The sequence below is a fragment of the Bacillus sp. AFS015802 genome (assembly GCF_002561455.1).
Classification (GTDB): domain Bacteria; phylum Bacillota; class Bacilli; order Bacillales; family Bacillaceae_B; genus Rossellomorea.
In genome coordinates, this window is the sequence record NZ_NTUP01000016.1 from 1 (window position 1) to 47,116 (window position 47,116).

46 protein-coding genes, 1 pseudogene and 1 riboswitch are annotated in these 47,116 nt (G+C 39.6%); of the genes and pseudogenes, 33 read left to right on the plus strand and 14 right to left on the minus strand.

Going from position 1 to position 47,116, the window contains the following annotated elements:
* Nucleotides 1-378: 378 nt before the first annotated feature.
* A complete protein-coding gene (locus tag CN378_RS12415) occupies nucleotides 379-1,995 on the minus strand; it encodes an alkaline phosphatase (protein ID WP_098352365.1) in 1,617 nt (538 codons plus the stop codon).
* Between the two features lie 155 nt (nucleotides 1,996-2,150).
* On the opposite strand from CN378_RS12415, the gene CN378_RS12420 reads away from it, so the two are divergent.
* A complete protein-coding gene (locus tag CN378_RS12420) occupies nucleotides 2,151-2,666 on the plus strand; it encodes a hypothetical protein (protein WP_098352367.1) in 516 nt (171 codons plus the stop codon).
* A 61-nt stretch (nucleotides 2,667-2,727) separates the two neighbouring features.
* Here CN378_RS12420 and CN378_RS12425 read toward each other — a convergent pair whose 3' ends face one another.
* The 3 genes from CN378_RS12425 to CN378_RS22950 form a co-directional block, all read right to left on the minus strand.
* Nucleotides 2,728-3,963 carry an efflux RND transporter periplasmic adaptor subunit gene (locus CN378_RS12425; RefSeq protein WP_098352369.1) on the minus strand — a complete coding sequence of 412 codons (1,236 nt, stop codon included), beginning with the start codon at nucleotides 3,961-3,963 and terminating at the stop codon, nucleotides 2,728-2,730.
* A gap of 23 nt (nucleotides 3,964-3,986) precedes the next feature.
* Entirely contained in the window at nucleotides 3,987-4,652 is a 666-nt protein-coding gene (locus tag CN378_RS12430) for a hypothetical protein (RefSeq protein WP_098352371.1), read from the minus strand.
* A 117-nt stretch (nucleotides 4,653-4,769) separates the two neighbouring features.
* Nucleotides 4,770-4,898, minus strand: coding sequence for a hypothetical protein (locus CN378_RS22950; protein WP_257141124.1), 129 nt, complete (start codon nucleotides 4,896-4,898; stop codon nucleotides 4,770-4,772).
* A 16-nt stretch (nucleotides 4,899-4,914) separates the two neighbouring features.
* Nucleotides 4,915-4,989, minus strand: a riboswitch (cyclic di-GMP riboswitch).
* A 197-nt stretch (nucleotides 4,990-5,186) separates the two neighbouring features.
* Here CN378_RS22950 and CN378_RS22630 point away from each other — a divergent pair.
* On the plus strand, nucleotides 5,187-5,348 hold the full coding sequence (locus CN378_RS22630; RefSeq protein WP_179884900.1) for a hypothetical protein: 162 nt from the start codon (nucleotides 5,187-5,189) through the stop codon (nucleotides 5,346-5,348).
* 134 nt (nucleotides 5,349-5,482) lie between these two features.
* Here the strand turns inward: CN378_RS22630 and CN378_RS12435 are convergent, their stop codons facing one another.
* Complete coding sequence (locus tag CN378_RS12435; RefSeq protein WP_142323604.1) at nucleotides 5,483-5,896, minus strand: helix-turn-helix domain-containing protein; 414 nt, start codon at nucleotides 5,894-5,896, stop codon at nucleotides 5,483-5,485.
* Nucleotides 5,897-6,092: 196 nt separating this feature from the next.
* Here CN378_RS12435 and CN378_RS12440 point away from each other — a divergent pair, with 196 nt between their 5' ends.
* The 8 genes from CN378_RS12440 to hutG all read left to right on the plus strand — a co-directional run bounded on the left by CN378_RS12440 (nucleotide 6,093) and on the right by hutG (nucleotide 13,898).
* The gene (locus CN378_RS12440) at nucleotides 6,093-6,278 is read left to right on the plus strand and encodes a hypothetical protein (protein ID WP_098352375.1); all 186 of its coding nucleotides are present in this window, start codon (nucleotides 6,093-6,095) and stop codon (nucleotides 6,276-6,278) included.
* A 151-nt stretch (nucleotides 6,279-6,429) separates the two neighbouring features.
* Nucleotides 6,430-7,002, plus strand: coding sequence for a transposase (locus CN378_RS12445; protein WP_098352376.1), 573 nt, complete (start codon nucleotides 6,430-6,432; stop codon nucleotides 7,000-7,002).
* 98 nt (nucleotides 7,003-7,100) lie between these two features.
* Nucleotides 7,101-7,583: a hypothetical protein gene (locus CN378_RS12450; protein ID WP_098352378.1), complete on the plus strand. Its 483-nt coding sequence runs from the start codon at nucleotides 7,101-7,103 to the stop codon at nucleotides 7,581-7,583.
* A gap of 223 nt (nucleotides 7,584-7,806) precedes the next feature.
* Entirely contained in the window at nucleotides 7,807-8,253 is a 447-nt protein-coding gene (gene hutP, locus CN378_RS12455) for a histidine utilization transcription antiterminator HutP (RefSeq protein ID WP_098352380.1), read from the plus strand.
* Between the two features lie 245 nt (nucleotides 8,254-8,498).
* Complete coding sequence (hutH, locus tag CN378_RS12460; RefSeq protein WP_098352382.1) at nucleotides 8,499-10,031, plus strand: histidine ammonia-lyase; 1,533 nt, start codon at nucleotides 8,499-8,501, stop codon at nucleotides 10,029-10,031.
* Entirely contained in the window at nucleotides 10,024-11,694 is a 1,671-nt protein-coding gene (gene hutU, locus CN378_RS12465; protein WP_098352384.1) for a urocanate hydratase, read from the plus strand. Before hutH ends, hutU begins: the two co-directional genes overlap by 8 nt.
* Before the next feature lies 1 nt (nucleotide 11,695).
* Entirely contained in the window at nucleotides 11,696-12,979 is a 1,284-nt protein-coding gene (gene hutI / locus CN378_RS12470; protein ID WP_098352386.1) for an imidazolonepropionase, read from the plus strand.
* Nucleotides 12,957-13,898 (plus strand): formimidoylglutamase, encoded by a 942-nt coding sequence (gene hutG, locus CN378_RS12475; protein WP_098352389.1) that lies wholly within the window; start codon nucleotides 12,957-12,959, stop codon nucleotides 13,896-13,898. The genes hutI and hutG overlap by 23 nt, the downstream gene beginning before the upstream one ends.
* A 56-nt stretch (nucleotides 13,899-13,954) precedes the next feature.
* Here hutG and CN378_RS22635 read toward each other — a convergent pair whose 3' ends face one another.
* The 4 genes from CN378_RS22635 to CN378_RS22955 form a co-directional block, all read right to left on the minus strand.
* A complete protein-coding gene (locus CN378_RS22635; protein ID WP_179884901.1) occupies nucleotides 13,955-14,368 on the minus strand; it encodes a DUF4830 domain-containing protein in 414 nt (137 codons plus the stop codon).
* A 154-nt stretch (nucleotides 14,369-14,522) separates the two neighbouring features.
* Nucleotides 14,523-17,021, minus strand: coding sequence for a bifunctional 2',3'-cyclic-nucleotide 2'-phosphodiesterase/3'-nucleotidase (locus CN378_RS12485; protein WP_257141126.1), 2,499 nt, complete (start codon nucleotides 17,019-17,021; stop codon nucleotides 14,523-14,525).
* Between the two features lie 158 nt (nucleotides 17,022-17,179).
* Nucleotides 17,180-17,503 (minus strand): hypothetical protein, encoded by a 324-nt coding sequence (locus tag CN378_RS12490; protein WP_098352394.1) that lies wholly within the window; start codon nucleotides 17,501-17,503, stop codon nucleotides 17,180-17,182.
* A 211-nt stretch (nucleotides 17,504-17,714) separates the two neighbouring features.
* Nucleotides 17,715-17,843 (minus strand): hypothetical protein, encoded by a 129-nt coding sequence (locus CN378_RS22955; protein WP_257141127.1) that lies wholly within the window; start codon nucleotides 17,841-17,843, stop codon nucleotides 17,715-17,717.
* Nucleotides 17,844-18,040: 197 nt separating this feature from the next.
* Between CN378_RS22955 and CN378_RS12495 the strand changes: the two genes are divergently transcribed.
* A complete protein-coding gene (locus tag CN378_RS12495; RefSeq protein WP_098352396.1) occupies nucleotides 18,041-18,922 on the plus strand; it encodes a helix-turn-helix domain-containing protein in 882 nt (293 codons plus the stop codon).
* A gap of 51 nt (nucleotides 18,923-18,973) precedes the next feature.
* Here the strand turns inward: CN378_RS12495 and tagU are convergent, their stop codons facing one another.
* Both tagU and CN378_RS12505 read right to left on the minus strand, forming a co-directional pair.
* The gene (gene tagU, locus CN378_RS12500; protein WP_098352398.1) at nucleotides 18,974-19,912 is read right to left on the minus strand and encodes a polyisoprenyl-teichoic acid--peptidoglycan teichoic acid transferase TagU; all 939 of its coding nucleotides are present in this window, start codon (nucleotides 19,910-19,912) and stop codon (nucleotides 18,974-18,976) included.
* An 85-nt stretch (nucleotides 19,913-19,997) separates the two neighbouring features.
* The gene (locus tag CN378_RS12505; protein ID WP_098352400.1) at nucleotides 19,998-20,768 is read right to left on the minus strand and encodes an SGNH/GDSL hydrolase family protein; all 771 of its coding nucleotides are present in this window, start codon (nucleotides 20,766-20,768) and stop codon (nucleotides 19,998-20,000) included.
* A 199-nt stretch (nucleotides 20,769-20,967) separates the two neighbouring features.
* On the opposite strand from CN378_RS12505, the gene CN378_RS12510 reads away from it, so the two are divergent.
* The 21 genes from CN378_RS12510 (at nucleotide 20,968) to galE (ending at nucleotide 43,048) form a co-directional block, all read left to right on the plus strand.
* Nucleotides 20,968-21,708 (plus strand): YveK family protein, encoded by a 741-nt coding sequence (locus tag CN378_RS12510; protein WP_098352401.1) that lies wholly within the window; start codon nucleotides 20,968-20,970, stop codon nucleotides 21,706-21,708.
* Between the two features lie 19 nt (nucleotides 21,709-21,727).
* The gene (locus CN378_RS12515; protein ID WP_179884904.1) at nucleotides 21,728-22,399 is read left to right on the plus strand and encodes a CpsD/CapB family tyrosine-protein kinase; all 672 of its coding nucleotides are present in this window, start codon (nucleotides 21,728-21,730) and stop codon (nucleotides 22,397-22,399) included.
* A gap of 102 nt (nucleotides 22,400-22,501) precedes the next feature.
* Nucleotides 22,502-23,269, plus strand: coding sequence for a tyrosine-protein phosphatase (locus CN378_RS12520; protein WP_098352404.1), 768 nt, complete (start codon nucleotides 22,502-22,504; stop codon nucleotides 23,267-23,269).
* A gap of 287 nt (nucleotides 23,270-23,556) precedes the next feature.
* The gene (locus CN378_RS22640; RefSeq protein WP_179884902.1) at nucleotides 23,557-23,703 is read left to right on the plus strand and encodes a hypothetical protein; all 147 of its coding nucleotides are present in this window, start codon (nucleotides 23,557-23,559) and stop codon (nucleotides 23,701-23,703) included.
* 101 nt (nucleotides 23,704-23,804) lie between these two features.
* Entirely contained in the window at nucleotides 23,805-25,625 is a 1,821-nt protein-coding gene (locus CN378_RS12525; RefSeq protein WP_098352406.1) for a polysaccharide biosynthesis protein, read from the plus strand.
* 12 nt (nucleotides 25,626-25,637) lie between these two features.
* Complete coding sequence (gene galU / locus CN378_RS12530) at nucleotides 25,638-26,537, plus strand: UTP--glucose-1-phosphate uridylyltransferase GalU (protein WP_098352408.1); 900 nt, start codon at nucleotides 25,638-25,640, stop codon at nucleotides 26,535-26,537.
* A gap of 163 nt (nucleotides 26,538-26,700) precedes the next feature.
* The gene (locus CN378_RS12535; protein WP_098352410.1) at nucleotides 26,701-27,336 is read left to right on the plus strand and encodes a sugar transferase; all 636 of its coding nucleotides are present in this window, start codon (nucleotides 26,701-26,703) and stop codon (nucleotides 27,334-27,336) included.
* Nucleotides 27,333-28,181: an NAD-dependent epimerase/dehydratase family protein gene (locus CN378_RS12540; RefSeq protein WP_098352412.1), complete on the plus strand. Its 849-nt coding sequence runs from the start codon at nucleotides 27,333-27,335 to the stop codon at nucleotides 28,179-28,181. The genes CN378_RS12535 and CN378_RS12540 overlap by 4 nt, the downstream gene beginning before the upstream one ends.
* A gap of 1 nt (nucleotide 28,182) precedes the next feature.
* Complete coding sequence (locus tag CN378_RS12545) at nucleotides 28,183-28,968, plus strand: glycosyltransferase family 2 protein (protein WP_257141128.1); 786 nt, start codon at nucleotides 28,183-28,185, stop codon at nucleotides 28,966-28,968.
* 248 nt (nucleotides 28,969-29,216) lie between these two features.
* Nucleotides 29,217-30,044, plus strand: coding sequence for a glycosyltransferase family 2 protein (locus CN378_RS12550; RefSeq protein ID WP_098352414.1), 828 nt, complete (start codon nucleotides 29,217-29,219; stop codon nucleotides 30,042-30,044).
* 16 nt (nucleotides 30,045-30,060) lie between these two features.
* On the plus strand, nucleotides 30,061-31,245 hold the full coding sequence (locus CN378_RS12555) for a glycosyltransferase (protein ID WP_098352416.1): 1,185 nt from the start codon (nucleotides 30,061-30,063) through the stop codon (nucleotides 31,243-31,245).
* A 47-nt stretch (nucleotides 31,246-31,292) separates the two neighbouring features.
* Nucleotides 31,293-32,330, plus strand: a complete 1,038-nt coding sequence (locus tag CN378_RS12560) for a polysaccharide biosynthesis protein (RefSeq protein WP_098352418.1) — start codon at nucleotides 31,293-31,295, stop codon at nucleotides 32,328-32,330.
* 16 nt (nucleotides 32,331-32,346) lie between these two features.
* A complete protein-coding gene (locus CN378_RS12565; protein ID WP_098352420.1) occupies nucleotides 32,347-33,456 on the plus strand; it encodes a capsular polysaccharide biosynthesis protein CapF in 1,110 nt (369 codons plus the stop codon).
* A 3-nt stretch (nucleotides 33,457-33,459) separates the two neighbouring features.
* Entirely contained in the window at nucleotides 33,460-34,584 is a 1,125-nt protein-coding gene (gene wecB, locus CN378_RS12570; RefSeq protein WP_098352421.1) for a non-hydrolyzing UDP-N-acetylglucosamine 2-epimerase, read from the plus strand.
* A gap of 36 nt (nucleotides 34,585-34,620) precedes the next feature.
* Nucleotides 34,621-35,874, plus strand: a complete 1,254-nt coding sequence (locus CN378_RS12575) for an O-antigen ligase family protein (RefSeq protein ID WP_098352423.1) — start codon at nucleotides 34,621-34,623, stop codon at nucleotides 35,872-35,874.
* Entirely contained in the window at nucleotides 35,858-36,769 is a 912-nt protein-coding gene (locus tag CN378_RS12580; RefSeq protein ID WP_098352425.1) for a 6-hydroxymethylpterin diphosphokinase MptE-like protein, read from the plus strand. Before CN378_RS12575 ends, CN378_RS12580 begins: the two co-directional genes overlap by 17 nt.
* Nucleotides 36,766-37,437, plus strand: a complete 672-nt coding sequence (locus CN378_RS12585) for a CatB-related O-acetyltransferase (protein WP_257141129.1) — start codon at nucleotides 36,766-36,768, stop codon at nucleotides 37,435-37,437. The genes CN378_RS12580 and CN378_RS12585 overlap by 4 nt, the downstream gene beginning before the upstream one ends.
* A gap of 36 nt (nucleotides 37,438-37,473) precedes the next feature.
* Nucleotides 37,474-39,105 carry a cytidylyltransferase domain-containing protein gene (locus CN378_RS12590; RefSeq protein WP_098352427.1) on the plus strand — a complete coding sequence of 544 codons (1,632 nt, stop codon included), beginning with the start codon at nucleotides 37,474-37,476 and terminating at the stop codon, nucleotides 39,103-39,105.
* A 3-nt stretch (nucleotides 39,106-39,108) separates the two neighbouring features.
* On the plus strand, nucleotides 39,109-40,179 hold the full coding sequence (locus CN378_RS12595; RefSeq protein WP_098352429.1) for an N-acetylneuraminate synthase family protein: 1,071 nt from the start codon (nucleotides 39,109-39,111) through the stop codon (nucleotides 40,177-40,179).
* Between the two features lie 407 nt (nucleotides 40,180-40,586).
* Nucleotides 40,587-42,008, plus strand: coding sequence for an oligosaccharide flippase family protein (locus CN378_RS12600; RefSeq protein WP_098352430.1), 1,422 nt, complete (start codon nucleotides 40,587-40,589; stop codon nucleotides 42,006-42,008).
* Nucleotides 42,009-42,037: 29 nt separating this feature from the next.
* Entirely contained in the window at nucleotides 42,038-43,048 is a 1,011-nt protein-coding gene (gene galE, locus CN378_RS12605; protein WP_098352432.1) for a UDP-glucose 4-epimerase GalE, read from the plus strand.
* A gap of 752 nt (nucleotides 43,049-43,800) precedes the next feature.
* Here galE and istB read toward each other — a convergent pair.
* A pseudogene (istB, locus tag CN378_RS12610) lies at nucleotides 43,801-44,544 on the minus strand (IS21-like element helper ATPase IstB); the annotation flags it as partial.
* The gene (gene istA, locus CN378_RS12615; protein ID WP_098352434.1) at nucleotides 44,541-46,091 is read right to left on the minus strand and encodes an IS21 family transposase; all 1,551 of its coding nucleotides are present in this window, start codon (nucleotides 46,089-46,091) and stop codon (nucleotides 44,541-44,543) included. The gene istA and the pseudogene istB, both read right to left, overlap by 4 nt.
* A gap of 158 nt (nucleotides 46,092-46,249) precedes the next feature.
* Between istA and CN378_RS12620 the strand changes: the two genes are divergently transcribed.
* On the plus strand, nucleotides 46,250-46,690 hold the full coding sequence (locus CN378_RS12620; RefSeq protein WP_098352436.1) for a transposase: 441 nt from the start codon (nucleotides 46,250-46,252) through the stop codon (nucleotides 46,688-46,690).
* Between the two features lie 86 nt (nucleotides 46,691-46,776).
* Here the strand turns inward: CN378_RS12620 and CN378_RS22645 are convergent, their stop codons facing one another.
* Nucleotides 46,777-46,953, minus strand: a complete 177-nt coding sequence (locus CN378_RS22645) for a hypothetical protein (RefSeq protein WP_179884903.1) — start codon at nucleotides 46,951-46,953, stop codon at nucleotides 46,777-46,779.
* Nucleotides 46,954-47,116: the final 163 nt, after the last annotated feature.

Sequence of the window (47,116 nt, forward strand, 5' to 3'; positions counted from 1 at the left end):
AAGGAGGGGGAAAAGGAACATGGGGGAGGGGAAGTGGTGAAAAGGGGTGGGGAGTTTGTCGAAATGTTGGGGTGGTGTGGCTATGGGTGATTGCGGTGCCTGGCACGGGAAGGGCGTTTCGTGCCAGGCACCGGGTGGGGGGAGTGGATTATAGTTGGGCCAGGTCGATAATATACTCGGAAACTCGATAATAAATGGGCCGAAGTTGATAATAAAATCCGGAGATCCGTTAAAAGATGACCTGGTACCAGACGTTGACAGTCGATTTGAAAATAAAATCTTATTTTCGATAATAAAACAGTCAAAATTGAAAATATAACCCCCGAAAATGAAAACAACCACGTTCCCGACCCTCTAAATACCTACCCGATCCCCACCCTACTCATCCACATGTACATAAAACGTTTTCCCATCATACACATTCACGCTCTTCAACCCCACAACCTCATCATTTCTCCAATAAAAATCCTTATTTTCCGGAAAACGCAGCACTTCACCATCACGCTTGGCCATCATCACGGGATTTTTAGAGGTCCGTCCCTCGATTTCAACGGAGTAACCCCTGTCACGAAAATAATTCATTCCGTCTACATACCAAGAAGCGAACGGCCCCTTATCCAGTGAAAAACCCATATAAGTAGAGATCACCCTCGGGATGTCCGTGTTTTCGATCAGTCCAACCGGCTTACCAGGACCATACGCATATAAAAACACGTCTTCCCCGGTATGACCGTGGGTGGTGAATCCAAGGTTGGCACGCTTCGCCATCAGCTTCACCATTTCGTTCTCTAGGTCCTCAACAGTCTTGGTGTGTTCCATCGTACAGTATTCCTTCTTACTGAGGTTCCCCAACCCATAGCTTGAAAGAACCTTTTTTAAATTGGAACGATCTTTTTTCAGCTGAGAGGTGGCGCCTTTAACAGTAAGCCTGGCTTGTTTCAGTGGCTCAATGAACTTCCCCGAAGGCAGGGTTTTATAGTTTTGATTGGTCCCTTTGTTCCCAAGGGTCAAACCGCTATTTCCATGATCGGTCACGGCGATCACCATGGTGTTTCCGTCTTTCCGGGCAAAATCGAGGGCTTCTCCCACGGCATCGTCAAAGCTCAGCACTTCACTGATCATCCCGACTGGATCGTTCTTATGGGCGGCCCAGTCCACCTTGCTGCCTTCTACCATGAGGAAGAATCCTTTCTCACTCCGGGAAAGCCGGTCGATGGCTGAACGGGTCATCTCCGGGAGGGAAGGCTCATCAGGATTCAAACTCGTTCGGTCCAATTCATAAGAGATGTCTTCTTCTGCGAACACTCCCCATAGTTTAGGGGAGGAAGGGGGGCGAGTGAGAAGTCCCTCCCTCTTCAGGACGACATCATAGCCGGAAGAACCGATCACTTTAAGGAGGTTTTCTCCATCTTCACGGCTGACCTGTTTCGTTTTCAGCATACCGTCGTCGTTTTTGGCGTGGTCTTTGGATTGGGGTTTCAGCCAAGCGGAGCCTCCTCCCAGCACGACATCGAGACCCTGGTATACCTGCTGTTCTCCGATGTCCCCGAACTCATCCCTGTTCAAGGAGTGGGACGTGAAGGCGGCAGGAGTGGCGTGCTGGATGGGGGAGGTGGACACGATGCCGGTCTTGTAGCCGGACAGCCTGGCACCTTCAAGGACGGTCAGCACGGGGCGTCCGTCCGGGTTCATTCCTATGTAATCGGCTTTTGTCTTCATACCGGTGGCCATGGCGGAACCGGCGGCAGCGGAGTCGGTGATGGCAGACTGGGCAGAATACGTCCGGACCCCGCCTGCGAGAATCTTATCGAGATTGAGGTCCGTCCCTCGATACCACCTCGACAGGGTGAGGATGTCGGAGTTGGTTCCGTCCATGATGAGGAGGATGACGTTTTTGTGTGGTGGAGGCGCGGCGGTTAGGCAGGTGGCGGGGAGGGTGAAGGAGAGCAGGGAGAGGAGGATAGTCAGGGTGGTGAGGCGTTTGAGTGTTTTCATGGATGGTTGGTCGCTCCTTTTTGGTAGGGTTGACCTTTAGTATTTGTTGGTTGGGGAGGAGTATGTATGTTTTAAAGGGAAGTACAGCAATCAGTCATTTCTTCCTCAATTCATTTGTTATAAAATAAAATAAAAAAGGTTCGTGGAAGTACGTGATGAAAGGGAATTTTATTTTTATTTTTACAATGATGGTTGTGATATTCATATTACTGATCTCACATACACCAATATGGGAGATGATCTTACTAGGTCTGTTGGTGTTTATTTTTCAGATTCCCGCCATTAGAAAGGCTTTATTTAAGGATGACTACCGGAAAATCAAAGCAGCTTTTTACACTTCCGTCTGTTTTACCATTGGATTAATTATTTTCTATTTTGCTATGTCTATTTTTGACGGGGGAGTCTATCGTACAGATGGAGAAGTCTATCTATTTATTTTGATGGCGTTTTTGTTTAGTCTCATCGGAAATTTTCTGTATGGCTTACCTGTTTCCTTGGTAGCAGAAGTCATCTCAATGAAGTTTCCCTCTGGTCGTGTTTGTGTTTCCGGGCTCATACATATTGGATTGGGAGCGGTCACTTATGTTGTATTCCCCGAGCTCTCGTTAGCAGCCGTATGCTGCGCGGTCATTTTCTTTCTAATAGATGAAAGAATGAGGAAAGATTATTGAGGATCAATACATAGAAAAGCGTCCTGTCTTCATAGACAGGACGCTTTTCACTTACGTAATTTTATTTCCGTTCCAAAATCCCCAACAATAAGTTCTCCAGTATTGTTGGGCGATCGAATGTTTTCAAATCTTTCAGTTTCACTTTATCCCAATCAAGGGCGGTGATGAACGCAGCGCCTTTTTGTAACGCCGGAATGTCATCAGGATAGACAATATAGTACTCTCCTGCTTTCACACCGGACTTGATCTGCTGCTGCCCGTTTACTGCAAGGCCGGTTTCGACTTTACGTTTCTCCACCGTGCCTTTTGACGTTAACATCCACATATATTTTGCTTCGCCGTCTTTTTCAACGGCCGTTACCGGTACGACAATCGCACCCTTTACTTCTTCCGTGATGATGGATAAGAAGACGTGATGGCCTGGGAGCAGCTCGTTTTCTGTATCCTTTAGCTTCACTTCGACGGGATACAGGCTGTCGGTTTGAATGTGCGGATCGTTTTTAGGCAGGGTGGCCACCTTGGTTACGATCCCTTTTTGGATCTTTTTCTCAATGTCCGATTGAACGGTCGCATTCATATTTGCTTCCACGGTGACGATCTCTTTTTCCGTAAGATCGGTTGTGACGATGGTTGATTGTGAGGCAATGGTGATCAATGGATTGTCGATTGCGTGTGAGAGGTCCTTGATGGTACCTTCCACACTGCTTTGGACGGTCAGGGTCGTTTCATAGGATTCGATATCCTTGATTTGACGCTCGAGATTATCAATTTGACTTTCCAAACGGTCGATTTCCAATTCTTTAGCCGCAATTTCTTTCTTTAGATCATATTCCGATTGAAGGGCGCTGGCTTCAATCGGGATTTCTTTGTCATCGGTTGAGCTTGATGGTAAAGAAGATTCCAGTCGTTTGAGATCGGAAATGTTGTCTTCGATACTGTCAATCTCGTCTTCCAGTTGATCAGCCTCAGATTCGAGTACGCTCTTTTGCTGGGTTTGATCGGTCACTTCATACTCATAAAGGGGCGTCCCGGATTTGATCTGATCCCCTTCTTTGACGAGGAATTTTTTGAATGAACCGAATTCATCGTTGAAGTAGAGGTAGCTTTCTTCTTCCGATGCGACCACTCCGGCCTTCGGAAGTTCTTTTTCCAGATCCCCTTTGTTGACGGGTTCCCATTCTTCGACCCGGACTTCCCTGTCGACCTTGCTGTCCGCTTTTTCAATGAGATATGTATTGGCACCTATAAAAAGGAGCGACACAGTGAGGGTAGTATAGAAAATGGTTCGTTTGTTCATGTTTGTTCACAGCCTTTAGATAGTTAGAGTAGTGTTGAAAAATCAAGGAATGCGAGGAATGCAGTGACCCCCCAGAATAATACGTTCGTTAGTAAAATGACGAGCCAGATCAGCCAGTTTTTTTGCCCGGTCAGTCTTTTGACTCCTTTGTATTGAATATAAAAGACCCAAATTTTAAACAGGGAGATCGTGCCCAGGAAATAGATGACCCATGACGTACCTGTTATGTATTGAGCGATGACGCCGAGTGATAGAGGCGATGAGAACCAATCAAGTGAAAGGAAAAGGGATAAAGGAATGTACGTCAGTCTTTCAATTAATAGAACAATCAAGACCAAGCTTTGAGTGATGACAAGCTTGCGGTATTCCCCTTCATCTGAAATTGTCCAGAAGATCAGGGCTGGTACGAACAGGATGAGAGCCGCATATACTATACCTGAAATGATTCTTCCTAATAGAAATAAGAACTTTTCCATCTCGAAGTTTATGGGTGAGAGTTCGGTGAGTTCCTTTGATAGCGGATCCATTCCGATTCCAAATGAGGAGATGAGTCCAAAGACAAGGGCAGACAATAAGAAAACCAGGAATATCTTCTGTTTATACCCTCTTAATACTTCCGTTTCTTTCAATTGATAAAAGAAGTAGGATGGTTGTCTTAATCCCCGGATGAGTTTAACTTCTTTATGCATAAATGGTTGCCTCCAACTAGTTTAGATTCCTTCTCCTATTCTATCGAAAAAACCCGAAACTTTCCATAAATTGTAGAATGAAAGTTGAACAAATTAAAAAAGCGCCTCAAGACGCTTTTAGATGTTGTACGTTAAGAATGTAGTTCCCGCAATCAATGCGATGGTAAATACAAATAATCCTATGTACATCCACATTTTTCTTGCTTTCTTTTTTTCTACGATTTCTTCGGGTGTTAAAAACGACAAAACAATCCCTCCTTGGTTTGGTAGCTGGCTGGCATGTATAGCCCCTCTAGCTTTGCGTCATCACCTTTCGATGATTTTGCCTTTATTCAGTCCATACCACTATTATATCGTCATAGAGTATGCGGGATTATATAGGCATAAAGTCATTTTTTAAAATAATTCACAATAAAATTTATCTTCCATCTAGTGGTTTTTTCTGGTAATATAGCATAAAATTGATGTTTGAAACTCCGTCTAATAGTGTAATAAAGTGATATAAACTGTTTTAACATGTAGGAGGTTGTCTTTTTGAAAGAGAGTAAGGACAATAATCAGCATATTTTGAACGTAATACAAAAAGCGTTCGACAAAGGCCAACAAGGAAACATGGACACCGACACCATGATCCACTGGCTAAAACAAGAACTCCAATCAGGATATACCATAAACACAAAACAAAAAGCGCTCTAGACCCCACAACCCGGGCATCTAGGCGCTTTTTTTGTTTGAAGAAATAGAGGGACGGACCTCACTTTTACGACAGAAAAAGAACCAAAATCCCGGTTTGACAGGGTTTTGGTTCGGGAATTTGAGGTCCGTCCCTCCTACCACTCCTTCAGCGTTTGGTAGAGGTGGTTGACGTGCCCAATGAATTTCTCTTTGCGTTTTTCAGTAAAGTAGGAGAGAGATGAGAGGGTTCGTTTGAATTTTGGGTGTTGCTTTAGTAATTGCAGGATTTCCCTTGTTTCGTCGTCTTCGAAGTTTTCTCTCAGGATCATGGGATCGTGGCTCGCACCAAGAGCGCCGCTTTCCTCCCCGTACATGATCCGGTTCATTTCATAGGTTGGTATTTTATAGACTTCTTTAAAGGTAAGGAGCATTTTGTAAGGGATGTCCCTTGTACCATTTTCATAGTTTGATAGCGCACTTTGGCTGATATTTAAACGAAGGGCGGCTTCTCTCTGGGTAAGCTCCAATATGTCATTGCGATAATGCTGTAACTCTACGTGTAAATCCATTGTTTTCACCGACCATCTCTTTTTTCTTCAAGATAAAGGTTTTACACGTGAGCATTAGGAAATTACACGTTTTGAAATAGTTATTTTGATTACAAATATAAATAAATTGGAAAAGGTATACAAATTTACAGGAAAGCGTATTAAAATAAAAATATAATTGTAATTTTGTCTGAATAGGGGGAAAGGTGGAGGTAGAATGGGGAAAATAGAAAAGGGGAGATCCGTATATCTCACCAACAGGGGAGTAAAAAACAAAATCACTTGGATCCAACTGAAATCAGGTTCCAATGTGGTCTTCAGCACATCACACTATGGCAATCAACGGGTCATCTATTACTTGCAAGACCGCTTCACCATCCTTTACCACGACAGAAAAAGATAGATAGAGATGAGGGACGGACCTTCCTACCCGGTTGATTTACACAGGTTTGTAAATGAATAGAGGTCCGTCCCTCAAAAAAATAGAGGATTTTGCTCATTTGTGTCGAATAGGTTGGTGTAAGAATTTTGATAATGAGAGAAGGAGTGATGGTATGGTTCGAACGCCTCGGAATTGGTGTCCGGGAGCCACGTATCATGTGACAGCGAGAGGGAACCGGAAGCAGGAGCTGTTCCATGATGACAATGACCGCAAGAAGTATTTAACGTATGTACAGAAAACGAAAGACAAGTACCCTTTTACGATCCACGCCTACTGTTTGATGTCCAACCACATTCATCTGCTGATCGAAACCCACGATGTTCCGCTGGAAAAGATCATCCGCACTCTTCATACTCGCTACGCCGTTTATTTCAACAAAAAATATGATTATGTCGGACATGTTTTCCAAGGCCGATATGGATCCAACAAAATTGATACCCCATCGTACTTCATCAGAGCAAGCAGGTACATTCACCACAACCCTGTCGAAGCAAAACTCACCGTCCAGCACGGGGCATACCCCTGGAGCAGCTATCCCTTTTACATCCATTCGATCGACAACCCCCTTCTTTCCAAGGAGCGTACACTCAATTATTTTCCTGCACCACAGGTCACCCTTTATAAGGAATACGTAGAAAAGGAAGAGGAAAAAAAGGAATCCGTCAAAAATCCTATTAAAAAGTGAAAAAAGTAAAATATTTTTGTAAAAATAAAGAGGAATTTCTATAAATGTGTCGAAATTCATAGTCGTTAGGACTAAATAACTATTTTTAGGAGGAGAAGATGAGAAAAGAATTTATCCTGGTATTCGAAAATTTTCACGTTTCCAAACGGAGTCTCAAGAAGTCGAAAAAACATTTAGTCGTTTTTCAAGGGCAACATTATTACAATAAGTTGGTCGTTGTGAATCAACCACCTGGATTTTCACATGCGCTGGAAAGCATCATGTATTCTGACAAGATTCTTGAAACAGTCGGGTTCACCACATTGTTTGCCGTTCCGATCGACCGTAGTCATTCCATCCCATTTAAGTTTGTCCGCATCGGTGATACCGCACCAAAGGATTGTAAGGTTGTTCTGGAGAAGTGGGGAGGGGTCGAGCAGCTGAATATCCTGCCGTTATACCCGGTGGATGGCCGGATTTCCGATGAAGACAAGCAGGATATCCTGTCCTATCTGAGCCTGAAGTCCGATGATGGAACCGTCACCTACCTCCTGAACAACCCCCGCGTATTCAAAGGAAAAGGCAAAAAACAAGAAGAATAAAGGAGGAACCAGGCGAACCTGAACAGGTACGTCTTTTTTTGAGGGACGGACCTATCCGGGCTGCATTTCCTGTTACCCATCTAAAACCCTTTACCTCGCTACCAAACTACCTCTCTAAGTTTCTAAAATCACTCTTTTTTTCGTTGACCTCTTATGAATCAGACCATACAATGAAAGTAGTTATTAGTATTTTTAGAATTTTCATGTAAGGTGCGAATGCCGCTTGAATAAGACAGATGAAACTCGTATCGGAAAGAATGCCATGCTCCTTCTCCTTTTAGACAGGGAAGAGGAAGAGTGGAATCGTCATTTCAATGAACTGAACTGGAGCTACTGCACGGGGAAGATCGGATCCATGGACAGTCAGAAGATTGTCGCTGCGATCGAAACGGCGGCAAAGCGGAGTGACCTCGTCCGGGAAGATCTGTACCGTGAGATGCATGCTTTGTACCACGCGATCATGGAAGCTTTGACCGGGGTCACCCGGGGTCATACGCAATTGGGTGAGATCCTCCGCACTGTGGGATTGCGCTTCTCGGTTGTGAGGGGAACTCCATATGATCGTGAAGAGGAAGGCGAATGGATCGCAGTGGCGTTATATGGAACGATTGGTGCGCCCATTAAGGGATTGGAGCACGAGACGATCGGACTTGGAATCAATCATATTTAAATAAGTTAGAGCCTAGAGATATTAGTTGAAAGGAGGCTCGACCAACGGCAGAAGTCTGTCTTTGGTCGAGCCTCTTTTTTGTGTGGGAAAGGGATCCCCGGGTAAAACGGGTAAAAGGTCCGTCCCAGACCCATTTAAAGCACTAAAGAAAAAATCCCATTAACACCGGGATTTACGTAAGCAACATACAGGAAAAGGGCCATTTTCAAAGGTCCGTCCCTAATAAATAGAAGGAGTGAGCCAAAATGGTGGAGTTGACGGGTTGCAGTTTGAGTTTGGATGAGGCGAAGCGGGTGATTTATGGGAAGGAGCAAGTGGAGCTTTCGCCGCTTAGCATGGAGCGGGTTCGGAAGAGTCGCGATGCGGTGGAGAGGATTGTGAAGGAGAAGCGCGTGGTGTATGGGATCAACACAGGATTCGGGAAGTTCAGTGATGTACTGATTGATGCGGATGATGTGGAGGAGCTTCAGCTGAACCTGATTCATTCCCATGCTTGTGGGGTTGGTGATCCGTTCCCTGAGAACGTTTCGCGTGCGATGCTTCTGTTGAGATGCAACGCTTTGCTAAAAGGATATTCAGGTGTTAGACCGGTGATCGTCGAGCGCCTGGCGGAATTCCTGAACAAAGGAATCCATCCGGTGATCCCGCAGCAGGGGTCACTTGGAGCAAGCGGGGACTTAGCGCCGCTTTCCCACTTAGCACTGGCACTGATGGGTGAAGGAGAAGTCCACTATGGAGGTGAGGTTCATCAAACCCTCCCTGTCCTATCAAAAGAAAACATCTTCCCGATCCAGCTTCAGGCCAAAGAAGGATTGGCCCTCATCAATGGAACCCAGGCGATGACGGCAATGGGGGTCATCGGATACTTGGAAGCAGAGGAGCTTGCCTTCCAAAGTGAAATGATCGCCAGTCTGACCTTAGAGGGTCTTAGAGGAATCATGGATGCCTTCGACGAAGATATTCATTTAGTAAGGGGATATCCTCAACAGGTGGCCACGGCTCAACGGATCAGGGACTACTTGCAGGACAGCAAGCTCACAACGAAGCAGGGTGAGCTCCGGGTACAGGACGCCTACTCCCTAAGATGCATCCCTCAGGTCCACGGAGCATCCTGGCAGGCACTTGATTATGTAAAAGAAAAGCTCGAAATTGAAATGAACGCGGCAACCGATAACCCGCTGATTTTCGACGACGGAGAAAAAGTCATCTCAGGAGGGAACTTCCACGGACAGCCGATTGCGTTCGCCATGGACTTCATGAAAATCGCGATAGCAGAACTCGCCAACATTTCAGAACGACGCATCGAGCGGCTGGTGAACCCGCAGCTTAATGATCTTCCGCCGTTCTTAAGCCCGCAGCCGGGACTGCAATCAGGAGCCATGATCATGCAATACTGTGCGGCATCACTCGTATCCGAAAACAAAACCCTGGCACATCCGGCGAGCGTCGACTCCATCCCGTCTTCAGCGAACCAGGAAGACCACGTCAGCATGGGAACGATCGGATCACGCCATGCCTACCAAATCCTGCAGAACACCAGAAGGGTCCTTGCCGTTGAACTCATCTGCAACCTGCAGGCAGCTGAACACAGAGGGACGGACCTTATGGCAAGCAGAACACGACAATTTTACGAAGAAGCGAGAAAGGTCATTCCTTCTATTACGAAGGATCGGATTTTCTCGAAAGATATAGAAAAAGCCAACGAGTGGCTGCAAAAAACAACTCTAAGCACACTGATCAAACCAACCAAAACAAAGGAGGAAACGACAAATGGTTAAGGCAGACAAACGAATCGTACAAGTAAAAAGAGGGACGGACCTCGAATGTAAAGGATGGGAGCAGGAAGCGGTCCTCCGCATGCTCTACAACAATCTTGATCCTGAGGTAGCGGAAATCCCTGAAGAGCTCGTCGTATACGGAGGAATCGGGAAAGCGGCCCGTAACTGGGAGTCCTTCGACGCCATCGTCCATACCCTAAGAAACTTAGAGAACGATGAAACCATGCTCGTCCAATCCGGAAAACCGGTTGGTGTATTCAAAACCCATAAAGCAGCGCCAAGAGTCCTACTGTCGAACTCTGTCCTTGTACCAAAGTGGGCGAACTGGGAGCACTTCCATGAGCTTGATCAAAAAGGTCTCATGATGTACGGTCAAATGACGGCGGGAAGCTGGATCTATATCGGAACACAGGGAATCCTGCAAGGGACGTATGAAACGTTCGCGGCACTGGCGAAAAAACATTTCAACAACTCCCTTAAAGGGGCGATCACCCTTACTGCCGGCTTAGGTGGAATGGGTGGTGCGCAGCCACTGGCTGTTACCATGAACGGAGGAGTCGTGATCGCCGTCGACGTCGACGCAGAACGCATCCAAAAACGCCTCGACACAAAATACTGTAATGTGAAAACCGATTCCATCGAGGAAGCGTTAATGATGGCTTATGAGGCACGTGACCAGGGCAAGCCGCTTTCCATCGCTCTACTTGGAAACGCAGCAGAGGTTCATCATGAACTCTTAAAACGTGACGTCAAAATCGACATCGTAACCGACCAGACATCAGCCCACGATCCCTTGAACGGCTATGTACCTGAAGGATATACACTCGAAGCGGCGGCTGAACTACGCAAACAGAATCCGAAAGCTTACACAGCACTATCACAAAAAAGCATGGCGAAACATGTGGAAGCGATGCTAGAATTCCAACACCGCGGCTCCATCGTATTCGACTACGGCAATAATATCCGTCAGGTTGCGAAGGATGAAGGGGTCGAAAATGCCTTTGATTTTCCTGGATTCGTCCCGGCATATATCCGTCCACTGTTCTGTGAAGGAAAAGGACCTTTCCGCTGGGCGGCACTATCTGGAGACCCAGAGGACATTTACAGAACAGATCGTCTGATCAAAGAGCTTTTCCCAGAAAATGAAGCCCTGAATCGCTGGATCGATATGGCACAGGAGCAGGTGGCATTCCAAGGCCTTCCTTCCCGTATTTGCTGGTTAGGCTACGGTGAGCGTGTGAAGATGGGCCTCGCCATCAATGAACTGGTCAAAAACGGAGAGCTGAAGGCACCGATCGTCATCGGCCGTGACCATCTGGACTGCGGATCCGTCGCGTCACCGAATCGTGAAACCGAAAGCATGAAGGACGGCAGTGACGCAGTAGGCGACTGGGCAATCCTGAACGCCCTCATCAACACAGCGGCAGGCGGCTCCTGGATTTCCTTCCATCACGGCGGCGGAGTGGGAATGGGCTACTCATTGCACGCCGGAATGGTCGTTGTCGCAGACGGGACGGACCTTGCCAAGGAACGCCTTGAACGAGTACTGACTACAGATCCTGGGATGGGCGTCATCCGTCACGTTGATGCAGGTTATGACATTGCCGAAAAAACAGCCGAAAAACACAACATTCACATCCCGATGAACAAAGGAGGAGAGTAACATGACCACAACACAATTCGACACCATCATCGACAACATTGGACAGCTCCTGACGATGGATCAAGGGGACGGACCTCTGAAAGGGGAGGCGATGAGCACACTTCCTGTCCTGAAAAATGCCGCCCTCGCGATCAAAGACGGCATTGTTGCCTGGATAGGCACGCATGAAGATGCGCAAAACTTCAAAGCAACGGAACGAATCGACGCAGAAGGGAAGCTGGTCTCACCAGGTCTTGTCGATCCGCATACACACTTAGTATTCGGTGGATCAAGGGAACACGAGATGGCCTTGAAACAACAAGGAGTACCTTACTTAGAAATCCTTAAGCGCGGAGGCGGCATCCTGTCAACAGTAGGAGCCACACGTGAAGCATCGGAAGAAGAGTTACTAACAAAAGCACGTTTCCACCTCAACCGAATGATTTCATACGGCGTCACAACAGTAGAAGCGAAAAGCGGCTACGGTCTCGATCGACCGACTGAACTGAAACAGCTGAAAGTAGTCAAAAAACTAAACGAAACGCACCCGGCGGAAATCGTCTCCACATTCTTAGGGGCACACGCCATCCCACCGGAATTCAAAGGACGCTCCGATGAATTCCTACAGGAAATGCTCGACTTATTGAACGCCATCGAAAAAGAACACCTCGCTGAATTCGTCGACATCTTCTGCGAAACAGGCGTCTTCACCGTCGAGCAATCACGAGAATTCCTGAAAAAGGCGAAAGAAAAAGGCTTCTCCGTCAAAATACACGCCGACGAAATCGATCCACTCGGCGGAACGGAAATGGCAACCGAAATCGGAGCGACAAGCGGAGACCATTTAGTGGGAGCTTCCGATAAAGGAATCCAGGCACTGGGCGAAACCGACACAATCGCCGTCCTCCTGCCAGGTACGTCCTTCTACTTGAACAAAGGTAAGTTCGCCAACGCAAGAGGCATGCTGGAAGCGGGAGCGGCTGTCGCCCTGTCAACGGACTTCAACCCGGGAAGCTCACCGACAGAAAACCTGCAGTTCATCATGAGCCTTGCATCATTGCAATTAAAGATGACACCGGAGGAAATCTGGAATGCCGTCACCGTCAACTCCGCCTACGCCATCAACAGGGGAGACTCGGCAGGGAAACTCGCAACAGGGCGTAAAGCCGACATCGTCCTATGGGAGGTCCCAAACTATCATTACGTCCCATATCATTACGGGGTCAACCATACCAACACCGTCATGAAAGACGGCAAGATCATCTACCGCAAGGAGAAGCTTCATGAACACATTTCAACATATTAAACCGGCAGGCAAAGCGCAATTCAAAGATCGCTACACAACCAAAGCGGCCGAACTCTTGACAGCTTGGGGAGAAGGAAGGAAGGGGGACATCGCCATCATCGGCGCCCCCCTCTCCAAGCCCTCCATCTCCCACTCAGGGGCAAGTTTCGCACCCGACGCCATCAGACGCTGCCTGAACTCATTCACCACCTATAACATCGAGGGAGGGGCGGACCTCGCCGACGAAAGGAAAGCCATCATCGACTTCGGCGACATCACCATGCACCCGACCTCCATTGAAGAGTCGCATCAACGAATCTATGAATCAACCAAAGCAGCTGTCGAAACGAACGCAGCCCCCTTCTCCATCATCCTGGGAGGCGACCATTCCATCACCACATCAACGGTCAAAGCCATCAAGGAAACGAAGGGAACGGTCGGGATCATCCAATTCGATGCCCATCATGATCTCAGGAACACTGAGGACGGAGGACCGACCAACGGGACGCCTTTCCGAAGATTACTGGAAGAAGGCCATATCAAGGGGGAGCATCTCATCCAGATCGGCATCCGCAACTATGCCAACGCGAAGGCCTATCATGATTATGCCATCGAGCAAGGGGTCACGGTGTATACGATGCAGGACGTCAAAAAACAACCAATCACTGAGCTCATCCAACAAGCCTTAACCCGGCTAGACAAAGTCGACACCATCTACCTCTCCGTCGACATGGACGTCCTCGACCAGGCATATGCACCCGGCTGCCCGGCGATCGGTCCCGGGGGGATGCATCCGAATACGCTCACACAAGCCATACAAACCGCCATGCAACATCGGAAGGTCAACACTATGGACATCGTCGAGATCGACCCTACCCTTGACATCAGGGATATGACAAGCCGGATAGCAGCCCTCCTCATCCTGGAAACACTGATATAATAAAGAAAAGCTTTGGCACCGAATCCATTCGGCCAAAGCTTTTTCTTTATAGTTGATCAGCGGACGATCCCATCACTGACAAGCTGTTCCTTACTATCTAAAGAAAATACCCCTGGAACCCAGTTTTCCAACACTCCATATCCACCAATGATTTCACCGTCGACCTCATACACACTTACGCGTAGATCATCCCCATTCGTTTGCTTTTCATTCAAGAGATAAGTTGTAATGACGGCTTCTTCTCCTTGAACGGGACCGAGATCAAATTCTGCAGCCTTCAAGCTGTCAATTAGCTCCGGACGTTGATGTAACGTTTCCGAAACCGCGCTGATTTTAGAATCAATGCTCCAGTCAAAGGAAGAAATATAGTTTTGGTGTGATTCTTTGATGTCCTCCTCCGAATCCGTATCTGGAGTACACCCGGTCAAAAGAATAATGAAGACGATCATGCTTAGTTTCAATACGTTCACTGAAATCGCCCCTTCACTAAACAATAGAATATTTTCCCAAAGGAAATATATAAGAAAAATCCAAGTATTTTTCGGAAGAATTAACGTTATTCGACAACAATCTAGTATAAATCCACAAAAAAAACCAGGCCCCCAATGGGACCTGGTCAAACTCTTACTTATTCCATAACATATAAACCGTTTTTGCTGCCTGAGCACGAGTGGCTTTGTCTTTAGGAGCAAAGCGTCCGCTTGCATATCCGGTCATGAATTCTAACTCTAGTGCAGAAAGGACGTCTTTTTCAAAACGGGAGGAGATTGACTTTCCATCCTTATAGTTATTCTTGATGGATGGCGTATAGTTTTCTCCACTTTTCATCTCATAAGCACGAACGACCATAGCAGCCATTTCCTCACGTGTGATCACACGTTTTGGAGCAAACTGGTCCTTCGTGATACCCTTTGTGATGCCTGCTTCATATGCAGCGTTGATATCATCGGCCAGTACTCCACCAACATCTTTGAAGTGCTTGCCTTCTGCTGTTAAATTCAGGGCACGTGCAAGTAAAGAGACGAATTCACCGCGGGTGATAGAGCCTGTAGGTTCAAAGGTTGTGTCCGTTTTCCCGTGAACAATTCCTTTTTCAACTAGGGCGTAAATAAAGTCTTCTGCCCAGTGACCAGCCGCTACATCACTGAATTTCTTCACTGAGTCACTTTGTTTTAGTTTAATCGAGTACTTTCCGAATCCACTATCTTGCTTCCCAAGGAACTTATACGTACTGGAATCCTTAATGTAATCCTGGGCCTTCACTGACGTTTCAAATACGACATTTGCATTTCCTTTCACAGGGGCAAAGGACCAGTTTCCGTCTGCTTGAGGGTCGATCGTCTTCTTCTCCATGATGTAATCTATGATCACATTACGGTTCTCATCCGGCGATTTCACAATGATTTTCGAATTCTTTACACCAGGGAATTTTCCACTTGCACGATAGTTATTGGTCGCAACGATGAATTTCTGGTTCGGATCGATGGATTTCCCGTTAAATGTAAGATTCTTGATACGGCTGGAGTTTTCATGCACCAGCACACCTTCTGCATCATACTTAGAAGGTTGCGTCACATCGATTTCGTAGGAAACCCCATCAATCACATCAAAGTTGTAAGAACGGTAATCTCCATTCACAAGGTTCTGTTCTTCTGATTTACCAGTGTCGATCTGATTGAATTGTCCGGCAGACATCTCCAACCATTCTTTGACGTCTGCACCCGTCAATAATACGGCTTGAAGTGTGTTTGGATATAAATATAAGTCAGATACGTTTTTAATCGCGATTTCCCCGGCAGGGATATCTGTATAATAATCCGGGTTAGAGCGTGTACCCGCTTTGAACGGGGCACCTGCAGAAAGAACCGGGATGCCATCATATTCCGTTCCCTTGATATACTTTTCAACATACCACTTCTGGGCATTCGTTACGATCTGCACAGATGGATCATCACTCACCAAGGCAAAGTAACTGTTAATAGGAGAGGTTGTTTCCCCAACGGCACTGCGCACCCATTCAATCGTGGCATCATGCTCTTCTTTCACTGCGTCAAGGATCGCCTGATCAGCTTCAACAGCAGGTGTTCCGTCTGCATTCAGAATGGAGCGGGTGGAAGCCTGGGTATTCGTTACATTCCATTTCCCGTCTTTTAATTCCAGCTCAAGGTCAACCAGTCCAAGATGATCTCCCCAAGAGCCCGGCATAACCGATCCAACGCCATTGATGGTTCCTTTCTTCACGTCTACGCCTTCGATTCCGGCATAGGATTCAGAAGGGAACACTCCATGTGAATGACCAAATAGAATCGCATTGATTCCTTCTACTTTAGAAAGGTCATACGTTGCGTTTTCCTCCATGCCTTCCTGTGTTACATTCCCGATACCGGAGTGAGGGATGGCAACGATGACGTCAGCACCTTCCGCCTTCATTTGAGGAACGAACTTGTTAGCTGTCTCGATGATGTCTTTTGCGATGACATTTCCTTCAAGGTTCGCTTTATCCCACTGCATGATCTGTGGAGGGACGAACCCGATGACACCTACTTTAATGGCATGTTCTTCACCGTCTTCATCGACCACGGTGCGATCAAGGATTTCATACGGCTTAAAATAGTTTTTATCATTTTCCGGGTTTCCATCTTTATCGTCAACATACACATTCGCGTTCACATATGGGAAGTTGGATCCTTTTAATGATGTTCCAAGGAAATCAAGACCATAATTGAATTCGTGGTTTCCGACGTTTCCGGCATCATAGTTCAGTAGGTTCATCGCTTTGTAGACCGGGTGGATTTCCCCATCCTGAAGAGGATCTTCCTTCGCTACATAGTCACCGAGGGGATTTCCCTGGATCAGATCTCCATTATCAAACAATAAGTTATTTTGAGATTCGGCACGGGCCTGCTTGATCAAAGTAGCGGTCTTGGCCAGTCCATATTTATCTGTCACTGTATCCTGATAGTAATCATAGTTTGCGAGGTTTACGTGGATGTCGGTTGTTTCAAGTATGCGAAGCTTAACAATATCTTTATCCATGACGTCTGCATATGTAATGGAAGGTGATACTTGAGGAACAATTAGACCTAAAGCGAGAGCGGCACCTGCTAGTGTTTTCTTTTTCAAAAAAATCTCCCCTTCAACCTGTAATGTCAAACAGGATAATAATACCACAGGGTCAATTATTGTCATACATAAAAATTTTAAATTTTACAAAAAATAGTCATAATGACATAAACTTTACCTAAAGAGGGACGGACCTTTACAAGGTCCGTCCCTCACCGTTATTCACTATATTGATTGAGCGTTAAGTCGAAGCCAGAGTGGATTTCTTTCATGTCTATGATGCGGAGGAAGTGCTGCAGCTTGTTCATGCATGGTTTGGTTAAGTCATCGACCACTTCGAAATGGTCAATGACCGCACATTTTTCCTGTTTCGCCATGGTAATTCCCTGAGACTTGAGATACGTGACGCTGCTGTTGATGGCATACGTAGATACCATGGCTTCCCCGACCTTACAATCACCTTTTGAGAATTCGAAATGGAATTGAATCGACGTATCCATATCGGAGTATAGAGGATTTACTTTCATGCTTATGCTTTTCATCATGAAGCCCCCTTTCTGTTATTGTACTTTTATCCTATCAGATAAATAAAAAAGAGGTATTTAGGATCAGAAAGCAGTATAGCTAATATTAGAATTAATTTAGAGGTATTTCACCCTTTTTCTTGATTTATATAACTCTGGGCATATTCCTATAAGAATATTATTCTTAAAGAAAAAAGCTTCCTTAATGCAGGAAGCTTTAACATGGTAATTAATATTGTGTTGGGAGTTCAACTTTTTGAATTTGTGCATTTGCAGTTTCAGTATCGTTATTAGCAAGCCCTGCAATACCAAAAAGAAGAACCGATGCTGTTATAATTGTAAGAAAACTTTTTTTCATAGGACTTTCCTCCCTTTCTTGTTCGAAACAATGTTCGGTAAAATAAAAGAAATATTTGTTATAATAATTAAAACACATATTCACATTTTGCACATTCTGAATATGGTGCCAAATTACCTAACTTAAAAGCCGATTAATAGGCTTTTCATTTGATTTCTTCAAAAATATAACTCTAGGCATATTTAGGGGTGGATTTCATGGATTTTAAAGCAGTGGGAAAAAAAATAAAAGAGTTGAGAAAAACGAGTGGTCTTTCTCAAGAAGATCTTGCAGAGGGAATATGTACACAAGCGCAGATCAGTAAAATCGAAAAAGGAGATGTCTATCCTTATGCTTCTACATTGTACCAAATTTCTCAGAAGTTAGGAGTGGATGTGAACTACTTTTTTGATATCGGGACAACTCCACGGCTAGATTACTTTCAGGAAGTATTCCATCAACTCCAGATACTCCGCAGAAGTGGGAAATACGAAGAAATGATGGATATTGTAAAAGCTGAGTTAGATAATCCGTTATTTTCACAAAACAACAAAAACTTACAGTTGTTGCTGTGGCATAAAGGGATTTATTTATATGAAGTAAAGAAAGATTTGAGTAAATCAGTTGATACTCTAAAAGAAGCCATCCATCTCACCCATAAAAAAGGGAAGATTTTGCTTGAGCGAGAATTAGAAATTTTCTTGGCAATGGGGGCCATTTATTTTAAAGAAGACATTAATAAAGCGCTAGAGGTTTTTGAGGAAGTTAAGGATCATCTTCAGCTTCTTCCCCACTTGAATGATTTTACAATAAAAACACAGCATTATTATCATATTACAAGGGTGTTAACTCGTCTTAATAGGCAGGAAGAATCAAATAAATATTGTGAAGATGGGATAAAATGGTGCCTGCATAAAGATAGTTTATTCCTATTAGGTGAGTTACATTATCAAATAGGATACAACATGGAGCTGATGAATAAACCTGAGGAAGCCGTCAAGTTTATGAAAAAAGCAATCATCGTTTTCGAAATTCAACAAGATACCAGACACATTCAATTTATTAAAAACAGAATTAAGGAATTAAGTGCACTGATTTAAGAAGGGGCCGTCGAAGAGTCAGTGGCTCCTGACTTTTCGACGGCCCTTTTTTTACGATATCTCCAAGTGCTTCTTTAACGTTTCCTGTATTTCACCGAGTTCCTCGTCTGGAATCAAATAATAGTAAATCCCATCAATTTTCGTACCAGTTCCATCCTTGATCCGTATCTGCTCAATTTCCTTCGCAGCAGCTTTATAATGCTTCTGAATATCCACCATCTCTTCAAAAGTCATATTCGTTTTCACATTATTCCCCAAGGCATCAAAGATATCATCGAATTTCCACAAGCTTGAAACGCTTGCTCCTTCATTGATGACGGCCTGGATGATTTCACGCTGACGAAGCTGACGACCGAAGTCACCGCGTGGATCTTCGTGTCGCATGCGGGTGAAGGCGAGTGCTTCTTTCCCGGATAAATTCAGTTCTCCCTTTTCAAAGGTATATCCACCCGAAGCGAAAGCCATGTCATTATTGACCGTCACTCCTCCAACGGCATTCACGATATCCTCGAAGCCTTCCATATTGATCTTCACATAATAATCAATCGGAATATCCAATAGATTCTCAACCGTATCCATGGACATCTCCACACCGCCGAAGGCATAGGCGTGGTTGATCTTATCCCGGGTTCCGTGCCCGATGATGTCCGTCAGTGTATCACGAGGGATGCTCAGCATTTTCACGGACTTCACTTGGGGATTCACAGTCAGGACAATCATAGAATCAGAGCGCCCCTTATCATTTTCCCGTTCATCGACCCCTAGTAGCAGAACAGAGAAAGGCTCTTTGTCGTTGAACTCTACTTCCTTCGTTCGCTTTTCGGAAACATCGCGTTCAATAGGGGAGTGCATAGTGTCTACTGCCTGATTAAGAGAATGATAGACACTGTATGCATAGGCGCCCCCACCAAGAACCAGCAGAAGCAGCAGGATCCCAAGGACCTTCACCCAGGTCCGTTTCTTTCGTTTCTTATGTTTTTCGCTTCTCATATGGTTATGACCCTCATTTATTTATAATGTTTAGACTACTTTATAACATATCAAATAACCGGGAGAATGGATAGTCATTTTCTACTTATTCTTGTTCAGAAATAAAGTATTTTTTTAGGTAATCAACCCATAAAGAGTGACCTTCTTCATTCGGAGTATCCTGTGTATCAACCAGATAGTTTTTCAGCGATTCATCACTCGGCCATGCCTTCCAATGATTAAGGTAGGTAATGCCCTTTTCTTCTGCATATTCCTTCAACTTCTCGACATCCCTGGGATAATATGTTGCCCCGTAGATTGGGTGAGTCGGTTGGAGAAGCAGGACAGCGTCTTTATTCGCTTCCGTCAATTCACGTTGAAAGATATCAATGCTGTCTAAATTATCTTCTGCACTAACCCCAAGGCTGTTGTTATTCAGTGAAAACGGCTCATATAGGACCATATCGGGAGCAAATGAGAGGACCTCGTCCAATTCATCCCCGTTAGTAAAATGAAGGGAATCCGTATCCCTTTGGAAAATCGACACCTCTAGTGTATCCCCATACTCTTCCTCCAACGCATCCTTCAATTGCACGCTCCAGCCATTACTTTCTTCTCCTAAGGCGAGGGATCCCACAAGGGCAAGCTTATATGCTTCCCCTTTTTCTTTCGCATCCTTGTAATCAGCCTGTGCTTTCTCAGGCCAATTCGAATAAGGGATTCCCTGTTTTTCAGCAGGGGCTGAACTCGGTTCTAATTCTCTCAGAGGCGATTTCTCTGATGACGAAACAGCCGTCCTCTCCTGCCAGTACATGTTTCCTAGAAAAAGAAACGCTCCGCAGCCAATAGTTAATAAAATTAGTAAGAAATTCTTCATATGTAAACCTCCATCTTTTTGGGAAAATGTAAGTAATTATTACCAACTTCTGAGACTCCCTTTCATAGGGGGTATGTATAGTTTAATATAGTAGTAGCATAAAGTGACAAGTTTATTAAAATTATTACAAGAAAAGATAAATTATACAATATTCACTATGATATAATATTACATATTTTCGGAATATTAGGAGGAGCTTATGGAAGAAACAATCAGTTTACGGGAATTGATGGAAACATTAAAGAAACGCATGAAATTGATTTTGTTAATTACTCTTACAGCCATTATCGTCAGTGCAGGGGTAAGTTTTTTTCTATTAACCCCTATTTACCAATCATCCACCCAGCTCCTGGTCAATCAATCAAAGTCGGAGCAGCCGGCTTATAACCCCGGGGAAATCCAGACGAATCTTCAATTAATCAATACATACAACGTCATTATGAAAAGCCCGGCCATTTTGGAAAAGGTCATTTCGGACCTGGATTTGAAGATGAATGCCTCCCAGTTAAACGGGAAATTGACGGTTTCGAGTGAGAATGAGTCACAAGTCATCAATCTGTCTGTACAGGATACGGATCCTTACCAGGCAGCAGAAATTGCCAACAAAACGGCAGAAGTGTTCCAAAAAGAGATCGTGAAAATCATGAATGTGGATAATGTCAGCGTCCTTGCAAAAGCGGAAGTGGGAGAGGATCAGGCACCTATCAAACCGCAGCCGGTTCTGAACATCGCCATTGCAACTGTAGTCGGATTGATGATTGGAGTAGGACTTGCCTTCTTACTGGAGTTCCTGGACAACACCATCAAAACCGAGCAGGAAGTGGAGAAGTTATTAGAGGTGCCGGTGTTAGGCTCGATTACAAAAATAAGCGATCATGAAGAAAAATCGACCAGTCGTGCAGAAAGAAAATCACGTGTAAGAGGTGAAACCGTTGGCTAAAAATAAGAAGAAGCTACTGATGAACACAAAGCGGAAGCTCGTGACGAAAACGGATCCGAAATCACCGATCTCAGAGCAGTATAAAACCATCCGTACAAACATAAATTTCTCTTCTGTCGATCGCGAGATACGTTCGCTCCTTGTAACCTCAGCGGGACCAGGGGAAGGAAAATCGACAACAGCCGCCAATCTTGCCGTCGTATTTGCCCAACAGGGGAAAAAGGTCCTGCTCGTGGACTCGGATATGAGAAAGCCGACGGCTCATTATACGTTTAACTTAACGAACACATTTGGCCTGACGACAGTGTTGACGAAGCAGCATACATTGTCAGAAGTGACGAATCCCTCTGATGTGGAAAATCTGGACATCTTGACATGCGGACCTGTGCCGCCGAATCCAGCCGAGTTAATGAGCTCGAAGGCGATGGAGCATTTCCTTGTGGAAGCCTATCAGGCATATGACCTGCTCATCTTTGATACCCCGCCGATCCTTGCTGTAACCGACGCACAGGTACTGGCGAATCAGGTACATGGTACGGTTCTTGTAGTAAGCTCAGGCACAACAGAAATTGACAGTGCTGTTAAAGCGAAAGACTTGCTTTCTTCCACGAAAGGAAAGCTGCTTGGCGTTGTATTGAATAATCGAGAAGTGAAGGACACAAGTTATTATTACTATTATGGAAAAAAATAGTGGGTATTCGACAATCTTCACCCCTTTACAAATATACCCACTAACGTACAATGGAAGAGTGGGTGAAAATAAGTCGAATTTCCTATGAAGGGAGGAGTCAATATGGTCGATATACACAGTCATATCCTACCCGGTATCGACGACGGGGCGAAAAACGTCGAGGAAAGCATTGAAATGGCGAAGAAAGCCGTTTCTGAAGGCATCCATACGATCATCGCGACTCCTCATCATAAGAACGGATCCTACGAAAATAGAAGGCAACACATCCTTCCATTAGTAGATTCATTGAATGAGAGATTAAGAAATGAAAAGATCGATTTGGCTGTTCTGCCTGGACAGGAATGCCGGATTTATGGAGAGATCCTCGAAGATTATCACCGTGGTGACATCCTACCTTTAAACCGAGTTAGCCCATACATATTCATTGAATTTCCGTCAAGCTCCGTACCACGATATGCGGACCGCCTCCTCTATGATCTTCAAGTGGAAGGCCTGACACCCGTCATCGTCCATCCGGAACGCAACGCAGAGCTCATTGAACGACCGGACAAGCTGTACAAACTGGTCAAGAACGGAGCCGTCACGCAGCTGACTGCCTCCAGTCTAGTCGGGTATTTCGGCAAAAAAATCCAGAAGTTTTCACAGCAGTTAGTTGAAGCCAACCTGACGCATTTCATCGCATCAGATGCCCACAATACACATAACCGCTCTTTCAAGATGGAAGAAGCCATGGATTATACAGAGAAAAAGTACGGGGTAGACATGGTCTATTACTTTACAGAAAATGCAGAACTACTCGTAGATGGTAAAGCCATCTATAAAGAAATCCCTGAACCTGTGAAAAAGAAAAAATTCCTGGGTATTTTCTAACTCCGGGTGATCAATTTGTAATCTGGATCCTTAATGTTCTTAATATAGAATGGTGTCAAATAATGTCAGAATAGTCTGAATGCACCACTTCTGTACATCGGTAATGTCTCCTCACCGTTAGCAAAGGAGGCACTCGGTCACACTGTGGGTAACGTAAACCTTAGACGCTCGTCGTCAGTGGTGGGATGTGAGGTGGGGTTAGATGCCCTAATTAATTATTACATTGAAATAAGCCAAAGTAAGGTAATGAAAACGCTTTAACGTTGCGTGAAGGAGATTCGTAATCTATGAGAGGTTTTACCAAGCTGCCAAAGTGTATCCAGAGAACCATCCGGTATATCTATCAGGATGCACCACAGGAACATTTCCAGGATATTCAGTCCCTTGTCAATCAAGCCATTGAGAAGAGACGAAAAGAATCTAAGAAAATATAAATACCTAAGGAAGGGATATATCATTATATGTTTTCCTTAGGTATTTATTTTGCTAAAAAGAAACAGCACAAGGTTGAACATGTTAAAAAGGAGGAAAACAAGTGAGCTATTCAAAACGAGTATCCCTGTTGATGTTATTGGATTCCATCATTGTGTTAACCGCTATTTATATTGGATATTATACGCTTAATCCGTACTTCAGCATTTATACTCTACCCACCCTCATCGTGAGTTCCGTTGCATTACTGGTCAGTCACCATGTGTTTGCATTCATTTACCGTCTGTATCATAAAGCATGGGAGTATGCGAGTGTGGGTGAGATGCTCGCCATCGTGCGCGCCGTTACCTGGTCGATTGTGACTGCAGCAGTTATTCAATTATTAGTGAATGGAAACGTGTATGTCCGTGTACTTGGCATCACCTGGATGCTTCACGTCATCCTGATTGGGGGATCGCGCTTCTCCTGGAGGATGTACAGAGACTATTACATAAAAACAAAACAAGAAAAGAAACGAGCACTTATCATCGGCGCAGGAGCTGCTGGCTCCATGCTAGTCCGCCAGTTTATGAAAAATCATGATGCAGAGATCCTGCCTGTAGGATTCGTCGATGACGATCCGAAGAAACAAAGGCTTCAAATCTATGGTGTCACCGTAGTGGGAAAAACGAAAGGTATACCAAAACTAGTGGAGAAACTAAACGTGGAATTAATCATCATTGCCATTCCATCCATGAGTAAGTCCGAGGTTCAAAAAGTGTATCAGGAATGCAGCAAAACAAAAGCCAAGACCCAGATCATGCCGATGCTTGAAGACATCGTGTCAGGTAAGGTGTCCGTCAATCAGTTCCGTGATGTACAGGTAGAAGACTTACTAGGTAGAGACCCCGTGGAACTGGATGCGAAATCGATTTCGGAAAAAGTGACGGGGAAAACGATCCTGGTGACGGGAGCTGGTGGATCAATCGGATCCGAGATCTGCCGTCAGGTGAGTAAGTTCAAACCGAAGAAGCTTCTATTATTGGGGCACGGTGAAAACTCCATTTACGGAATTGATATGTACCTTCGAAATAAATATAAAGCTGAATTTGATATTATTCCAATTATTGCAGACGTACAGGACCGTTCCCGTATCTTCGAAGTGATGGAAACGCACAAGCCGGACGTGGTATATCATGCTGCGGCGCATAAGCATGTGCCGCTGATGGAATACAATCCGAAAGAAGCGGTGAAGAACAACGTCATCGGGACCAAGAACGTAGCGGAAGCCGCCGATACATTCGGCGTCAAAACGTTTGTCCTTGTTTCGACGGATAAAGCCGTGAACCCGACAAATGTCATGGGGTCTACGAAGAGGATTGCTGAAATGGTGATTCAGAATCTGAATAAGCATAGCCAGACGAACTTCGTGGCAGTCCGATTCGGTAACGTACTTGGAAGCCGTGGAAGTGTCATTCCATTATTCAAACAGCAGATCCAGGCTGGTGGGCCGGTGACGGTTACTCATCCTGATATGACGCGATACTTCATGACCATACCGGAAGCTTCACGACTCGTTATGCAGGCGGGTGCGTTGGCGCGTGGCGGAGAGATTTTTGTCCTTGATATGGGTGAGCCGGTGAAGATTGTGGATCTTGCGAAGAATTTGATTACCTTATCGGGTTATACAATAGAAGAAATCGGGATTAAGTTTGCAGGGATTCGTCCTGGTGAGAAGATGTATGAGGAACTGCTTGGGGAGAATGAAATTCATAATGAAGCGATTTTTCCTAAGATATTTGTTGGGAAGACGGTGGATTTTGAATATGAGCGGGTTTCGAATCTGGTGGAGAATCATACGGAGTTTGAGCCTAAGTATTTGGCTGAGTATGTGTTGGAGCTAGCCAATAAGAAAGAGAGAGTATTAGTACAGAATGCAAACTAAGGGGTGGAAGAGATGCAGAAAGTGAGAAAAGCGATTATTCCGGCAGCGGGACTTGGGACACGATTCCTGCCGGCGACGAAGGCACAGCCAAAGGAAATGCTGCCGATTGTGGATAAGCCGACGATTCAATATATTATAGAAGAGGCGGTTGCTTCGGGAATTGAGGATATCATTATCGTTACGGGTCGTGGGAAGAGAGCGATTGAGGATCATTTTGATAAGTCGTATGAGCTTGAAGAGACGCTTGCGAAAAAAGGTAAGTATGAGCAGCTGGAAGAAGTACAGGGGATTTCCAAGTTGGCTAATATTCATTATATAAGACAGAAAGAGCCTCTTGGACTTGGGCATGCGATTTCGTGTGCGAGCCGGTTTATTGGGGATGAGCCTTTCGCCGTTTTACTTGGGGATGATATTGTTCATTCTCCCGAGAAGCCTTGTTTAAAGCAGTTGATTGATTTGTATGAGCGGTATAATTCTTCTGTGATTGGGGTGCAGGAGGTTCCGGAGCAGGAAGTATCAAAGTATGGAGTAATTTCGATTAATCATAATGGGATTGAGGATGGGGTTTATCATATCAATGACCTAGTAGAGAAGCCTAAGGTGGAGGAGGCTCCTTCTAATTATGCAATTATGGGAAGATATGTGCTTCGTCCCGAGATCTTCGATATTTTGGAAAACCAGACGCCTGGTGCGGGCAATGAAATTCAGTTGACGGATGCGATAAAGAAGTTGAATGAGCAGCAGATGGTGGTCGGATACGAGTTCCAGGGTGAGCGTCATGATGTTGGGGATAAGTTTGGGTTTATTCGGGCAACTTTGGAGTTTGCGTTGGAGCGGGAGGATTTAAGAGTTCAGGTAATAAATTATTTACAGGAAGTATTAAATCAAGAAAAAGTAGAAGAAATTAAATAGCCTGAAATGATAATTAGTAGGTTGGACATATGAAAATGTGCACCCTACTAATTATCTTTGGGATTAATTTGGTTTATTAGTATTTAGTTGGAGATGAGATGCTTAATTATTATAAATCCAGATAGATACTAATTAACTAAAAAGCTTAAGGAGTGTAGCTGTTTTGTACATAAAAATAAAAAGGTTCGGAGATTTTATTCTTTCATCAATGGGACTAATTATTTTATCACCAATCTATATAATTTTAATTATTGCAATAAAGCTTGATTCAAGTGGTCCTGTGCTGTTTAAGCAAAAGCGAGTAGGTGTGAACAAAAAACATTTTAAAATATTAAAATTCCGTACTATGCGAATTGATACTCCAAAAGACACTCCAACTCATTTGTTAGACAATCCTGAGCAATATATCACTAAGATGGGTAGATTTCTAAGGAAAACATCTCTCGATGAGCTTCCACAGATTTGGAATATCTTCGTGGGTCAAATGAGTGTTATAGGACCAAGACCAGCACTTTGGAATCAGTATGATTTAATTGAAGAAAGAGATAAATACGGTGCGAATAATGTTCCACCTGGACTTACTGGGTGGGCACAGATTAATGGTAGAGATGAGCTTCCTATTGAAATTAAAGCTAAGTTGGATGGAGAGTATGTTGAAAGGATTAGTCTTTGGATGGATGTAAAGTGCTTCTTTGGGACCATCGTTAGTGTTGTGAAAAGTGATGGGGTTGTTGAAGGTGGGCCTGGAACTGCAGCGAAGAAAGAAATCGCGAGTAGTAAGGAGAGTATTTCCAAATGAAAAAAATACTGATAACTGGTAAAAACAGCTATGTGGGGAAAAGTCTTGAGAAGTGGCTTGGAAAATACCTTGGTAAGTATTCCCTTTCTTCCGTTAGTTTAAGGACCGATTCATGGAAGGAAAAAGAATTCTCGGGCTATGATGTAGTTTTTCATGTTGCTGGAATAGCACATATAAAGGAGACGAAGGAAAATGCTGAACTTTATTACAAGGTGAACCGCGACTTGACTTACGAAGTTGCCCACAAGGCAAAAAGTGAAGGTGTTAAGCAGTTCATTTTTTTAAGTTCGATGAGCGTATATGGTATTGAAAGTGGTGTAATTAATAGAAAATCTCCCCTGAATCCAAAAAGTAATTATGGGAAGTCCAAACTTGAGGCAGAAGAACTAATAAAACCTTTAGAAAATGAAAAATTTAAAGTTGCAATAGTTCGTCCACCAATGATATATGGTAAAGGATGCAAAGGGAATTATGTAAGATTAGCAAAGTTTGCTCTTATAACTCCGGTTTTTCCTGATATTGAAAATAAACGTAGTATGATTTATATAGATAATTTGTCTGAGTTTGTAAAAATATTAATTGATGGTTATAACAGTGGAACTTTTTTCCCCCAAAATAGTGAATATGTGAGGACCAGTGAGCTTGTGAAGTCAATAGCAGAAATGCATGAGAAGAATATTTGGTTGACTAGATTATTTAATCCTTTATTGAGGTTGTTGAAGGGTAGTACTTTAAATAAAGTATTTGGAGACCTAGTATACGAAAAGGGTATGTCAGAAAATGAGAGTCCATATTATATTTGCGACTTTTACTCTTCGATTTCTATGACCGAAAGGGGGAAGTAATGTGAAGGATGTTTTTACAAAAGAGAAATTAATAAGCATAATAATGCCTGCATACAACTGTGAAAGGTATATCGAAGAAGCTATTAAATCTGTTATTGAACAGACATATCAATTTTGGGAGTTAATAGTTATAGATGATGGATCAAGGGATAATACAGTAAGAATTATAAAAGAACTTTCAATTAAAGAAAGCCGTATTAAATTATATATTAATGAAACAAATCAAGGAGTATCAGCAACTAGGAATAGGGGCATTACACTTGCTAACGGTAATTGGATAGCATTTTTAGATAGTGACGATATGTGGAAGAAAAATAAGTTGGAAAAGCAGTTGCTGCACTCACAAAAAATTAATTCAGAGTTTATTTTTACAGGTTCATCTTTTATCAACGATGTTGGAGACTTTTATCAGGGGATCTTTGAGGTTCCTAAGAAAGTTAGTTACAAGGAATTAAGAACCCATAATGTTATTTCTTGCTCATCTGTCTTCATAAAGAAGAGATTTTTTGAAGACATAAAAATGGAAAACGATGATATGCATGAAGATTATGCAGTTTGGTTAAGAGTATTAAGGACTGGAGTCTATGCTTATGGTGTCAATGAGCCACTTCTTATATATAGAATTTCAAAAAACTCAAAATCAGGAAACAAATTAAAAACTATTAAGATGACTTATAAAGTATTTCGTTTCATTGGTATTAATCCGTTGTCTTCAATTTATTATATGGTTAGACATATTATGGGTTCAATTAAAAAATATAAAAATATCAAATTAAATATCCATTAGATTTCTAAATTTAATCGATATCATATTTATTGAAAATTGAACTTTGGGTTGTGTAATTATATTATAAACGCCATTAATTACCATGTGGTCGATATAGACTAGTTCTAATTTTAATCGATTGCGGTTGATAATGTACATTATTGATATTGACTCAACAATTGTATAAATAACAATAAGAATTATTTATACCGTGCTTAAAAAGCAAATTGTTGTTTTTTGAAAGGTACTAAAAATTGGAGGTTAGAGTTATGGAAATTCCAACAGAATCAGTTCATCCGAAAATATCCATTGTCGTTCTTTCATTTGATGGCTATAGGGATGTATGGCCGTTTTTTTTTGAAGCCTTTTATAAATATTGGCCGGATTGTGAATATCCGATTTATTTAGTTAACAATGAAACTGAGGTTAATTATAAAAATGTTCATTTAATACAAACGGGCAAAGAAATCAACTGGTGTAATAGAGCAAGAAAAGCAATTGAACAAATAGATAGTGACTATGTTCTCTTGCTACTTGAAGACTATCTTATAGGTGAAAAGGTTAAAAACTCTGATTTAAATCAAGCGATGAATTTCATTGTTAATAATAATGTAAATTACTTAAGAATAACTAATATCCCTCGGAAACGGGCTATTAAAGAAAATAGTGATCAAATTTACCCAATATATAAAAATGAGGAGTATGGGGTTAATCTTCAAGCTTCAGTTTGGAAGAAAGACTTTCTTTTAGCGAAGTTAAAAGAAGTTGATGGTTCAGCATGGGAATTTGAAATTAATTTTTTGAAAGAAGCAGTAGATGGCAATAAAGAACCATTAGATGATTGTTTTGTAAGCACTGCTAATATTATAGATATTCATAACGGAATATTAAAAGGTAAATGGTTTCCTAAAACAATAAGGTATTTTAGAAAAAGAGGAATTAATATAGATTACCAATATAGAGGGAAACTTTCCATAAAAGAAGTCATTAGCCACAATGTTAGGTTTTATTTAAGAGAAAATATACCAAACAGCTTAAGGAAAACAATCAAGAAACTGTTATTAAAGATGGGTGTGAAATTTGTTTCACAATATTAGGGGAGAGAATTTTGATATGAAATTATTTTGGATAAGCAGCATAGCTTGGATAAATAATGGTAAATATAGACTACCTGTAAACGGCCCTGGTGCAGTATCTGGTTCTCTCTTTCAGCAAAATATTATCGAAGGTTTGGAAGATCAAGAGATAAATATAGAAATCCTGAATGACTTTCCAACTGCTAAGAAGTTTAATAAAGGATTTAAATGGTCACATAATAAGTCGAGTAATGATTATGCAGTAGGATCCTTTAGGATTCCACTACTATCTATGATTATAAAAACTGTACTCATGTGTTTCAATATATTAAAAAGGAAAGAGAAAAGGGAGTATAGTATCGCGGTTGCTTATTTAATTCACACACCCTACTTGATAGCACTTTGGTTTGCTAAAAAGTTGAACTATAATCTCAAAACTATTTTGATTTGTCCCGATCTGCCCGGATATATGGATATGTCATTGAAAGACAAACCCATAAAAAGTTTTTTAAAGAAGATTGATCATTGGATTATTAATAAAATGCTAAGTAATATTGATGCTTTCATTTTGTTTTCAGATGCAATGAGAGAGCAACTGCCAATAAGGGATAAGAAGACATTGGTAATTGAAGGTGTCTATTCACCAAATGGGATAAATTTAGATAAGGTAAACAAAAAAAAATCCATTATGCATGCTGGAACACTTCATAAAAATATAGGAATTGAAAATATAATAGAGGGCTTTAAACTAATAGAAGATAAGGAACTAGAACTTTGGATATTTGGAGACGGTGAGTTAAATGAATATATTCAAAGAGAAGCTAGAAAAGATAGAAGAATTAAATTTTTTGGATTTGTATCAAGAACAGAATTATTTGAATATCAGAAGCAAGCAACGTTATTGATTAATGCACGAAACCCTATCGATGATTATACAAAGTATTCTTTTCCCTCAAAAACATTTGAATATATGGTATCAGGAACCCCGTTTCTAACAACAAAATTATCTGGGATTCCAGAAGAGTACTATGACTATTTATATACAATGGAAAGTAATGTCTCTTCTATAATATCAGATCACATTAAACAAATACTTGCTATATCTGATAAAGAAAGGGAACTCTTTGGGTTAAAAGCAAGGGATTTTGTTTTAAAAAATAAAAATAAAAACAGTCAATCTACTAAGATGAAAGAGTTTTTAAAGTCTATAAATTCTCAGTAACTTCTATAATGGATATTTAAAATAAATCAACTAAAGGAGTTTATTTAATGTTTAATAATAAAACTTTACTTATAACAGGTGGTACTGGTTCTTTTGGAAATGCTGTTATGGAAAGATTTCTAAATACCGAGATAAAGGAAATTAGAATTTTCTCGCGTGATGAAAAAAAGCAGGATGACATGAGAAAACACTATAGAAACGATAAGTTAAAATTTTATATTGGGGATGTGAGAGATTTAGCTAGCGTTAAAAATGCTATGCATGGAGTCGACTATATTTTCCATGCTGCAGCATTAAAGCAGGTTCCATCATGCGAGTTCTTCCCTCTTGAAGCAGTAAAGACTAATGTAATAGGTACAGAAAATGTTCTAACAGCAGCTATTGAGTATGGAGTTAAAAAAGTAATTTGCCTTTCAACAGATAAAGCGGCGTATCCAATTAATGCGATGGGGATTTCAAAAGCAATGATGGAAAAGGTATTTGTTGCTAAATCGAAAACTGTTGATCCTGGTAGGACACTAATTTGTGGAACTAGATATGGTAATGTGATGGCATCACGTGGATCAGTTATACCACTATTTATTGAACAAATTAAAAATGGTCAACCTTTAACAGTAACAGATCCTAAAATGACAAGATTTCTTATGAGCTTAGAAGAGGCGGTTGAGTTAGTTGTCTTTGCTTTCCAGAATGCAGAAGCAGGGGATGTTATGGTTCAAAAATCACCAGCTAGTACAATTGGTGATCTTGCTCAGGCAATAAAGGATTTGTTTAATGCGGATAATGAAATAAAAATCATTGGAACTCGTCATGGAGAAAAACGTTACGAAACACTTCTTACTAAAGAGGAATATGTAAAAGCAGAAGATTTACCTGGTTTCTATCGAGTACCTGCGGATCAAAGAGATCTTAACTATGATAAATACTTTGCAGAGGGAGATCAAAAACTTACTACCGTAGAAGAATATAATTCGGATAATACACAAGTTCTTAGCATTGAACAAATTAAAGAAAAACTAATTGAATTAGATTATGTAAAAAACGAATTAAAAGAATGGAATAAAAAAGTTCACGTTATGAATTAAAGGGTGGTTTTGAGTGATGGATATTCTTGTTACAGGCGCAAAAGGGTTTATAGGAAAAAACCTTATCGCAGAACTTAAAAATAGAGGATATACTAATATTCTTGAGTTTAATAGGGAAAGTGATCATTTATTACTTGAAAAATATACAAAGGAATGTGACTTCGTCTTTCATCTAGCTGGAGTTAATAGGCCAAAAGATGAAAAAGAATTTATGGAGGGGAATTTCAGTTTAACTTCTCAATTACTAGAGCTATTAAAAAAACATAACAATAAGGCACCTGTTCTTCTTACTTCATCTATACAGGCAGAAAAGGACAATCCTTATGGAAGAAGTAAAAAGGCCGGAGAGGATTTACTATTTAATTACTACTATGAAACTGATGCTAAGGTTTATATATATAGATTACCGAACTTATTTGGTAAGTGGAGCAAACCTAACTATAATACGGTTGTAGCTACATTTTGTCATAATATAGCAAAAGGCTTAGATATTCAGATAAACAATTCAAATGTAGAACTTAATCTTTGTTATATAGATGATGTATTAGAAGAGTTTTTCAGAGCTCTTGAGGGAAAGCCAACGATGTATGATGATTATTGTGTTGTACCTGTAACGCATAATATCAAACTTGGAGAATTGGCTGATCTTATAAAGAGTTTCAAAGAAAGCAGAGCAAATTTAAGTATTCCTAATATGGAAGATACGCTAACCAAAAAACTTTATAGTACTTATTTAAGCTTTTTACCTGAAGATCAGTTTTCTTATAAACTAAAAATGAATTCTGATCATAGAGGTTCCTTTACTGAGTTTATGAGAACACCTGAAAGAGGCCAGGTCTCAGTCAATGTTTCTAAACCTGGAATTACAAAAGGGAATCATTGGCACCATACTAAAAATGAAAAATTTTTAGTAGTTAGCGGAGAAGGTATAATTCGTTTCAGAAAGATTGATTCTGAAGAAATTATTGAGTATCGAGTAAATGGTGAAAAATTACAAGTTGTAGATATTCCTACAGGGTATACTCACTCTATTGTAAATGTAGGAAAAACAGACCTTGTAACCGTTATGTGGGCAAATGAGTGCTTCGACGCTGAGAAGCCAGACACCTATTTCGTGGAGGTATAACAAATGAAGAAATTAAAAGTCATGACAGTCGTTGGCACGAGACCAGAAATTATAAGATTGTCTGCTGTTATTAATAAATTAGAAGAGTCAAATGCTATTGATCATACTCTTGTTCATACTGGCCAGAATTATGATTACGAACTAAATGAAGTGTTTTTTAAGGACTTTAACTTAAAGAAACCCGATTATTTTCTAAATGCAGCTACAGGCACAGCTGTAGAAACAATAGGTAATATTTTGGTTAAGATTGATTCAATTTTGGAAGAAGTCAATCCGGATTCCTTTTTAGTACTTGGTGATACAAATAGCTGTTTAACAGCTATTGCTGCGAAGCGTAGACATATTCCAATCTTCCATATGGAAGCGGGAAATAGATGTTTTGACCAAAGGGTTCCTGAGGAAACAAATAGAAAAATGGTGGATCACATTGCAGATATCAATTTAACATACAGCGATATTGCTAGAGAATACCTGCTAAGGGAAGGATTTCCTCCAGATCGAATTATTAAAACTGGTAGCCCAATGTTTGAAGTACTTAATTCTAAAAAAGCTGATATTATAAAATCTGATATATTAGATAGACTAGGGCTTGTAGAAGGGAAATATTTTGTCGTATCAGCGCACAGAGAAGAAAATATTAATTCAGAAAATAACTTTATAGATTTAGTTGAAAGTCTAAATGCAGTTGTAGAAAAGTATAATATGCCTGTAATTGTAAGTACACATCCAAGAACACGTAAAATGATTGAAACAAAAGGAATTGAATTTAACCCATTAGTGAAAACACTTAAACCACTGGGGTTTAATGATTATGTAAAACTACAAACTAAGGCAAAAGCGGTTCTTAGCGATAGTGGAACGATCAGTGAAGAATCTTCTATCCTTAGATTCAATGCACTTAATATAAGACAAGCTCATGAAAGACCAGAAGCAATGGAAGAGGCATCGGTGATGATGGTTGGATTAAAAAAAGAGCGAATTTTACAGGGGTTAGAAATCCTAGAAACACAGGAGTTTAATAGTTTAAGGCTTGTAGAAGACTACAGTATGCCAAATGTATCGGATAAAGTAATAAGGATAATTATATCATATACAGATTATGTAAACAGAATAACATGGGGTAAATAGGACCTTCAAAAGGCTTTAGAGAGGTGTGATTCATTATTGAAGGTTAAAAAATTGAGGTATATAAATACCAATGACTTGATCTATATATTATTAACAATGTACTTCGTATTTTTTTATTGGATATCTGGAACTATATTTCCTTATAGGTCTATTGCACTTGCTTTTATTGGGTTATCTGTTTTCCTAATCCAAATTCTTATTAACAGACAGAATCTACAAACAGATATAATTAGTTTGTCAATATTGGTTATATCAGTACTAATGATAATCTCTAGTATTATTAATGGAGATGGACAAACTTTACAAAATATCATTTTCTTTTTTCAAACCGTTTTTTTATATTTAGGAATTGTATCGTTTTGCAATAATTATGAAAAACTATATAGGGTAATAAAAATAATATTTGTTACGGGATTTATTGGTGGCCCTGTTGCTGGATTAATTCAAATGATAACTGGAGAGTATATATTCCCCTTACCACCAGGATCTCCATACGAAGATAATATGTTAATAAAGACTGTTATCTCTTCAGCATTAACATATAACGCCAACCTCGTAGCTTTACAGTTTGTAACTACGTTGTTTTTGGGATTATATTTATATAATAAAATTAATAAAAAGCTATTGATTTTTGTCTGTATTCTTATTAGTGCAGTAGCACTTATTTTAACATTTTCTAGAACATCTATTATAGCTACTATATTAGCGTTTGTTATTTATAATTTTTTCCGAAAGAAAAAAACAAATTCTCTAAAGTTTATTTTACAGTACTTTGTTTTAGCTATGACTTCAATTATATTACTCTTCTTTTTTGACGATATATTAAGTAAAGTATTGCAATTCAATGATGTTGATTATGTTTTTAGGTTGAAAAGTGCAGAGAATGTTGACATACGATACATGCAGTGGATAGCGGTAGTAGATGTTTTGTTTTCTTCTGATATAATCCATTTGTTATTTGGCTATGGTAGAAATTATATAAACATAATAGGGAGTATTACCGGATACAACATTACTACACATAATACTATCCTTGAACAGTTTGTAAAGAATGGAGTACTAAGTGGATTTCTTATAATTATTTCATATTACTATTCTTTTAAGGCTTTTTGGAAAGTAAATAAAACTAAAGAAGAGTTTAATTCCATTTTTGCTGGCTTAATAGCTTTATTTGTCTCTTTACAAATGATTAGCTCGTTTACTCTAGATAGTATAATGTATTTAATGATCGCTAGTATAATTTTAAAAAATAGGAGGGGAGATTCTAGTATCAATGCAAAGACGAGATAGGTTATACAATAATTTAGAGAAGGCCGAAAATTTCATATGGGAACTATTGTATACATCGAGATTATTATATGACATGGACTTCAAAAAAACATTAGCCATTAATCAAAAATATAAAGATAAATTCAAAGGTAAACGGTGTTTTATTCTAGGTAATGGTCCTTCCCTAAATAAGCAAGGTAACTTGGAATTATTAGAGAATGAAATTGTGTTCTCTGTTAATCAATTTTATAGATCAGATTTATTCAAATTAGTAAAACCTAATTTTCATCTAATGGTAGATCCTTTATTTTTTTCACTTAATGAAAAAGACTCTACAGACTATGATACTCTTAAAAGAATGCAAGAGTTGAAGAATAATAACAACTTAGTATGTATATTTCCTTATACTGCAAAAGATTTTGTTGAAAATTATAAAATAAATAATGAGAATACCTTATATATTCATAGTAGATATCGTATGCATGACAACTATAAAAAGAGTATTAGAATGGATAGGAGCTTACCACTAATCCAAAATGTTGTACATGGTGCAATCTATTGTGCAATTTATATGGGCTTTACTGAAATATATCTTATGGGTGTAGACATGACAAATATATTAACAAGTTACATCAAGGAAGAAACAGAATTAAATATTGAGAAGGAACACGTATATACCTATACTGAAAATGAAAAAAAACGAATGCTTAGAGTCCGGAATAGTAATGATAATGAAACTATGCTCAAATTACATGGAATTATATTTAGTGTGTTCAGAAACATATATGAATATTGTGATCAAAGAAATATAAAAATTTATAATGCTACGATAAGCGGAGGATTAGACAATATTCCTAGGATAAAGTATGAAGATGTCGTTTTGAATAATAGAAATATGAATGGAGGAACATTATGAGTTTTGTTTCAGTATTAATTTATACTTTTTCATATTCATTGTTCTATTCCAAAAAAGAAAAAGTTTCACTTGCACTAGGTGCAACAATTAATAAAGAAGTTCACCTTAGTGGAGCAAACAAAGTTGGGAAATTCACTTCGTTAAGAAATATAAAGATGGGTTATGCCAGTTATGTAGGAGAACGTTCTTTTTTGTGTGATGCTAAAGTTGGAAAGTATTGTTCAATTGGGGATAGAGTAAGCTTCATAGTTGGTAATCATCCAACTACAGAAGCTATATCAACTCATCCTGCTTTTTACTCTACAATAGGACAAGCAGGTATAGTGTATGCAGAAAAGAATTGTTTTAAAGAGTACAAACATGTTGAGGATAACTATAGTTTTATTATAGGTAATGATGTTTGGATTGGTAGCGATTCTAAGCTTGTTCAAGGAATAAAAATTGGTAATGGTGCAGTTATTGCTGGGGGGTCTGTTGTAACTAAAGATGTAGAATCCTATGAAATAGTTGGAGGTGTTCCAGCTAAACGAATAAAATATAGGTTTAGTGAAAATGAACGTTTAATTTTAGAAAATCTAGCCTGGTGGGACTTTCCTAATGAGCGTCTAAAAGAGTTAACTAAAATTATGAATAACCCAAAAGAATTTTTTGAACAAATTAATAATTAGCATTTACATTATGCTGATTCAATTGGGGGATGAAAAATGAAGATACTAGCTGTAATTCCAGCCAGGGGTGGTTCAAAAGGCATTCCAAGGAAAAATGTGAGGTTAATGAATGGTAAACCTTTAATATCATATTCATTAGATAATGCGAAAGCGTGTGAATTAATTACTGATATTGTTGTCACTTCAGATGATGAGGAGATTATTGGTATTGCAAAACTAAATAATGTAGATTATATTACGCGCACCTCAGAGCTTGCTGGTGACAAAATCACATTAGACCCAGTTGTTTACGATGCTGTTAATAAAATGGAACGAGTTAAAGAATACAAATATGATATTGTCGTTACACTCCAGGCTACTTCCCCTTTGCTTAAGGGCGAGACTTTAGATAGAGCTATAAAAAATTTTTTAGCTAGTGGAAAAGATACTTATATTAGTGCAGTAAATAGACCACATTTATCATGGTCAAGTAATGAAAATGGCTATTTTCCAAATTATTCACAAAGGTTAAATAGACAACAATTACCACCAAACTATGTAGAAACTGGTGCGTTTTTTATTACTAAGAGAAACTTTGTTAAACCAGATAGCAGGATGGGAGAAAAAATTTCTATTTTTGAAGTACCTGAAGAGCAATCAGTAGATATAGACAGTACTAGTGACTGGATTATTAGTGAGGCTTCCCTGAAAAGGAGGAAGATAGTCTTTCGTGCGGATGGGTATAAAGAGCTTGGAATGGGCCATATATACCATTGTCTAACTTTAGCGTATAACTTGACTGGTCATGAAGTTATGTTCGTAACAAAAGAACAATACTCCGAAGGTATAAATAAAATTAAAGATAGTTTTATGCCATATACGCTAATAAAAAATGATGATGAATTTTTTAATTTTTTAAAAGTTTGGAAGGCAGATATTGTAGTTAACGATTGTTTAGACACAAACGAAGAATATATGAAAGAGCTAAAGACTTTGGTTAAAAAAGTAATAACTATCGAAGATTTAGGTCAAGGGGCAATTTATGCCGATGCAGTTATTAATGCACTTTATAATACAGAAATTAAAAGTCAAAAACAATTTCACGGGGAAAAATATGTATGTCTCAGGGATGAGTTTCTGATAAATAAACCAAAGGAGTTTTCAAAAGAGGTTAAAACTGTATTGGTAATGTTTGGGGGGACTGATCCATCAAACTTAACTGAAAAAATCTATGATTTGGCTATAAAATTAAACAGAGATTATCCAAATATCATATTTAATTTTATAACAGGCAGTGGATATGAAAATAAAGACAATAACATTGTTACTTATAAAGAAAAAAATATTTATATATTGCAAAATGTAAAAAGGGTCAGCGATTATATGAGAGAGGCTGACTTAGCATTTACATCTCAAGGTAGGACTGTTTTTGAGCTTGCCTCATTAGGAGTCCCTTCAATTGTATTAGCACAAAATAAGAGGGAACAACTTCATACATTCGCACAAATGCAAAATGGATTTATGAATTTAGGCTTAGGTTTAGATGTAACAAAAGAAACAATAGAGCATACATTTAAGTGGTTAGCAGAGACTCCTCAGATAAGACTTGAAATGAGGGAATTAATGCTAAAGCATGATTTCAAGAAAGGAATAAACCGTGTAATAGATATTATCTTAGAGGAGGATTAGTAGATGGTTAGTAAAATTATAACGAGGGCAGAAGAAGGTAAGTTTGTATTGATTGCAGAAATAGGAGTTAATTATTATGATATAGCAAAAAAAATGGAAATAACAGTTATGGATGCGGCAAAGCTAATGATAAAAGAAGCAAAAGAAGCTGGTATTCATGCAGTAAAATTTCAAACTTACAAAGCAGAGACATTAGCAGCTAAGGAATCACCATCATATTGGGATACTAAGGAAGAAGCGACTACATCACAATATGAACTTTTTAAAAAATATGACTGCCTTTCCTATAATGAATATAAAGAACTGGCAGAGTATTGTCATGATCTAGATATAGAATTTCTATCAACAGCTTTTGATATAGAATCAGCTGATTATTTAAATGAATTAATGAATGTATATAAAATCTCATCATCTGATTTAAATAACTTACCATTTGTTGCATATCAAGCTAAAAAGAACAAGCCCATTTTATTGTCAGTAGGAGCGTCTGATGAAGAAGAAATAGAAGAAACTATTAAAACTATTCGTAAATATAACAATGAGCCTATTGTATTATTACATTGTGTACTTGAGTACCCAACGCCATATAACCATGCTAATCTAAATAAAATTGTGAGTCTGAAAAATAAATATCCAGAATTAATCATTGGTTATTCTGATCACACAAAACCAGATATTAATGGAGATGTTATTAAAACAGCTTACAACTTAGGGGCCCTTGTAGTGGAGAAACACTTCACATTAGATAAATTATTACCAGGAAATGATCATTATCATGCGATGGCACCAGAAGATGCTAAAACTATAACTAATGGGATTGCATTCATTGAGCAATTAAGGGGTTCATATGAAATTGGATTTAATGAAACAGAATTAGCTGCAAGAAAAAACGCAAGAAGATCTTTAGTAACAGCTCATGCGGTAAAAATGGGTGAAGTAATAACTGAGAATAAATTAACATTTAAGCGACCTGGAACTGGAATATCTCCTCGAGATATTAACAATGTTATTGGTAAAGTAGCAAAAGAAGATATTCCAGAGGACACTATTTTAATGCCTTATATGTTTAGTTAAATATTATAATTTGCATAGAAGAAAGAATGGATTGTAATTTATTTTAAATAAACGCTTTTGATAATAAAAAGGGAAAATTAGCTATTACATTACTTTTTATGAATATTTCCCTTCTACTGTTGTTAAATTAATATAACCATAGGGGTATGTAGCATAAAATGTTATATTACCCCTTTTAATATATTTTCGGTATAAATATAGATTATCATGATCTCGTATTTGATTTAATGAAGCTTACCTTTATATCTCAATTATTAATAATATTAATGTTCTCGTCTGGCTGTCAATATTTGAAAATCCTCGCTCTTAAATTACAATTACCTAAAATTGATACAACCTCATCATTAAATCACCTATATTCTTATATATAATTAACAAATCATATAAAAAATTGGAGTAAATATAAAATGCTATTAAGGAATATTTTGCATAATGATAATTTTAAAGTTGTTTTTAGATATTCTTCTATAAAGTACGTAGCTTTAGTAATTGGTTTAGTTAAAGGAATAGTAAATGCTGCATCATTAGGTCCTGAACTTTTTGGAATTTTAGGTAACCTTATTTTAGTATTAAGTTATTTAGCTTACACTAATCTTGGAATTGTTTACTCTATGAATAGAGAATACGTATTATATGAATCAAAAGGCGAAGAAATTAGAGCTGAAAATGTCATTAATACAACCTTTACAGCATTAATCATTTTATCTACATTTTTAATTTTAACTGGTGTTAGTACAACTTTTTTTTATAAAGGTGATTTAAGGAACTACTTAGTATTAATATTTATAATAGCTATTTTTGAACAATATAGATCATTTTATATGAACTATTTTAGATTAACAAATGATTTTAAAAAAATTAATAATATAGAAATAATAAATAGTATATTTTCATTTGTTCTGATTGTTATATTAATAAAGTACTTTGCGATATATGCTGTCCTAATAGCAATGCTTATCTCAGGTTGTATAATTTTTTTCTATGGTATAAAACACCTAGGGAAAATCAAATTTAGTATTGATAGACAAGTAATTAAAGATTTGTTAGTAGTTGGGTTCCCGTTACTAATTTATAATTTAGGTTTCTATATAATAACTACAATAGATAGAGTTATGACAATTAAATTTTTGGATTATAAAGATTTAGGTTATCTTACATTTTCAAATCAAATTGCTGGGGGAACGCTAGTATTTATAACCTCAGTATTATTTTTATATTATCCTAAGGCGATAAAAATGTTAAATGTTGATAGTAATGTTAACACTAGAATTTTTCTAAGAAGAACTGAAAAGTATACTAAATATGTTGAAGTTTTTGGAGTAGTACTTTGTGTCACGGGTGTGATATTAATAGAGCCCTTCGTGGATGTTTTAGTCCCCTCTTATGATATTAGTATAAATATCTACAGGATATTAATATTTGGTACAATAGTAAATCAAATTGCTTATTTCTTTAATGTTTTTATAGTTTCTAACAAAAAGCAAATATATCTAATATATATTCAAATTATTATAATTTCATTGTCTATCATATTTAATTTTGTTTTTATAAAAATAGGTATGGGGATTATTGGGATTGTGTTAGCAACATCAATATCAAATGTCATATATTCAATATTGCAACTTGTTGTTTATTTGAAAATATTAAAAGTCGAAATAAATTACATTAGAACTATTACTAGAGTTTACTTAAAATTTAATTTAATTATGGCAGTGAACGCTATTCTTGTTTTATTTAATACAAGTTTTATGTTATATAGTTTAATTATTATTCTTATAACTATAATTCTATACTATAAAGATTTTAGAAAAATGTTAAAAGAAAAATAGATTAGATACTGAAAGGAGAATTGTATCTTATGAATATTCTAGTAACCGGAGGCGCCGGATATATAGGTTCGCATACATGTGTTGCTTTATTAGAAGCAGGGCATTCAGTAATAATAGCTGATAACCTTTGTAATAGTAAACGTGAGACCGTTGAGAAAATTATTGATATTACAAATAAACAAGTAACCTTTTATGAGTTTGATGTAACTGATGAACCAGCTATAGACGAGATTTTCAATAATAATAATTTAGATGGTGTCATTCATTTTGCGGGTATGAAAGCAGTGGGGGAATCTGTTGAAATACCATTAACTTACTATTACAACAACATAGTCAGTACGATGGTTCTTGCAAAGACTTGCCTGAAACATGGTGTGAGTCGATTTGTTTTTAGTTCATCTGCAACAGTATATGGAGACAACGCTGTACCTTTTGTAGAAACAATGAATCTTTTACCTACTACTAATCCTTACGGTGAAACAAAAGCTATGAGTGAGAGGATTCTTTCTGATATAGCTAAAGCCAATCCAGAATTTTCAGTTGCTCTTCTTCGATATTTTAATCCAGTAGGAGCCCATGAAAGTGGATTGATTGGTGAAGCACCTAACGGAATACCTAATAACCTTATGCCATATGTTACTCAAGTTGCTAAAGGGAAATTGGATAAACTTCGAGTGTTTGGTAACGACTATCCAACAATAGATGGTACGGGAGTAAGAGACTATATTCATGTATTGGATCTGGCAGAAGGGCATGTTGCAGCGTTAAATAATCTTAAAGAAGGTGCTCATGTTTATAACTTGGGAACCGGTCAAGGTACCAGTGTATTAGAGTTAGTGAGAGCTTTTGAAGAAGCTAATGGTATTGAAGTTCCTTATGAAATTATAGATCGTAGACCTGGAGACATTGCTTTATGCTATGCTGATGCTTCAAAAGCTGAACGAGAACTAGGTTGGGTAGCTAAGCGTGATATTGTCGCTATGTGCAGAGATGCTTGGCGTTTTGAAAAGAATGGTCAAATGGGGACGGTTCCCATTTGACTTTTGATTATTGCAGACAGAATGAGCCAGTAGTGCATACTTTTGAGCCACCTAATGCGGACAAGAAAGCCACCAAGTGCGGAGTGTGACTAATGGTTTCTGCATTTGGAGCCAGCTTGTTGTTTTTATAAATATCACTTTTCCTCTTTAGTCCTGGGGCTAGGCAGAGGAATATTGGGGTCAGACCCCCACCCAACTAAAGTGCACAGCGTCAATGTGTTAAAGGGATGGGTGGGGTTGTTTGGCTTTGGTTAGGTAGGATTTTACAAGTGTTTTATTATAGAATTAGCTCGAGAAGGATCGTATTTTCTATTCTTGGGAGGAGGAAAGAAATGTCTAGAAAACTCCGTATCTGGTACCCGGGTGCCATGTATTGAATACAGCCAAGTGATTTCACCACCCTTGCCATCTTTTTTACCACTCTCCGCCAAGGAATTTACCAGGCTACGCCAACGCATTTACCAATGGATAAAAAAGCCCTACAGATTAACATTCTAGTAATCTGATAGGGCTATTATTGTAACTAACTACTAAGACTGGTTACTGAAGTAATCAAAGATTATCTTTCTAGACCCTTCATAAATATCTTGCTCGGTCCAACTATAAGGAACAGGTTCCTCGCCATAAACCTTTAAAAGCTTTTCAATTAGTTCCTTTGGGAAAGGAATCCAGCTTTTTAAACCCACCAAATAATAGTTTTCTTCCATCTTCTGAATCTCTTTTGGCGTTAAAGTGGTCATATCATGGTTACCTGCTAAATCATGACGCTCACGCATAGAAACTTCTCCGTCTAGTAGAATTTGATAGGAGTCATGAATAATGCGGTCTAAAATTGCTTCCGCAATTGTTTCATTTCCTAACTTTAAATGCCATCCACTTGGATCAATCTGTGAACAGAAAATAGTAGAACCAACCTTATGACGAGCTTCTGTAATTTCCAAGAGGATGGCTGCTTCATCCGTTGTTAAATCTGTCAAAAGCCATTCATCTAAGATAAGGAGGTCTACTTTCGTATATTTTTTTATGCTCTTCCGATAGCTTCCGTCTGCTGCTAATTTAGCGAGTGAGAGTTCATCCAATAATTCTGGTAAACGAATATATTTAACGTTGAAAAACTGTCGATAAGCAGATACTCCGAAGGCAGTAGCCATGAATGACTTTCCTGAACCTGTAGGACCCTTTAATATAATATTGTGACTATCAAGGATATAAGTACAACTAGCCAACTTCAAAATCAACTCTTTGTTTAATCTTCGATCCTCATGATATTCCAGGTCTTCAATACATGCATTGGAGTTAAGAAAAGTCGCTGTTTTGATTAATCGTTGAAGCTTATTGCTCTTTCGACGGGCATGTTCTAAATCGACAAGTAAACTAAATCGATCTTCAAAAGTCATTTTCTGAAACTCTTTATTTGCTGCTTGTTCCTTATAGGCTTCCGCCATACCACTTAGTTTCATTTCCATTAATTTTGTTAGTGTTTGTTCATTCATCATTTATCCGTTCCCCCATAGTAAGAAGCTCCACGTGTAAAGCCATAATTGTTTTTGCTGGTTTCTGTTTTCCGTTTTAATTCCTGCTCTGCGTCATTCTTTTTGTTGGTCTTCAGTAGCGTTTGAATACTTTTGACCGTTGGTCTTTTAGTCATTGAAAGCACCATTTTACAAGCGCGTTCAATCTCGTATTTGGTGTAACGACGCTCAAACTTCTTTAAAGAAAATATGGACTGTAGGGCTAACTTCTCTGTCTGTGAAGTATCAAGAAGATATCGAATTACGCTTAATGTTGATTCTCCGATATTTTCTGCCCATTCAACCGCAGCTTCTGGGGTTTGATCAACGAATAACTTGTGATTATCTGGCATATGGTCAGGGAGAGTGGTAGTCTGTCCAAATTTCCCATATAATCGTTTATGAGAGGCAATTCTCATATGGTTAAAAAATACTTCTATGAGGTTATCTGACACTCTCACCTCGACTTCGCGATTGATATATTCGTATGGCACGGAATAAAACATGTTATCAAATGAAACGTGATAGTCAGGGGCTACAGTTGTCTTTTTCCATTCAGACATTTTATAAGGTGCTGCTGGAAGCGGAGAAAGGGCAAATTTCTCCTCTTCTTCAAAGGCAGACAAACGAGACCCTTTTTTCCGAGTAAAGGGTCTTTTATTAAACTCATCTAACTTCTTCCTAACCTCTTCGTTCAGTTCATCAATAGTAAAGCAATGCATATTTCTTAATGCTGCAATAATCCAGGTAGAGATTACTCCAACCGAACCTTCTACACTAGCTTTATCTTTTGGGGTACGCACCCTCGCCGGCATGACGACAGTGTTGTAGTAATCCGCCATCTCTTTGTAGGCAGGATTCAATACCAATTCACGGCTCGTATGCTTCGTAACGCCAGTTTTTAGATTGTCTGGAACGACAATCTGGGTAGTGCCACCAAAATACTTATAGGCATTATTGTGAAGTGTAATCCATGCATGTGAATCCATAGATAAACTTGCTTCTGCATATGAAAATTGGCTGCACGGCAGGGTGGCAACGAACACATAGGCTTTTACTTTTTCTCCAGTGTCTCTATCAATAATGAAAGCTGTGGAACCTGCCCAATCGACTTCCATGATTTCACCTGGTTTTCTTCGAATGCGCAAAGTAGCTTTGTACTTATCAGCATAGTAACTGTAATGACGCAAGAAACTTCGATAAGAGTATGGAATCTTTTGATTTGCTCTACATTCAGCTTCATATTCATGATGGAGAAGTGATAGTGTCACATTCGGCTTAGCCAACTCTTCATGAATATAGTCAAAATTCAAAGGATGTCGCCCGGAAGCCTCCATTGTTTTCTCAGGAAAAAGAAATTCCTCAATCCATTTATCCGTCATTTCTTCTTCTAACGGACAGACTAACCCCTTCTTTTCGGCAAGGCCAATGATCTCTGTTACTTTTTGACGAGAATGACCAGTACTTGAGGCTATGCCTCTAAGGCTGATTCCCTCATCGTTTAATTCCAATATCTTTCGATAATGAATCATACAAAAATACCTCCTGAATATTAATGACACACCTGAAGGTGTGCTCACTAATTATACAGAAGGCATAGTGGTAAACAGCTTGTCATTTGCTGGTACATTCCTTGTCACTAGGTGGTAAATAGAATGTCATTGGTGGTACATTTCACTTGCCGTAATCAATGTATCATATCACGGCAAGGGGGAATAAACGTGGTGCTTTGCTTTATGACGGCTGCGATTATCTTACCTACTTGCATATCCTTGAGGATGTCCGCTTTATGTATCCCTTCTTATTACACTCATATTGTCTCATGACCAATCACATTCACCTGCAGATCGAAACCATCGACCATCATATTCAATACATTATGAAAACACTCCACTCCCGATATGCTGTCTTTCTGAATCGCCGGATGAAAACGGTGGGACACCAGTTCCAGGGAAGATATGGGGATGAGCTGATTGAATCCAGTGACTACTTTTTGGAAGTGAGTCGCTATATCCATCGAAATCCGTTGGAAGCCAACATGGTTTCCCGATGTGAAGACTACCCCTGGATCAGTTATATTTCTTATATTACAGCTTCGCATAATCCTCACGTTGATCCTTCCAGAACGTAGTCCTATTTTCTTGAACCGGTTTGTATTTAATAACTAAAAAATGTATGAAATGGCATCTAATTATGCATACCACTTGCTCCTCCAGATTAGCGGTTTTTTAATGATTCTTTATATCTAAAACTATCACCCGTAAACAGGAACAGATATCTGTCCTTCAGGAAATACCCGCTCTTTAATACACCGATCTCAATCGCAAAGTCAAACAACGGGCGTTCTTCTGCTCTGCCGGTGATAAAATGATTAACTCCTTGTTTCCAGATCACGTCGCAAATGCCTTTCCTGCTGTGACATCTTCTTTAGTAAGAGTATACTCCCATTCGATTCTTCTTAATTCTCGTATTCCGACACCATGGAGAGACGTAGGTTAAATGGGGACGGTTCCGATTTGACTTTTTGTATTAAATAGTTGTAGACGTCAAGTTGAAT

What these genes read in the sequence shown, in the direction of transcription:
- CN378_RS12415 (WP_098352365.1), bottom strand. Translation starts at nt 1,995, where the DNA reads ATGAAAACACTCAAACGCCTCACCACCCTGACTATCCTCCTCTCCCTG.
- CN378_RS12420 (WP_098352367.1), top strand. Translation starts at nt 2,151, where the DNA reads ATGAAAGGGAATTTTATTTTTATTTTTACAATGATGGTTGTGATATTC.
- CN378_RS12425 (WP_098352369.1), bottom strand. Translation starts at nt 3,963, where the DNA reads ATGAACAAACGAACCATTTTCTATACTACCCTCACTGTGTCGCTCCTT.
- CN378_RS12430 (WP_098352371.1), bottom strand. Translation starts at nt 4,652, where the DNA reads ATGCATAAAGAAGTTAAACTCATCCGGGGATTAAGACAACCATCCTAC.
- CN378_RS12435 (WP_142323604.1), bottom strand. Translation starts at nt 5,896, where the DNA reads ATGGATTTACACGTAGAGTTACAGCATTATCGCAATGACATATTGGAG.
- CN378_RS12440 (WP_098352375.1), top strand. Translation starts at nt 6,093, where the DNA reads ATGGGGAAAATAGAAAAGGGGAGATCCGTATATCTCACCAACAGGGGA.
- CN378_RS12445 (WP_098352376.1), top strand. Translation starts at nt 6,430, where the DNA reads ATGGTTCGAACGCCTCGGAATTGGTGTCCGGGAGCCACGTATCATGTG.
- CN378_RS12450 (WP_098352378.1), top strand. Translation starts at nt 7,101, where the DNA reads ATGAGAAAAGAATTTATCCTGGTATTCGAAAATTTTCACGTTTCCAAA.
- hutH (WP_098352382.1), top strand. Translation starts at nt 8,499, where the DNA reads ATGGTGGAGTTGACGGGTTGCAGTTTGAGTTTGGATGAGGCGAAGCGG.
- hutU (WP_098352384.1), top strand. Translation starts at nt 10,024, where the DNA reads ATGGTTAAGGCAGACAAACGAATCGTACAAGTAAAAAGAGGGACGGAC.
- hutI (WP_098352386.1), top strand. Translation starts at nt 11,696, where the DNA reads ATGACCACAACACAATTCGACACCATCATCGACAACATTGGACAGCTC.
- hutG (WP_098352389.1), top strand. Translation starts at nt 12,957, where the DNA reads ATGAACACATTTCAACATATTAAACCGGCAGGCAAAGCGCAATTCAAA.
- CN378_RS12490 (WP_098352394.1), bottom strand. Translation starts at nt 17,503, where the DNA reads ATGAAAAGCATAAGCATGAAAGTAAATCCTCTATACTCCGATATGGAT.
- CN378_RS22955 (WP_257141127.1), bottom strand. Translation starts at nt 17,843, where the DNA reads ATGAAAAAAAGTTTTCTTACAATTATAACAGCATCGGTTCTTCTTTTT.
- CN378_RS12495 (WP_098352396.1), top strand. Translation starts at nt 18,041, where the DNA reads ATGGATTTTAAAGCAGTGGGAAAAAAAATAAAAGAGTTGAGAAAAACG.
- tagU (WP_098352398.1), bottom strand. Translation starts at nt 19,912, where the DNA reads ATGAGAAGCGAAAAACATAAGAAACGAAAGAAACGGACCTGGGTGAAG.
- CN378_RS12505 (WP_098352400.1), bottom strand. Translation starts at nt 20,768, where the DNA reads ATGAAGAATTTCTTACTAATTTTATTAACTATTGGCTGCGGAGCGTTT.
- CN378_RS12510 (WP_098352401.1), top strand. Translation starts at nt 20,968, where the DNA reads ATGGAAGAAACAATCAGTTTACGGGAATTGATGGAAACATTAAAGAAA.
- CN378_RS12515 (WP_179884904.1), top strand. Translation starts at nt 21,728, where the DNA reads ATGAACACAAAGCGGAAGCTCGTGACGAAAACGGATCCGAAATCACCG.
- CN378_RS12520 (WP_098352404.1), top strand. Translation starts at nt 22,502, where the DNA reads ATGGTCGATATACACAGTCATATCCTACCCGGTATCGACGACGGGGCG.
- CN378_RS22640 (WP_179884902.1), top strand. Translation starts at nt 23,557, where the DNA reads ATGAGAGGTTTTACCAAGCTGCCAAAGTGTATCCAGAGAACCATCCGG.
- galU (WP_098352408.1), top strand. Translation starts at nt 25,638, where the DNA reads ATGCAGAAAGTGAGAAAAGCGATTATTCCGGCAGCGGGACTTGGGACA.
- CN378_RS12540 (WP_098352412.1), top strand. Translation starts at nt 27,333, where the DNA reads ATGAAAAAAATACTGATAACTGGTAAAAACAGCTATGTGGGGAAAAGT.
- CN378_RS12550 (WP_098352414.1), top strand. Translation starts at nt 29,217, where the DNA reads ATGGAAATTCCAACAGAATCAGTTCATCCGAAAATATCCATTGTCGTT.
- CN378_RS12555 (WP_098352416.1), top strand. Translation starts at nt 30,061, where the DNA reads ATGAAATTATTTTGGATAAGCAGCATAGCTTGGATAAATAATGGTAAA.
- CN378_RS12560 (WP_098352418.1), top strand. Translation starts at nt 31,293, where the DNA reads ATGTTTAATAATAAAACTTTACTTATAACAGGTGGTACTGGTTCTTTT.
- CN378_RS12565 (WP_098352420.1), top strand. Translation starts at nt 32,347, where the DNA reads ATGGATATTCTTGTTACAGGCGCAAAAGGGTTTATAGGAAAAAACCTT.
- wecB (WP_098352421.1), top strand. Translation starts at nt 33,460, where the DNA reads ATGAAGAAATTAAAAGTCATGACAGTCGTTGGCACGAGACCAGAAATT.
- CN378_RS12580 (WP_098352425.1), top strand. Translation starts at nt 35,858, where the DNA reads ATGCAAAGACGAGATAGGTTATACAATAATTTAGAGAAGGCCGAAAAT.
- CN378_RS12585 (WP_257141129.1), top strand. Translation starts at nt 36,766, where the DNA reads ATGAGTTTTGTTTCAGTATTAATTTATACTTTTTCATATTCATTGTTC.
- CN378_RS12590 (WP_098352427.1), top strand. Translation starts at nt 37,474, where the DNA reads ATGAAGATACTAGCTGTAATTCCAGCCAGGGGTGGTTCAAAAGGCATT.
- CN378_RS12595 (WP_098352429.1), top strand. Translation starts at nt 39,109, where the DNA reads ATGGTTAGTAAAATTATAACGAGGGCAGAAGAAGGTAAGTTTGTATTG.
- CN378_RS12600 (WP_098352430.1), top strand. Translation starts at nt 40,587, where the DNA reads ATGCTATTAAGGAATATTTTGCATAATGATAATTTTAAAGTTGTTTTT.
- galE (WP_098352432.1), top strand. Translation starts at nt 42,038, where the DNA reads ATGAATATTCTAGTAACCGGAGGCGCCGGATATATAGGTTCGCATACA.
- istA (WP_098352434.1), bottom strand. Translation starts at nt 46,091, where the DNA reads ATGATTCATTATCGAAAGATATTGGAATTAAACGATGAGGGAATCAGC.
- CN378_RS12620 (WP_098352436.1), top strand. Translation starts at nt 46,250, where the DNA reads ATGTATCATATCACGGCAAGGGGGAATAAACGTGGTGCTTTGCTTTAT.